The sequence below is a fragment of the Pseudomonas sp. BS3782 TE3695 genome (assembly GCF_050435305.1).
Lineage (GTDB): Bacteria > Pseudomonadota > Gammaproteobacteria > Pseudomonadales > Pseudomonadaceae > Aquipseudomonas.
Window position 1 is genome coordinate 3338540 of sequence record NZ_JBNDKB010000001.1, and the last position, 56850, is coordinate 3395389.

55 protein-coding genes and 1 pseudogene (2 of these 56 only partly in view) are annotated in these 56850 nt (G+C 57.6%); 33 read left to right on the plus strand and 23 right to left on the minus strand.

Annotated features, from left to right (window positions below; genetic code table 11):
• From ABH909_RS15205 to ABH909_RS15230, 6 genes are all read left to right on the plus strand, one after another.
• Nucleotides 1–702, plus strand: partial view of a TolC family protein gene (locus ABH909_RS15205; protein WP_429434482.1) — the final stretch only. 1476 nt of this gene lie to the left of the window's left edge; 702 of the gene's 2178 nt are visible here — the last part of the coding sequence; the start codon falls outside the window, past its left edge; it ends in the stop codon at nt 700–702.
• Between the two features lie 6 nt (nt 703–708).
• Nucleotides 709–1824, plus strand: coding sequence for an HlyD family secretion protein (locus ABH909_RS15210; RefSeq protein ID WP_429434485.1), 1116 nt, complete (start codon nt 709–711; stop codon nt 1822–1824).
• 7 nt (nt 1825–1831) lie between these two features.
• Nucleotides 1832–2779, plus strand: coding sequence for an NAD-dependent epimerase/dehydratase family protein (locus ABH909_RS15215; RefSeq protein WP_429434487.1), 948 nt, complete (start codon nt 1832–1834; stop codon nt 2777–2779).
• A gap of 295 nt (nt 2780–3074) precedes the next feature.
• The gene (locus ABH909_RS15220) at nt 3075–6275 is read left to right on the plus strand and encodes a glycogen debranching N-terminal domain-containing protein (protein ID WP_429434489.1); all 3201 of its coding nucleotides are present in this window, start codon (nt 3075–3077) and stop codon (nt 6273–6275) included.
• 192 nt (nt 6276–6467) lie between these two features.
• Entirely contained in the window at nt 6468–7541 is a 1074-nt protein-coding gene (locus tag ABH909_RS15225; protein ID WP_429434491.1) for a hypothetical protein, read from the plus strand.
• Between the two features lie 16 nt (nt 7542–7557).
• Nucleotides 7558–7911, plus strand: a complete 354-nt coding sequence (locus ABH909_RS15230) for a DUF1428 domain-containing protein (RefSeq protein ID WP_095635148.1) — start codon at nt 7558–7560, stop codon at nt 7909–7911.
• A gap of 14 nt (nt 7912–7925) precedes the next feature.
• On the opposite strand, the gene ABH909_RS15235 is transcribed toward ABH909_RS15230, so the two are convergent.
• The gene (locus tag ABH909_RS15235; RefSeq protein ID WP_429434494.1) at nt 7926–8120 is read right to left on the minus strand and encodes a hypothetical protein; all 195 of its coding nucleotides are present in this window, start codon (nt 8118–8120) and stop codon (nt 7926–7928) included.
• Between the two features lie 124 nt (nt 8121–8244).
• Between ABH909_RS15235 and thpR the strand changes: the two genes are divergently transcribed.
• Nucleotides 8245–8784 (plus strand): RNA 2',3'-cyclic phosphodiesterase, encoded by a 540-nt coding sequence (gene thpR, locus ABH909_RS15240; RefSeq protein WP_429434496.1) that lies wholly within the window; start codon nt 8245–8247, stop codon nt 8782–8784.
• 307 nt (nt 8785–9091) lie between these two features.
• Here the strand turns inward: thpR and ABH909_RS15245 are convergent, their stop codons facing one another.
• The 5 genes from ABH909_RS15245 to ABH909_RS15265 all read right to left on the minus strand — a co-directional run bounded on the left by ABH909_RS15245 (nt 9092) and on the right by ABH909_RS15265 (nt 14504).
• The gene (locus ABH909_RS15245) at nt 9092–10189 is read right to left on the minus strand and encodes a polyamine ABC transporter substrate-binding protein (protein WP_429434499.1); all 1098 of its coding nucleotides are present in this window, start codon (nt 10187–10189) and stop codon (nt 9092–9094) included.
• A 249-nt stretch (nt 10190–10438) separates the two neighbouring features.
• Nucleotides 10439–11323 carry an ABC transporter permease subunit gene (locus ABH909_RS15250; RefSeq protein ID WP_429434502.1) on the minus strand — a complete coding sequence of 295 codons (885 nt, stop codon included), beginning with the start codon at nt 11321–11323 and terminating at the stop codon, nt 10439–10441.
• Entirely contained in the window at nt 11320–12201 is an 882-nt protein-coding gene (locus tag ABH909_RS15255; protein ID WP_429439921.1) for an ABC transporter permease subunit, read from the minus strand. Before ABH909_RS15255 ends, ABH909_RS15250 begins: the two co-directional genes overlap by 4 nt.
• Nucleotides 12202–12230: 29 nt before the next feature.
• Nucleotides 12231–13373, minus strand: coding sequence for a polyamine ABC transporter ATP-binding protein (gene potA / locus ABH909_RS15260; protein WP_429434504.1), 1143 nt, complete (start codon nt 13371–13373; stop codon nt 12231–12233).
• A 369-nt stretch (nt 13374–13742) separates the two neighbouring features.
• Nucleotides 13743–14504: a gamma-glutamyl-gamma-aminobutyrate hydrolase family protein gene (locus tag ABH909_RS15265; protein WP_429434507.1), complete on the minus strand. Its 762-nt coding sequence runs from the start codon at nt 14502–14504 to the stop codon at nt 13743–13745.
• Between the two features lie 280 nt (nt 14505–14784).
• Here ABH909_RS15265 and ABH909_RS15270 point away from each other — a divergent pair, with 280 nt between their 5' ends.
• The 9 genes from ABH909_RS15270 to ABH909_RS15310 all read left to right on the plus strand — a co-directional run bounded on the left by ABH909_RS15270 (nt 14785) and on the right by ABH909_RS15310 (nt 25173).
• The gene (locus tag ABH909_RS15270; RefSeq protein WP_192343521.1) at nt 14785–16161 is read left to right on the plus strand and encodes a glutamine synthetase family protein; all 1377 of its coding nucleotides are present in this window, start codon (nt 14785–14787) and stop codon (nt 16159–16161) included.
• Nucleotides 16162–16406: 245 nt separating this feature from the next.
• Complete coding sequence (locus ABH909_RS15275; protein ID WP_429434510.1) at nt 16407–17897, plus strand: aldehyde dehydrogenase; 1491 nt, start codon at nt 16407–16409, stop codon at nt 17895–17897.
• Nucleotides 17898–17948: 51 nt separating this feature from the next.
• On the plus strand, nt 17949–19247 hold the full coding sequence (locus ABH909_RS15280) for an NAD(P)/FAD-dependent oxidoreductase (protein ID WP_429434513.1): 1299 nt from the start codon (nt 17949–17951) through the stop codon (nt 19245–19247).
• 417 nt (nt 19248–19664) lie between these two features.
• Entirely contained in the window at nt 19665–20213 is a 549-nt protein-coding gene (locus ABH909_RS15285; RefSeq protein WP_427623468.1) for a cupin domain-containing protein, read from the plus strand.
• A 117-nt stretch (nt 20214–20330) separates the two neighbouring features.
• On the plus strand, nt 20331–20777 hold the full coding sequence (locus tag ABH909_RS15290) for an NUDIX hydrolase (protein ID WP_429434515.1): 447 nt from the start codon (nt 20331–20333) through the stop codon (nt 20775–20777).
• Nucleotides 20778–21028: 251 nt separating this feature from the next.
• A complete protein-coding gene (locus ABH909_RS15295) occupies nt 21029–21496 on the plus strand; it encodes a GNAT family N-acetyltransferase (protein ID WP_429434518.1) in 468 nt (155 codons plus the stop codon).
• A 177-nt stretch (nt 21497–21673) separates the two neighbouring features.
• On the plus strand, nt 21674–22669 hold the full coding sequence (locus tag ABH909_RS15300) for an L-tyrosine/L-tryptophan isonitrile synthase family protein (protein WP_429434521.1): 996 nt from the start codon (nt 21674–21676) through the stop codon (nt 22667–22669).
• A complete protein-coding gene (locus tag ABH909_RS15305; RefSeq protein WP_429439923.1) occupies nt 22669–23385 on the plus strand; it encodes an HAD family hydrolase in 717 nt (238 codons plus the stop codon). Before ABH909_RS15300 ends, ABH909_RS15305 begins: the two co-directional genes overlap by 1 nt.
• A 27-nt stretch (nt 23386–23412) precedes the next feature.
• Nucleotides 23413–25173 (plus strand): isocyanide synthase family protein, encoded by a 1761-nt coding sequence (locus ABH909_RS15310; RefSeq protein WP_429434524.1) that lies wholly within the window; start codon nt 23413–23415, stop codon nt 25171–25173.
• A 50-nt stretch (nt 25174–25223) separates the two neighbouring features.
• On the opposite strand, the pseudogene ABH909_RS15315 reads toward ABH909_RS15310, so the two are convergent.
• The 8 genes and pseudogenes from ABH909_RS15315 to ABH909_RS15350 form a co-directional block, all read right to left on the minus strand.
• A pseudogene (locus tag ABH909_RS15315) lies at nt 25224–25427 on the minus strand (alpha/beta fold hydrolase); the annotation flags it as partial.
• Nucleotides 25428–25552: 125 nt separating this feature from the next.
• On the minus strand, nt 25553–26029 hold the full coding sequence (locus tag ABH909_RS15320; RefSeq protein ID WP_429434527.1) for a hypothetical protein: 477 nt from the start codon (nt 26027–26029) through the stop codon (nt 25553–25555).
• A 116-nt stretch (nt 26030–26145) separates the two neighbouring features.
• A complete protein-coding gene (locus ABH909_RS15325; RefSeq protein ID WP_429434530.1) occupies nt 26146–26718 on the minus strand; it encodes a hypothetical protein in 573 nt (190 codons plus the stop codon).
• Nucleotides 26719–26791: 73 nt separating this feature from the next.
• A complete protein-coding gene (locus tag ABH909_RS15330; RefSeq protein ID WP_429434533.1) occupies nt 26792–27700 on the minus strand; it encodes an alpha/beta fold hydrolase in 909 nt (302 codons plus the stop codon).
• A gap of 256 nt (nt 27701–27956) precedes the next feature.
• The gene (locus tag ABH909_RS15335; RefSeq protein ID WP_095635132.1) at nt 27957–28166 is read right to left on the minus strand and encodes a KTSC domain-containing protein; all 210 of its coding nucleotides are present in this window, start codon (nt 28164–28166) and stop codon (nt 27957–27959) included.
• An 8-nt stretch (nt 28167–28174) separates the two neighbouring features.
• Nucleotides 28175–30049, minus strand: coding sequence for an ATP-binding protein (locus ABH909_RS15340; protein WP_429434535.1), 1875 nt, complete (start codon nt 30047–30049; stop codon nt 28175–28177).
• Entirely contained in the window at nt 30042–31265 is a 1224-nt protein-coding gene (locus tag ABH909_RS15345) for an SIR2 family protein (RefSeq protein WP_429434538.1), read from the minus strand. Before ABH909_RS15345 ends, ABH909_RS15340 begins: the two co-directional genes overlap by 8 nt.
• Nucleotides 31266–31480: 215 nt before the next feature.
• Nucleotides 31481–31771, minus strand: a complete 291-nt coding sequence (locus ABH909_RS15350) for a fructose-bisphosphate aldolase (protein WP_095635130.1) — start codon at nt 31769–31771, stop codon at nt 31481–31483.
• 604 nt (nt 31772–32375) lie between these two features.
• Here ABH909_RS15350 and ABH909_RS15355 point away from each other — a divergent pair.
• Together ABH909_RS15355 and ABH909_RS15360 are read left to right on the plus strand one after the other, a co-directional pair.
• Entirely contained in the window at nt 32376–32705 is a 330-nt protein-coding gene (locus ABH909_RS15355) for a hypothetical protein (protein WP_429434541.1), read from the plus strand.
• Nucleotides 32706–32780: 75 nt separating this feature from the next.
• On the plus strand, nt 32781–33203 hold the full coding sequence (locus tag ABH909_RS15360) for an HD domain-containing protein (protein ID WP_429434544.1): 423 nt from the start codon (nt 32781–32783) through the stop codon (nt 33201–33203).
• Nucleotides 33204–33759: 556 nt separating this feature from the next.
• Here the strand turns inward: ABH909_RS15360 and ABH909_RS15365 are convergent.
• A complete protein-coding gene (locus ABH909_RS15365) occupies nt 33760–34536 on the minus strand; it encodes an NAD(P)H-dependent oxidoreductase (RefSeq protein ID WP_429434547.1) in 777 nt (258 codons plus the stop codon).
• Between the two features lie 85 nt (nt 34537–34621).
• Here ABH909_RS15365 and ABH909_RS15370 point away from each other — a divergent pair, with 85 nt between their 5' ends.
• The 4 genes from ABH909_RS15370 to ABH909_RS15385 all read left to right on the plus strand — a co-directional run bounded on the left by ABH909_RS15370 (nt 34622) and on the right by ABH909_RS15385 (nt 37270).
• Nucleotides 34622–35530 carry a LysR family transcriptional regulator gene (locus ABH909_RS15370; RefSeq protein ID WP_429434550.1) on the plus strand — a complete coding sequence of 303 codons (909 nt, stop codon included), beginning with the start codon at nt 34622–34624 and terminating at the stop codon, nt 35528–35530.
• 193 nt (nt 35531–35723) lie between these two features.
• Nucleotides 35724–36512, plus strand: coding sequence for a DeoR/GlpR family DNA-binding transcription regulator (locus ABH909_RS15375; RefSeq protein ID WP_429434553.1), 789 nt, complete (start codon nt 35724–35726; stop codon nt 36510–36512).
• A 60-nt stretch (nt 36513–36572) separates the two neighbouring features.
• A complete protein-coding gene (locus ABH909_RS15380; protein ID WP_063343332.1) occupies nt 36573–36809 on the plus strand; it encodes a hypothetical protein in 237 nt (78 codons plus the stop codon).
• Nucleotides 36810–36871: 62 nt separating this feature from the next.
• Nucleotides 36872–37270 (plus strand): DUF5329 domain-containing protein, encoded by a 399-nt coding sequence (locus ABH909_RS15385; protein WP_429434556.1) that lies wholly within the window; start codon nt 36872–36874, stop codon nt 37268–37270.
• A gap of 13 nt (nt 37271–37283) precedes the next feature.
• On the opposite strand, the gene chrA is transcribed toward ABH909_RS15385, so the two are convergent.
• Both chrA and ABH909_RS15395 read right to left on the minus strand, forming a co-directional pair.
• Nucleotides 37284–38642 (minus strand): chromate efflux transporter, encoded by a 1359-nt coding sequence (gene chrA / locus ABH909_RS15390; RefSeq protein WP_429434559.1) that lies wholly within the window; start codon nt 38640–38642, stop codon nt 37284–37286.
• Nucleotides 38643–38677: 35 nt separating this feature from the next.
• A complete protein-coding gene (locus tag ABH909_RS15395) occupies nt 38678–39529 on the minus strand; it encodes a CAP domain-containing protein (RefSeq protein WP_429434562.1) in 852 nt (283 codons plus the stop codon).
• Nucleotides 39530–39719: 190 nt separating this feature from the next.
• Between ABH909_RS15395 and ABH909_RS15400 the strand changes: the two genes are divergently transcribed.
• The 3 genes from ABH909_RS15400 (at nt 39720) to ABH909_RS15410 (ending at nt 44531) form a co-directional block, all read left to right on the plus strand.
• Nucleotides 39720–40340, plus strand: coding sequence for a cell wall hydrolase (locus ABH909_RS15400; protein ID WP_429439926.1), 621 nt, complete (start codon nt 39720–39722; stop codon nt 40338–40340).
• A gap of 170 nt (nt 40341–40510) precedes the next feature.
• Entirely contained in the window at nt 40511–42400 is a 1890-nt protein-coding gene (locus tag ABH909_RS15405; protein WP_429439928.1) for a potassium transporter Kup, read from the plus strand.
• A gap of 415 nt (nt 42401–42815) precedes the next feature.
• The gene (locus ABH909_RS15410; RefSeq protein ID WP_429434565.1) at nt 42816–44531 is read left to right on the plus strand and encodes an amidase; all 1716 of its coding nucleotides are present in this window, start codon (nt 42816–42818) and stop codon (nt 44529–44531) included.
• A gap of 314 nt (nt 44532–44845) precedes the next feature.
• Here the strand turns inward: ABH909_RS15410 and ABH909_RS15415 are convergent, their stop codons facing one another.
• The 3 genes from ABH909_RS15415 to ABH909_RS15425 form a co-directional block, all read right to left on the minus strand.
• Nucleotides 44846–45586 carry a Mut7-C RNAse domain-containing protein gene (locus ABH909_RS15415; RefSeq protein ID WP_429434567.1) on the minus strand — a complete coding sequence of 247 codons (741 nt, stop codon included), beginning with the start codon at nt 45584–45586 and terminating at the stop codon, nt 44846–44848.
• A 31-nt stretch (nt 45587–45617) separates the two neighbouring features.
• Entirely contained in the window at nt 45618–46097 is a 480-nt protein-coding gene (locus ABH909_RS15420) for a VOC family protein (RefSeq protein ID WP_429434569.1), read from the minus strand.
• Between the two features lie 107 nt (nt 46098–46204).
• Nucleotides 46205–46504 (minus strand): hypothetical protein, encoded by a 300-nt coding sequence (locus tag ABH909_RS15425; RefSeq protein WP_429434572.1) that lies wholly within the window; start codon nt 46502–46504, stop codon nt 46205–46207.
• 133 nt (nt 46505–46637) lie between these two features.
• Between ABH909_RS15425 and ABH909_RS15430 the strand changes: the two genes are divergently transcribed.
• The 3 genes from ABH909_RS15430 (at nt 46638) to ABH909_RS15440 (ending at nt 49426) form a co-directional block, all read left to right on the plus strand.
• On the plus strand, nt 46638–47030 hold the full coding sequence (locus ABH909_RS15430; protein ID WP_192343545.1) for a GFA family protein: 393 nt from the start codon (nt 46638–46640) through the stop codon (nt 47028–47030).
• Between the two features lie 487 nt (nt 47031–47517).
• Complete coding sequence (locus tag ABH909_RS15435; protein WP_429434574.1) at nt 47518–48777, plus strand: molybdopterin-dependent oxidoreductase; 1260 nt, start codon at nt 47518–47520, stop codon at nt 48775–48777.
• A gap of 10 nt (nt 48778–48787) precedes the next feature.
• On the plus strand, nt 48788–49426 hold the full coding sequence (locus ABH909_RS15440) for a c-type cytochrome (RefSeq protein WP_429434577.1): 639 nt from the start codon (nt 48788–48790) through the stop codon (nt 49424–49426).
• Nucleotides 49427–49490: 64 nt separating this feature from the next.
• Here the strand turns inward: ABH909_RS15440 and ABH909_RS15445 are convergent, their stop codons facing one another.
• The gene (locus ABH909_RS15445) at nt 49491–49976 is read right to left on the minus strand and encodes a cupin domain-containing protein (protein WP_429434580.1); all 486 of its coding nucleotides are present in this window, start codon (nt 49974–49976) and stop codon (nt 49491–49493) included.
• 168 nt (nt 49977–50144) lie between these two features.
• Between ABH909_RS15445 and ABH909_RS15450 the strand changes: the two genes are divergently transcribed.
• Nucleotides 50145–50543, plus strand: a complete 399-nt coding sequence (locus ABH909_RS15450) for a DUF1801 domain-containing protein (protein ID WP_429434582.1) — start codon at nt 50145–50147, stop codon at nt 50541–50543.
• A 45-nt stretch (nt 50544–50588) separates the two neighbouring features.
• Here ABH909_RS15450 and arsN2 read toward each other — a convergent pair whose 3' ends face one another.
• Nucleotides 50589–51017, minus strand: coding sequence for an arsenic resistance N-acetyltransferase ArsN2 (gene arsN2 / locus ABH909_RS15455; RefSeq protein WP_429434585.1), 429 nt, complete (start codon nt 51015–51017; stop codon nt 50589–50591).
• Between the two features lie 100 nt (nt 51018–51117).
• Nucleotides 51118–52308: an MFS transporter gene (locus tag ABH909_RS15460; protein WP_429434588.1), complete on the minus strand. Its 1191-nt coding sequence runs from the start codon at nt 52306–52308 to the stop codon at nt 51118–51120.
• 170 nt (nt 52309–52478) lie between these two features.
• Between ABH909_RS15460 and ABH909_RS15465 the strand changes: the two genes are divergently transcribed.
• The 4 genes from ABH909_RS15465 to ABH909_RS15480 all read left to right on the plus strand — a co-directional run.
• Nucleotides 52479–52820, plus strand: a complete 342-nt coding sequence (locus ABH909_RS15465; RefSeq protein WP_429434591.1) for a hypothetical protein — start codon at nt 52479–52481, stop codon at nt 52818–52820.
• A 95-nt stretch (nt 52821–52915) separates the two neighbouring features.
• Nucleotides 52916–54169: a TolC family protein gene (locus ABH909_RS15470; protein ID WP_429434593.1), complete on the plus strand. Its 1254-nt coding sequence runs from the start codon at nt 52916–52918 to the stop codon at nt 54167–54169.
• Nucleotides 54166–55395: an efflux RND transporter periplasmic adaptor subunit gene (locus tag ABH909_RS15475; protein WP_429434596.1), complete on the plus strand. Its 1230-nt coding sequence runs from the start codon at nt 54166–54168 to the stop codon at nt 55393–55395. Before ABH909_RS15470 ends, ABH909_RS15475 begins: the two co-directional genes overlap by 4 nt.
• Nucleotides 55392–56850 carry the 5' end (the start) of an efflux RND transporter permease subunit gene (locus tag ABH909_RS15480; protein WP_429434598.1) on the plus strand. Its footprint extends 1676 nt past the window's final position, so only the first 1459 of its 3135 coding nucleotides appear in the window; it begins with the start codon at nt 55392–55394; the stop codon falls past the right edge of the window. The genes ABH909_RS15475 and ABH909_RS15480 overlap by 4 nt, the downstream gene beginning before the upstream one ends.

The window sequence follows — 56850 nt, forward strand, 5'->3', positions numbered from 1 at the left end:
GATCGGCGTGAGGCGGAGCTTCAGGCGTTGCGCAAGGCCGGGATGGACAAGATTTACCTCGGCCTCAAGGGTTCGCAGGTCAATGACCTGGTCACCACCCGTCGACGGCTGGAGCAACTGCTTCAGGACGCGGCCCGAGAAGATCTGCAAGTGAGTCTGTTGCTCGGCGATTCGAGCTGGATCGAACCGTCGGATCGCCACCAGCTCAGGGACTTATTGAAGAAGTTGAAAGGGCTAGCGTTCAGCAGCCTGCATCTGGACCTTGAGGTCGAACAACTGGGCATGCCCGTCCCGGATCAACGCCTGAAAAACTGGCTCGACACGTTACGCATGGCGTCCAGCGAGAGCCCATGGCCCGTGGAAATCTCCAGCCATCATCGCTGGTTCGCGGAACCGAAACCCGGGCAAACCTGTGTGCCGTGTGCGCTTCCCGAGGCGGGTGTGCGTCAGGTCAGCCTGATGATCTACACCCGCAACCCGAAAAACAGCGCACGCATGACGGAGCAGATCGCCCAGCGCTGGCCGGCGCTGCAGTTTCGTCTGGCCCAAAGCACAGAACCCGAATTGCCCGCCACGGAAAGCTGGGCGGGCGCATCGACTGAACAGTTGAAACATCAGGCCAGCGCCTGGCGCGAACAATTGCAACCGCGGGGGGTTGCCGGTATTGACTGGCAGGCCTGGCGAGACTTCCCAAAACGGTGAGCCGTCATGAAAATTCGTTTCGATAGCCGCAAAGAATTGAACCCCACCCAGGAACAGGGCTTGAGCGTGCTGTACGCACCGGGCAAGCGCATGGCCTTTCGCGCCCGCTGGTATTTGATTCTGTTGCTGGTCGCCAGCCCACTGATCTGGCTCGGTGGGAAACTGGCGTACAGCATGCTGATGATCGACGCACCGGCGCAATTGCGCCTGCCGATTTACGAGGTGCGCGCGCGTGATGCCGGTCGGGTCGATCAGCTGTTTGCCAAGGCCGGTGAGCAAGTCCAGGCCGATCAGATGCTGGTCACCCTGGACAACCCGGAATGGCGGGCCCGATTGGCGCAACTGGCCGCCATGCCGACCAAGGCGACGGGCCCGGGTAAAGGGACAGCCCAACTGGGCGGCCGCGAGCGTCAATTGCTCAAGACCCGCATCGGCAGGGCCGAACAAAAAATCAGGGAATTGGAGTACCTGGTCGACCAAGGCGCGGCCGCTCGCGGCGAAGTGTTGGCGGCGCAGTCGGAGCTCGACGGGTTTCGAGCAGACCTGTTGGCCTTCGAACGCCGCGAACAACTGGCACGTCAGCCCTCCCAGGGCGTTGAGCGCGAGATCATTCAGCAGAACGCCGAGCAGCAATGGTTGAAGACGCGCCTCGCCGCGTTATCCATCAAGGCGGGGCAGAGTGGCCGGATCGCCGAAGTGCTGGTGACGCCGGGTGAAAACGTCGGCGCCGGTACGCTGTTGATGCGCCTGGAACGGTTGGAAGACCCGCTGCTATGGATTTATCTGGAACCGCTCAATATCAGTTACGCCGCAATCGGTCAGCCGCTGCGCGTGCGCATGCCGGATGGCCAGTGGCTGGCGGCGCATGTGGTTCAGGCAGTCGACAGCGCCGGGCGCACGCCGACGGTGCTGCGAGGCCCGTTTGCCGCCAGTGAAATGGGCTTGCAGGTCGCCGCCCGGTTCGATGACCCGCTGCCGTCGCGCTGGCGAATCGATCAACTGCCGTTGAATGTTCGCTTCCCCACGGACTGGCAAGAGATGTTCAGCGCCGGCCGGGAGCTCATGGAAAGAGTCGAGGAATTCGTTGCGATGGATCGACCTACAACAACTACTCCAGAGTGAATTTGCCATGTCTGCTGATCGAATTCTTGTGACGGGTGGCGCGGGCTTCATTGGTTCGCACCTGGTCGAGGCCTTGCTTGAAAACGGCTATGGCGTACGGGTACTGGATGATCTTTCAACCGGCAAACTGGCGAATCTGCCGGTGGATCGGGCGCATTTGAGCCTGATCGTCGGGGATGTCGCTGACGCGCCGACAGTGGCGCGCGCCCTGAAGGATTGCAGTGCGGTGGTGCATCTGGCCGCGGTCGCCTCGGTTCAGGCCTCGGTGGAAGACCCGGTCGCCACCCACCAAAGCAACTTCATCGGAACGCTGAATATCTGCGAAGCCATGCGCCAGGCCGGCCTGAGACGGGTGGTGTTCGCCTCCAGCGCCGCCATCTATGGCAACAACGGCGAGGGCACGGCCATCACTGAAGACACACCCAAAGCTCCGTTGACGCCCTACGCTGCGGACAAACTGGCCAGTGAACATTTCCTCGATTTTTACCGCCGCCAGCATGGTCTGGAACCGGTGATTCTGCGCTTCTTCAACATTTACGGACCGCGCCAGGACCCTTCATCGCCGTACTCCGGGGTCATCAGTATCTTCAGCGAAAGAGCCAAAAAACAACTGCCCGTCACGGTCTATGGGGACGGTGAACAGACCCGGGATTTCGTCTACGTGGAGGACCTTGTAAAGGTGCTGGTACAGGCAGTGAAAGAATCGGAGCCGAGCGGTGAACCGGTCAATGTCGGTTTCAACCGTTCCACCAGCATCAATGAGCTGGCGGCCACGTTGAGCACGCTGCTGGGTCGGCCTCTGGCGGTGAATTACGCGGCACCGCGCTCCGGCGATATCCGCCATTCCCGGGCCAACAACCAGCGTTTGCTCGAACGTTTTCGGTTCGCTGAGCCGACCTGTTTTGCCGACGGCCTGGGTCAGTTGCTCAGAAGTCTGGAGAGCGGCGACCGGTGAGCCCCGGGGTGTATCACCGGATGGAACTGTTGCAGCAGGCGCACCGTCAATCGAGGATAAGGTCACCAGACCTGATTGTGTGAGAAGTAAAAGCACTGGAGGCAATGCCAGTCAGTTAAACCGCACAACCTGTGGGAGCGGGCTTGCTCGCGAATGCGGTGTGTCAGGCGACATCAATGTTGACTGTAACTCCGTCTTCGCGAGCAAGCCCGCTCCCACAGGGGATCTCGCTTAACTGGCGGGCATTAAGCGCTGGAGGCCTTAATTCTTCGACCGAATGACGGAGGGCTTCTCTATGAGGATTGCTCAGATCGCGCCGCTCACCGAACGTTGTCCGCCCCGTTTGTACGGTGGCACTGAGCGGATTGTGTCTTACCTGACCGAAGAGTTGGTACGCCAAGGCCACGATGTCACGCTCTTTGCCAGCGGCGATTCGCAAACCTCGGCACGCCTGGAGTCAGGCGCACATCGGGCCCTGCGGTTCGATCCAAGCGTCAAGGACGGAGCGCCTCATCACATTCTGATGCTCGATCAAGTGCTGCGTCAGGCGGATCAATTCGACGTGATGCACTTTCATGTCGATATCTACCATTTTCCCCTGATTCGGCATTTGGCCGGGCGCAGTGTGACCACGCTTCACGGGCGTCTGGATATTGGCGATTACCAGTCCTTTTACCCTCGCTTTCCCGAAGTGCCGCTGGTTTCGATTTCCAAGGCGCAGCGCAGTCCGGTGAAGGGCGACGTCAATTGGGTGGGTAATGTCTACCATGGCATTCCGCGCGATTTGCTGGCCTTCAACCCTGAACCTCGCGGCGACTATCTGATGTTCCTGGGGCGCATTTCTCCCGAAAAACGCCCGGACCGCGCCATCGAGATTGCCTCGAAGGCCGGGCTGCCATTGAAAATCGCCGCCAAGGTCGACAAGGCCGATCAGGTGTATTGGGAAGAAATCATCGCACCGATGATCGCCAGCCGGGAAAATGTCGAATTTCTCGGCGAGATCGATGAATCGCAAAAGGCAGACTTGCTGGGCAATGCCCGCGCCTTGATCTTTCCCATCGACTGGCCCGAGCCGTTCGGCCTGGTCATGATCGAAGCCATGGCGTGCGGCACGCCAGTGATTGCGTTTGATCAGGGCTCGGTGCCGGAAGTGATCGACGAAGGCGTATCCGGTTACATCGTCAATGGTATCGCCGGAGCGGTAGCGGCGGTGCGGCGGTTGGGCGAGCTGGACCGGCGCAAGGTGAGGGCCAGGTTCGAGGAACGGTTCACGGCCGAGCGCATGACCAATCATTATCTTGAGTTGTATCGTCATCTGACGGCGGGCAACACCTATGGCCATCCCTCCACGCCCTTCGATATTCCGGCCACCGCGTCGCTGCAAGAGCTGCGTTTGCGTAACCTGAAAAACAACGAGACCTTTGGGGTGTTCGATCCCAATGGCGATGTGCTGTTTGCGGACGATAGCCCGCAAGGGATTTTCCATACCGATACCCGCCACCTTTCCGGGCTCTACCTGACGCTTAACGGCACGCGGCCGCTGTTGCTCAGTTCCACGCTGCGCGATGACAACGCGATGCTCACCTGCGACCTGACCAACCCGGATCTGTTCGACAGTCATGGCGAAAAAATCCTCCACCACGATTTGATCCATCTGCGCCGTTCACGGTTCTTGTGGAAGGGCTCGTGCTATGAACGCCTGACCCTGCGCAATTTCGACGACGCCCCGCAGCATCTGAAACTGAGAATCCAGTTTGCAGCCGACTTCAAAGACCTGTTCGAAGTTCGCGGTGCCCGGCGCCCGCAACGCGGAGAGGGGCACCGGGCAGAGATCACCGATGAAGAGGTGGTGCTTTCCTACACCGGCCTGGATCACAAACGGCGCATGACCCGACTGCGCTTCGCCCCGGTGCCGGCCAGCCTGACGTGCGATTCGGCGTTGTTCGAGGTTCAGCTGGCCCCGGGGGAAAGTCAGTCACTGTTCATGGACATCAATTGCGGTGTGCAAAACCCGCCGTTTACGGTGCGCCACGGGTTCTTTATTTCATTGCGCGATTCCCGGCGCGAGTTACGCACATTCTCTTCACGGGCGGCCTCGGTGGGAACCTCTCATGAAGTGTTCAACGAGGCGGTCAGCCGCAGCGTCTCCGACCTCTACATGCTCATGACCAAAACCCCCGAAGGGTTATATCCCTACGCGGGTATTCCATGGTTCAGCACCGTTTTCGGACGAGATGCGCTGATCACGGCATGGGAAATGCTGTGGTTCGATCCCGGTATTGCCAAAGGCGTGCTCGGGCATCTGGCCGCCAATCAGGCAACCATCATTGACCCTCACGCCGATTCCGAGCCCGGTAAAATCCTCCACGAAATAAGACTGGGAGAAATGGCCGAATTGGGCGAGGTGCCGTTCCGCCGCTACTACGGCAGCATCGATTCCACGCCGCTGTTTGTCATGCTGGCCGCTGCCTATCTGGAGCGCACTAATGATTTGAGTACCGTGCGTCAGCTCTGGCCGAATATCGAAGCGGCGCTGACCTGGATCGAGAAATATGGCGATCGCGATGGCGACGGTTTTGTCGAGTATGGCCGCCAGTCCGCCGAGGGGCTGATCAACCAGGGCTGGAAAGACAGCCATGATTCGGTGTTCCATGCCAATGGGCAAATGGCGGTGGGCCCGATTGCGATTGTCGAAGTTCAGGCCTACGTGTATGGCGCCTGGACCGGTGCCGCCAGAATAGCCAGTCGGCTGGGTGATCCGGACCGGGCTCAACGCCTGAAATACAAGGCTCAACGCTTGCGCGAAGAGTTCGATAATCGCTTCTTCGACGAAGAACTGGGCACTTATATATTGGCCCTGGACGGCCACAAAAAGCCCTGCCGAATCCGTACCTCCAATGCCGGTCACGCCCTGTTTGCGGGCATCGCTTACCCGGAGCGCGCGGCAGCGGTCGTCAGTACGCTGATGGACCGCTCATCCTTTTCCGGCTGGGGCGTGCGCACTGTCGCAGCTTCCCAGGCACGCTATAACCCAATGAGTTATCACAACGGCTCCGTCTGGCCCCACGACAATGCGCTGATCGCCGCCGGCTTCGCCCGCTACGGTTTCCGTCGGGACGCGGCGCGGATTTTCGAAGGGCTGTTCGCTGCCTCGACCTACATCGATCTGCGGCGCCTGCCCGAACTGTTTTGCGGCTTTGCCCGGCAACGCACCCAAGGGCCGACGTTCTATCCAGTGGCCTGCATGCCCCAGGCCTGGGCCGCTGCTGCGCCGTTGTCGATGATTCAATCGTGCCTGGGAATGAGTTTCAGGCCGAGGAAGCTCAACATCCTGTTCGACGAACCGGTGCTCCCGGCATTTCTGGACACCATCGCCTTGCGGCGTTTGGCAGTGGGTGCTGAATGTGTGGACTTGATGCTGCGACGCTCGGGGGAAAACGTCATGATCGAAGTTCTCAATCGCCAAGGCCCGGTGCGGATCTTGAGTACCAATTAGGGGGATGCGGAAGTTTTCGGGGCCACTGCGCGCCCCAGCGGGAGCAAGCGCCCTCGCCACAAGAACAACCCGGTATTTGAGGGCGCCATCCATCCATCTGACGGATGGCTCCCGACCCCGACCTATACTCAAATCAGCACGCTCTTTAGCGTCGAACATTTCGTTCGGCGAGACATGTAGGGCTCCGCGATCTTGAACCTGCGTTCGCTGATCGTCGCTGTATTGGTGATCTTGGCGGGATGCGCCACGCCTACGCCTGCCCCGGTAATCGAGGTGCCGGTGGTGGTGTCTCAGAGCACCTGGCAGCAAGTGGACCGGGAGATCGTCGCCGCTTCGCAGCAGGCCACCGAACAGGCCAGGGTTTATGCCCGCGGGTCCATGGAGCATTGGCGCACGCGGGTTTATCAGCAAACCGAAGAAGTCTTCATTCCGTGGTTCAGCAGCTATTGGACCCAGGAATGGCTGTCGATGAAAGTCAGCTGGTACGCCATCAATGCCGGTGACGAGCAGGATGCGGCGACCAAACGCCTGGCCGCCTATCTGCTGGAGCAATATCACCGGCGCGTGCTGGAACCGGTGGCGGTGGAGATCAATCCCGATGCGATCCTCGGCCAGGCGACAGAGTTTTATGTGCAATTGATGGGGCAGCAGCTCGAAGTTATTTCCAAACGTCATGGCGTGCCAATGGCGCAGCTCAACGGTCGCATCCAGAAAATTCCGGCTATTTCACTGGGCCCGCCGCCTGCCCGTGACGCTTCGCTGTATCAGGTGGTGCATGCCGAACTGAGCAAATTGCCGGCCTATCTGGCACTGATCGACACGATCCACACGGCGGGCGGCGAGAAGGGCATCGCCTCGACGGACGCCGGCATGGCGCCGGTGGCCAAGCGTGCCAGCAAGCGAATACAAGCCGAAATGGCCCCACGAGGGGCGGCCAGTGCGGTGGCGGCAGTGGCCGGGAAGGCGGCCGGGGCGTTGATTTCCGTGGGAGTGGCGGGAGTGCGCGCGATCATTCAGGCCAACGACCGGCCCGACAGTGAAGCGCTGATCCGCAGCAGCCTGGGTAACTCGTTCGACAAAGCCTGGGTGAAGCTGGTGAGTAACCCCGCCACCGGCGTCATGGCCGGAACGCTGTACATGGCCAGGCAAATCGAGGGCAACCTGGCCCTCACCCTCGAACAGCCCGCCGAGCCGTCGGTCGGTCTGGAGGCAGGCACTGTCGATTGGAGCCACGCTGATTCGACTACCCAGCGGATTACCCCATAACCCGAGGAGAACGATCATGGCTTACGTCGATGGCTTCGTCGCTGCAGTACCCACCGCCAATCGCGAAAAATTCAAGCAACATGCGCAATCCGCCGCCGAGATTTTCAAGGAAAACGGCGCCCTGAGCCTCGCTGAATGCTGGGGCGATGACGTGCCCGATGGCAAAGTGACCTCGTTTCCCATGGCCGTAAAACTCAAGGAAGACGAAACCGTGGTGTTTTCCTGGATCGTCTGGCCCGACAAGGCCACTCGTGATGCCGGCATGGCGAAACTCATGAGCGATCCGCGGATGCAACCCGACGTCAATCCAATGCCGTTTGACGGCCAGCGAGCGATTTTTGGTGGTTTCGAGATGATCGTCAAAGCTTGAACAGGGTCGCAGGATCACTCCGGCGTCGGGGTGGTCCTGCAACTCTTGCGGTTACGAATCTCGCTGTCCGAGGGCCGCTCCTTGATGAATTCGAAGCGCGGCTCGCCTTCGTTGTAGTGAACCAGCCAGCCCCATTCCAGCTCGAACTCATCCTGGCCAGGTTTCGGTGGCGCGGCCCACCATGGCTCTTTGCTGATGATCTGACGCATGGCGCCCTCCCGTCGATTCGGTTGCTTCAACTATAACGCGCTTGCCGGCAGCTGCCAGAAATGCGCTTGCCGGCCTGGCATTGCTTTGTAAAATCAAAGGGTCCCCGAGCCTTGAGGTGCGAACATGAGCGATGAAACCCGTGAGCCGTTCAAACGGCTGTTCTTCGCCCTGAACTGCGCCCCCGAACAACGCCGGGCCATCGCTCAATGGCGCAATGCGCTGGGACTTAACGTCGGGCGCCCGGTACCGGCGGAAAACTTCCATTTGACGCTGCTGTTTCTCGGTACGGTGAAGATGGAACAGATAGCGGGCGTCTGCGAGGCCGCCGCCCATGTGCGGATGCCCGGCATGCCGTTGACGGTTGTGCTTGATCGACTGGAAGTCTGGCGTCGCTCCGCCATTCTATTGCTGGCCCCCGCGCAGGCAGAGCCTGAGTTGCTGCGGTTGGTGTATGCGCTGGAACAGGCCATGTTGCCATTCGGCTTTGAAGACATCCGGCGAGAATTTCGCCCGCATCTGACCCTGATGCGCGACTACCGGGCCTCCATCCCCGAATCCGCGACGCCGCCAGAGTTTTTTCTGCGTGCGGATCGTTTTACCTTGTTCGAATCTCACAAAGGCCGCTACCGGGCGCTGGCCGAATGGCCGTTGGTTTATGCATAAACCACAAAAAAAGGCGCCCGAGAGCGCCCGAAATTCACCTTAACCGAGGAAGCCAGGTGAAGCCGTTCTTCTTCAGAGGAGTGCAGCGGTGGTAAGGCGCTGCGTGAACGGAAAAGGAGAGAGCACCTCGGTCCTGAATGGGTCAGTGGTGCTCAAATATTTGTATCCGATACATCACCCCTGTGGGAGCGGGCTTGCTCGCGAAAGCGGTGGGTCAGTCACCGATGATGTTGAATGTGATGACCTCTTCGCGAGCAAGCCCGCTCCCACATTTGGGTCCGTGGTGTTCAGATAGTTTGTATATGAATCACTTACCGAGCTTCACCCGCGTCCAGCCTCGGGTCATCACCCGCTGAATACCGATCGGCATATCCGGAATCGCATACAGCGTCGCCATCACCGCTTGCGGCGGATAGGACCCCGGGTCATTGCGAATCGCTTCATCCACCAGCGGCGTGGCCGCTGCGTTGGCGTTGCTGTAGCCGATATTGTTGGTGACCTCGGCGATGATGTCCGGGCGCATCAGAAAATTCATGAACAGGTAGGCATTGTCGACGTTAGCCGCATCCCGTGGAATGGCGACCATGTCGTAGAAACTGCCGGCGCCTTCTTTCGGGATGCTGTATTCGATCTTCACCTTGTCGCCGGCTTCCTTGGCGCGGGCCTTGGCTTGCAGCACGTCGCCGGAGTAACCGACGGCGACGCAGATGTTGCCGTTGGCCAGGTCGGAGATGTATTTCGACGAGTGAAAGTAAGCCACCGATGGCCGAATCTTCATGAACAGCGCTTCGGCTTCAGCGATCTGCGCCTTGTCCCGGGAATTCACCGGGTAGCCCAGATAGTGCAGGGCAGCCGGGAGCATTTCCGTCGGTGAATCAAGGAAGCTGATACCGCAGGCTTTGAGCTTCGCGGCGTTTTCCGGTTTGAACAGCAAGTCCCAGGAATTCACCGGCGCATCCGTGCCCAGCACTTCCTTGACCTTGGCCGGGTTGAAACCGATGCCGATCGAACCCCACATGTACGGGAAAGCATGGCCATTGTCAGGGTCGCTGGCCGAGGCGTTTTTCAGCAGCACCGGGTTGAGGTTTTTCCAGTTCGACAGCTTGGACTTATCCAGCGGCTGATAGACGCCAGCCTTGATCTGCTTGGCCAGGAAACTGTTGGATGGCACCACGATGTCGTAGCCGGACTTACCGGCCAGCAAGCGTGCCTCAAGGGTTTCATTACTGTCGAACACATCGTAGGTCACGCGGATGCCGGTCTCGTCTTCGAACTTCTTGACCGTGTCCGGGGCGATGTAATCCGACCAATTGTAGACGCGCAATACCTTGTCATTGGCCTGAGCACCGGTCGCCATTGCGCCCAATAAGGACAGTGTCAGCAGAGTCCTGCCAAACATTTTCATCGGTACAACTCCATTTTCTTTTTTATTCAAATCACATAAAGCAATGGTGCAGGTGAACACAAACCCTGAGGCAAGGAAGCTTCTGTGGCGAGGGAGCTTGCTCCCGTTCGGCTGCGAAGCAGTCGTAAAACCAGCGAATGCGATGTATCTGATACACCTCGGTTGCCGGTTTTGGGGTCGCTTCGCAACCCAGCGCGAGCAAGCTCGCTCACCACAGGTTTTATGTTCACTTCATTTAACTCAACAGCACTAAGCCGTCGCTTCAACCCGCTGGTTTTTCGGCTGCTGCCATGACTCACTGGCCGTCTGATCCATGGCTTCCTGGATCGCCCGCTTGCGTGTGGCTTCTGCCTTACGGCTGAAGTACCAGACCAGGAACGTGACGAACGACACCGCCAACAGAATCAAACTCGCCACGGCATTGATCTCAGGCTTCACGCCCAGACGCACCGCCGAGAACACTTCCATCGGCAAGGTCGTGGAGCCTGGCCCGGAGACGAAACTCGCTAACACCAGATCATCCAGCGACAAGGCAAATGACATCATCCCGCCCGCCGCCAGCGATGGCGCGATCATTGGAATGGTGATCAGAAAGAACACCTTGAGCGGCCGCGCACCCAAGTCCATGGCTGCCTCTTCGATCGACAGGTCCAGCTCACGCAAACGCGCCGAAACAACCACCGCCACATAGGCCGCGCAGAACGTGGTGTGCGCGATCCAGATCGTGACGAGGCCACGCTCCTGCGGCCAGCCGATCATCTGCGCCATGGCCACGAACAGCAGCAACAGCGACAGACCGGTGATCACTTCCGGCATCACCAGCGGTGCCGTCACCAAGCCACCAAACAGCGTGCGACCCTTGAAACGCGTCACGCGGGTCAGCACGAAAGCGGCGAGGGTGCCCAATGCCACCGCCGCAATCGCGGTGTAGCAAGCGATTTCCAGCGAGCGCACCACCGAGCCCATCAGTTGCGAATTATCGAGCAGGCCGACGTACCATTTCACCGACCAGCCGCCCCACACCGTCACCAGTTTCGAGGCGTTGAACGAGTAGATCACCAGAATCAGCATCGGCAGGTAAATAAACGACAGGCCGAAAATCAGCATGAACTTTGAAAATCCGAAGCGTTTCATCCCCGTCCCTCCATCTCTTTGGCCTGGCTGCGGTTGAACAGCAGAATCGGCACAATCAGAATCGCCAGCATCACCACCGCCAAGGCAGATGCCACCGGCCAGTCGCGGTTGTTGAAGAACTCCTGCCACAGCACCCGGCCGATCATCAGGGTTTCCGGACCGCCCAACAGCTCCGGAATCACGAACTCACCGACCACTGGAATGAACACCAGCATGCACCCGGCAATGATCCCGTTCTTGGCCAGCGGCACAGTGATTTTCCAGAAGTTGTTGAAGTTGCTCGAACCCAGGTCCGACGCGGCTTCCAGCAAGCTGTGATCGTGCTTGACGAGGTTGGCGTACAGCGGCAACACCATGAATGGCAAGTAGGCATAGACCACGCCGATGTACACCGCGGTGTTGGTGTTGAGGATCTCGATCGGCTGCGACGTGAGCCCGGTCCACATCAGGAACCCATTGAGCAAACCGTTATTGCTGAGAATGCCCATCCACGCATAGACGCGAATCAGGATTGCGGTCCAGGTCGGCATCATGATCAACAGCAGCAGAACGTTCTGCGTTTCCTTGTTGGTCTTGGTAATGGCGTAGGCCATCGGGAAGCCGATCACCAGGCACATCAACGTGCTTAAAAACGCGACCTTCAACGAGCCGAAGTAAGCCGAGATGTACAACTCATCTTCGGTCAGCAGCGAGTAGTTGCCGATGTTCAGCAGCAGCTGAAACTTCTGTTCGGCGAAGGTGTAAATCTCGGAGTAGGGAGGAATGGCCAGGGCCGCTTCCGAGAAGCTGATCTTCATCACCAGGAAGAACGGCAACAGGAAAAACAGGCACAGCCACAGGAACGGAATGCCGATGACCAGTTTGCGGCCGCTGGGCACCAGGCGCAGAAACTGCTGATTGAAGGTTCTCATGAGCGCAGTACCACGCCGCTGTCGTCTTCCCACCACACGTAGACCTGATCGTCCCAGGTCGGGCGCGCGCCACGGCGTTCGGCGTTGGCCATGAACGACTGGACGATTTTGCCGCCGGGCAGCTCCACGTAGAACACCGAGTGGCCGCCGAGGTAGGCGATGTCATGCACCTTGCCTTCGGACCAGTTATAGCGGGTCTCGGGCTTGAGGGTGCTGACTAGCATTTTTTCCGGGCGGATGGCGTAGGTGACCGATTTGTCCTGCACCGACGTGCTCACGCCGTGGCCGACGTAAATCTTCTGTTGCAGATCCGGGCTGTGAATGATCGCGTGACCTTCCAGATCCTCGACCACCGTGCCGTCGAAGGCATTCACGTTGCCGATGAATTCGCAGACCATGCGGCTGACCGGTGCTTCGTAAATGTCGACCGGGCTGCCGATCTGGGCGATCCAGCCCAGGTGCATGATCGCGATGCGTTCGGCCATGGTCATGGCTTCTTCCTGGTCGTGGGTGACCATCACGCAGGTCACGCCGACGCGCTCGATGATTTCCACCAGCTCCAGTTGCATCTGCGAACGCAGCTTTTTATCCAGCGCACCCATCGGTTCGTCGAGCAACAACAGCTTCGGTCGCTTGGCCAGAGAGCGGGCCAACGCCACACGTTGACGTTGGCCGCCAGACAACTGATGCGGCTTGCGTCTGGCGTACTGGGTCATGTGCACCAACCGCAACATCTCTTCGACACGGGCGTCGATTTCGCTGGCGGGCAAACGGTCCTGCTTGAGGCCGAAGGCGATGTTCTGCGCCACCGTCATGTGCGGGAACAGCGCGTAGGACTGGAACATCATGTTGATCGGCCGTTCGTACGGCGGCATGTCGGTGATGTCGACACCGTCGAGCAGAATCCGCCCTTCGGTTGGGCGCTCGAAGCCGGCGAGCATGCGCAGCAGCGTCGATTTACCCGAGCCGGAACCGCCGAGCAGGGCGAAGATTTCGCCTTGATGGATCTCCAGGGATACATCGTCCACAGCGGTGGTTTCGTCGAATTTCTTGGTGACGCGGTCGACTTTCACCAACACCTTTTTCGGTGCCTGGTGACCTTCAAGAGCCTTCCTGTAGATGCTGGAGGCGTTTGCCATATGAAACTCCCAACAGGTTTTAGTCGTCGGGCCAACACGGCCTGACTTAAGAGTGGATTGCAAGCCCGGGCCGGACGATGCCAGTCAATTCCGCGATGATCCCCTGTGGGAGCGGGCTTGCTCGCGAAGGCTGTGTATCAGGCAACATTGATGTCGACTGACACTCCCTCTTCGCGAGCAAGCCCGCTCCCACAGGGATTTGCATTTGAATCACTGGCCCGTACCAGTCGGGCTTATTCGGCACCGCCATCCTGGCTGCCTGGTCGTACTTGTTGTTATTGCGGTTCATCTATTACGTGAGCGACCGGCGCGCAAAGACACGCCCGCCAGACTCACGAGGGCAGTTAAATCGTTGAATGCTTTTTGTAGTCAGCGCGTATTACGCAGCGCGGCCCGTTGCCGACACGCGTCGCCAAACGCCTGGAAAATACTCAAATAGGGAGGATTCGAAAGCACCTGCCATTCCGGGTGCCATTGCACACCGACAGCGAAGGCCTTGCTGTGCTCGACGGAAATCGCCTCGATCAAACCATCCGGCGCGATTGCCTCGGCGCGCAGGCCGGGAGCGAGTCGGTCGATGCCCTGGCTGTGAATCGAGTTCACCTGGAACACCTGCGGCAAATCCAGCGCTTCGAACACACCGCCCGGTTGCACACTCACCGCATGGGCCGGTGCGTACTGCACGGCCAGGTCTGGGTGATCCGCTTCCCGGTGATCGAGGTAGCCTGGCAGTTCATGCACCTTCTGATGCAGGCTGCCGCCGAACGCCACGTTCATTTCCTGAAAGCCGCGGCAGATGCCGAGCACCGGAACACCGGCGGCGATGGCTGCACGCAATAAGGGCAGGGTGGTGGCGTCCCGTTGCGGATCGTGATCCGTGCCGGGGGCACTGGCCGGGCCTTGATAGTGGAAGGGTTCCACATTCGACGGCGAGCCGGTCAGCAACAGACCGTCGAGCTGCGCGAGCAGGTCATCGATTTCGGTCAGATCGCCTAGAGAAGGAATGACCACGGGCAACCCCAAAGCCGCGACGCTGACAGCACGCAAGTACTTGTCGCCGCTGACATGGTAGGGGTGCGGGCCAATCTGTTTGATGCACGCAGTAACGCCGATCAATGGCTTGAATGCCATTTTTATCACCTCGAAGTTTCACACTTGAACGAGCTTTTCCGGAGCTTAGCCTTGTTGATTTTAATTAACAACTCTCATGTAAAAAATTCTAAACGCCGCGCATCCGATCTTCAGGATTTACGCGGTGTGCAAGACTGATCTGGCACTCTCGCGCCCAAAAAAGGCCAGAAAATAAAGGTTGAAAGGCCAGGTGTTCGCTATTGACTTCACTTTGCCTTTCGGATTGACTGGGCTCGTGAAAGGGTAGTGAACATAATAATTAACAGCTAGTAGGTGCATCATGTCGGTCCCTCTGCGTGCCGTTCAACTCAACGAAGCAAACGCATTCCTTAAGAAATATCCTGAGGTTTTGTACGTCGACCTTCTGATTGCGGATATGAACGGTGTGGTGCGCGGCAAGCGCATCGAGCGCACCAGTCTTCATAAGGTTTACGAAAAAGGCATTAACCTTCCGGCGTCGCTGTTTGCGCTGGACATCAACGGTTCTACGGTGGAAAGCACCGGCCTGGGTCTGGACATCGGCGACTCGGATCGAATCTGCTTCCCCATCCCCAATACCTTGAGCATCGAACCCTGGCAGAAGCGCCCGACCGCGCAGCTGTTAATGACCATGCACGAACTCGAAGGCCAGCCGTTCTTCGCTGACCCGCGCGAAGTGTTGCGTCAGGTAGTGAGCAAGTTCGATGACATGGGCCTGACCATTTGCGCAGCCTTCGAACTCGAGTTCTATCTGATCGACCAGGACAACGTGAACGGTCGTCCGCAGTCGCCACGTTCGCCGGTGTCCGGCAAACGTCCGCACTCGACTCAGGTATATCTGATCGACGATCTGGATGAATATGTCGACTGCCTGCAAGACATCCTCGAAGGCGCGAAAGAGCAGGGCATCCCTGCGGACGCGATCGTCAAGGAAAGCGCCCCGGCGCAATTCGAAGTGAACCTGCATCACGTCAATGACCCTATAAAGGCCTGCGACTACGCGGTGTTGCTCAAGCGTCTGGTGAAGAACATCGCCTACGACCATGAGATGGACACCACCTTCATGGCCAAGCCGTATCCGGGCCAGGCGGGCAATGGTTTGCACGTGCACATTTCGATTCTCGACAAAGAAGGCAACAACATCTTTGCCAGCGAGGATCCCGAGCAGAACGCCGCACTGCGTCACGCGATCGGCGGTGTGCTCGAGACCCTGCCGGCGCAGATGGCGTTCCTCTGCCCGAACGTCAACTCGTACCGGCGTTTTGGCGCGCAGTTCTACGTACCGAACTCGCCAAGCTGGGGCATCGACAACCGTACCGTGGCGGTACGTGTGCCCACCGGTTCGGCGGATGCGGTGCGCATCGAACACCGCGTTGCGGGCGCCGATGCCAACCCGTACCTGTTGATGGCGTCGGTGCTGGCCGGTATTCACCACGGCCTGACCAACGAAATCGAACCGGGCGCCCCGGTCGAAGGCAACAGCTACGAGCAGAACGAGCAAAGCCTGCCGAACAACCTGCGCGATGCTTTGCGTGAGCTGGACGACAGCGAAGTCATGGCGCGCTACATCGACCCGCTGTACATCGACGTGTTCGTGGCATGCAAGGAAAGCGAACTGGCCGAGTTCGAGAACTCCATCTCCGACCTTGAGTACAACTGGTACTTGCATACGGTTTGATGGCCAGACACCCGTCAATCGAGGATGTGGGTATGGACACCTCTTTGATGACGGCGAATAGCCCCCGTAGGAGCTGCCGAAGGCTGCGATCTTTTGATCTTGGTTTTGATATCCATGAAGCCGCCGAAGATCAGGATCAAAAGATCGCAGCCTTCGGCAGCTCCTACAGTGGACCGTGGTTTCTGATCGTTAATTGGTCGGCTTTAGTCCGGCGACTATTTATTCCTCTGCGTAGAGTCACAACCATGACAAACACTCGCAGCGACTGGGAGCAACGCTTCCAGTCCCTCACACTCGAAGGCCGCGCATTCATCGACGGCCAATACTGCCCGGCACTCAGCGGCGACACGTTTGAATGCATTAGCCCGGTCGACGGCCGCTTCCTGGCGAACATCGCCAGCACCGACGAAGCCGACGCCAATGCCGCCGTGCAGGTCGCACGCCGCACATTCGAATCCGGCATCTGGGCGCGGTTGGCACCCGCAGAACGCAAGCGCATTTTGATTCGCTTCGCGGACTTGATACTGGCCAACCAGGAAGAACTGGCGCTGCTCGAAACCCTGGATATGGGCAAACCGATCAGCGATTCCATGGCCATCGACATCCCGGCGACCGCCAACGCGATCCGCTGGAGCGCCGAAGCCATCGACAAAATCTACGACGAAGTCGCCGCCACACCGCACGACCAACTCGGCCTGATCACCCGCGAGCCGACAGGCGTGGTCGCCGCCATCGTGCCGTGGAATTTCCCGCTGATCATGGCCAGCTGGAAGTTCGCCCCGGCCCTGGCGGCAGGCAATTCGTTCATTCTCAAGCCTTCGGAAAAGTCACCGCTGACGGCGATTCGCATCGCACAGTTGGCCCTCGATGCCGGCATCCCCAAAGGCGTGTTCAACGTCCTGCCAGGCTTCGGTCACACCGTCGGAAAAGCGCTGGCGTTGCACATGGACGTCGACGTGCTGGCCTTCACCGGCTCCACCGCGATTGCCAAACAACTGCTGATCTACGCCGGGCAAAGCAACATGAAACGCGTCTGGCTGGAGGCGGGTGGCAAGAGCCCGAACGTGGTGTTCGCCGATGCGCCGGACTTGCGCGCCGCCGCTCAGGCGGCGGCCAGCGCGATTGCCTTCAACCAGGGCGAAGTCTGTACCGCTGGCTCGCGTCTGCTGGTGGAGCGTTCGATTCGCGAGCAATTCATTCCGCTGTTGGTGGAAGCACTGCAAGCCTGGAAACCAGGCCACGCCCTCGATCCTGAAACCACCGTCGGCGCGGTCGTCGATCAGCGCCAACTGGACAACGTGCTGCGCTACATCCAGATCGGCAAAGACCAAGGCGCGCAACTGATTGCCGGCGGCAATCGTACCCTCGCAGACACCGGTGGCCTGTACGTGGAACCGGCAATTTTCGACGGCGTGACCAACGCCATGACCATCGCCCGGGAAGAAATCTTCGGCCCGGTGCTGTCGCTGATCACCTTCGACACCGCTGAAGAAGCGCTGCAGATCGCCAACGACAGCATCTTCGGTCTGGCGGCCGGTGTATGGACCAGCAACCTCAGCAAAGCCCACACCTTCGCTCGTGGTTTGCGCGCCGGCAGCGTCTGGGTCAACCAGTACGACGGCGGCGACATGACCGCGCCGTTCGGCGGGTTCAAGCAGTCGGGTAACGGTCGAGACAAATCGCTGCACGCGTTCGACAAATACACCGAACTCAAAGCGACCTGGATCAAGCTCTAACACCTTACAGCGGCGGTCGCAGGCAAGCGTTTGTGGCCATCGGAGAAACCTATGAAACAAGACTCTGTTAAGCAAAAGCATGTAAACAGCTACTACGCCGCGACCCGCAATCAGACCGGCGATTACCCGATTCTGGAAGAGCTGGTGGAATGCGACGTCTGCGTGATCGGCGCCGGCTACACCGGTTTGTCCTCGGCGCTGTTCCTCAGCGAAGCGGGCTACAGCGTCACCGTACTGGAAGCCGCCAAAGTCGGCTTCGGCGCCAGCGGTCGCAACGGCGGTCAACTGGTCAATTCGTACAGCCGCGACGTCGATGTGATTGAAGAGCGCTACGGCGACAAAACCGCCGAAGTGCTCGGCAGCATGATCTTTGAAGGCGCCGATATCATCCGTTCGCGCATCAGAGAGTACGACATCAAATGCGACTACCGCCCCGGCGGCATCTTCGCAGCGCTGAACAAAAAGCAACTCAACGGCCTGGCCGAACAGAAGCGCAGTTGGGAGCGCTACGGCAACAAAAACCTGAGAATGCTCGACGCGGCTGACATCAAGCGCGAAGTGGGTTGCGATAACTACGTCGGCGGCCTGCTCGACATGCAGGGCGGCCACATCCACCCGCTGAACCTGGCCCTCGGCGAAGCCGCCGCGATCATCAGCCTGGGCGGCAAAATCTACGAACAATCCGCCGCCGTGGAAATCACCTACGGCGAGCCGATCACCGTACGCACCGCCAAAGGCGTGGTGCGGGCCAAGTACCTGTTGATCGCTGGCAACGCCTACCTGCCTCAAGACCTCGACAACCGCGTCACGCGCAAAAGCATGCCCTGTGGTTCGCAAATCGTCGTCACCGAGCCGCTGTCCGACAAAGTCGCCCGCAGCCTGATCACCAACAACTACTGCGTCGAAGACTGCAACTACCTGCTCGACTATTACCGCCTCACCGCCGACAACCGCTTGCTGTACGGTGGCGGCGTGGTCTACGGCGCCCGCGAGCCGGACGACATCGAGCAACTGATCAAACCAAAAATCCTCAAGACTTTCCCGCAACTCAAGGACGTGAAAATCGACTACCGCTGGACCGGCAACTTCCTGCTGACCATGTCCCGCATGCCGCAATTCGGCCGCGTCGAAAAGAACGCCTACTACATGCAAGGCTACAGCGGTCACGGCGTCACCTGCTCGCACCTGGCCGGCAAACTCATCTCGGAAATGATCCGCGGCGACGCCGAACGCTTCGACGCCTTCGCCTCCCTGCCGCACATGCCCATGCTCGGCGGCCGCACCTTCCAGGCCCCGCTCACCGCCATGGGCGCCGCGTATTACGCGCTGCGGGACCGGTTTGGCATCTAAGTAGAACCTTGCCAGCGGCCATCCCAAAAATGTGCCGCCGGTCAATGCCAGTCATAGCAGGGCACCGCAACCCTGTGGAAGTGGGCTTTGTGACATACATAAATTTTTTGAACAACCCAATCAACTGTGGGAGCGGGCTTGCTCGCGAAAGCGGTAGGTCAGTCGCCATCAATGTTGAATGTGATGGCCTCTTCGCGAGCAAGCCCGCTCCCACAATTCCCGCATCTGACCGACTGGAATCAGGGGGCCGCCGACTTTTTTCATAGCCGTTTATCGAACCTGCTGAGCAACACCAACAAACGTGATTTAATACCCGCCTTCCACGGTTCCGGGACGGGAAACGGCGTAATCCGCGGCCATCAGTCGCCCGCCACCCACCCCCCATTACCCCTTAAGTATTCTTCGCATAAGGCTGTCATGGACACGGGCTCACGACTCAAATTAGTACGCGAAAGCTACAAACTGTCCCAGCGCGAGCTGGCCCGGCGTAGCGGCGTCACCAATGCCACCATCTCCCTGATCGAACAGAATCGCGTCAGTCCCTCCGTCAGTTCCCTTAAAAAACTGCTCGAAGGCATCCCGATGTCTTTGGCGGACTTCTTCACCTTCGACCAACCGCCCCGCGAGCACCAATACGTGTTCCGCGCCAATGAACAGCCGGATCTGGGGCGTCATGGTCTGCGGTTGCTGCTGATTGGCGCTTCGGTGCCGAGCCGGCAGATGCGGCTTTTGCGTGAGCAATACGCCCCCGGCGCGAGCTCTGGTGAAGAACCCATTGTGCATGCTGAAGGGGAGGAGTGTGGACTCGTTACCCGGGGCACGGTTGAGCTGACCGTGGATGGGCAGATCAGTGTGCTCAACGCTGGCGACGGCTATTACTTCCCGACAACGCTGCCTCACAAGTTTCGCAATATCGGCCAGGATGAAGCTGAAATCATCAGTGCCAACACTCCAGCCAACTTCTGATATCAAAACGGACACTACCCTGTAGCAGCTGCCGAAGGCTGCGTCCGCGGCCACTACCCATGCCAAATGGAAGCACACCTGCTACAGGGTTTGATCAAAGCAAATGGACTTCACCTAATGACCGCACACCGCATCCGCCCTCTCGCACTCTGCATCTTCCATCACGATGGCAAGATACTGGTCAACGAAGCGTACGACCCCGTTACTGAAAAGCCATTCATGCGCCCAATCGGTGGCGGAATCGAGTTTGGCGAGACCAGCGCCCAAGCCGTAATACGTGAAGTCGATGAAGAACTCGGTTTATCCATCACCGATGTTCGCCTGCTCGGTACGCTCGAAAACATCTTCACGTATGCCGGCACGCCCGGGCACGAAATCGTGCAGGTCTACGATGCAAAATTCGTGGATACCAGCGTCTATGAACGGCCCCACTTGAACGCTCAAGAAAGCGATGGTGCTGCCTTTATTGCGAAGTGGCTGCCGCTCGATGGTATTACTGGCGATACGCCGCTGGTTCCTGTTGGGCTGTACGAGCTACTGAAGAAGATCGCGCTTCTGGACTGATTCCCGTCGTCCAGTACGGCCGGATGACTCTCACATTTATTTCCCTCTCAAAATTGACAACCCGGATCATCCAAAACACTATCGACCCATGACCTGCATCCCCCGCATGAACATGATGTGCTCCTCCATGACCGCCTCTGGCGGGCCATGAGGTCATGCGTTCACAGAATTTGACGTAATCACCCAAGGCCCCGCCAGAAATGGACGGGGCTTTTTAGTTCTCCGTCTACCAATGGCTAATGGAGAATGAAATGTTCGAGATTAGACGCGCCACGCACAGCGACGCCCAAACGGCGTTCGACATTCGCCTTCAAGCGATACGGCATCAATGCGTCGGTGCCTATACCACGGAGCAAATGCTGGCGTGGACGGCAGGAGCGGCCAAGGACGGGTATAGCGACCTGATGAACAAACACTTTTATCTGGGCTGTATTCAGGGTGAGCCGGTGGCGACAGGAATGCTTGATCTGGAGAAGAGTGAAATCGGCGCAATCTTTGTGCTCCCGAGGTTTATGCAACGTGGCATTGGCTTGAGGGTCTTGGACTATCTTGAATGCCTGGCGCGGGATTTGGGGCTGAGGGAAGTCAATCTGGACGCTACTTTAAACGCCGCAGACTTTTACCGGCGCTGCGGTTTCGTTGGTCACGAACCAGCTATTTACCATTCGCCTTCCGGGCTTCAGCTGGCTTGTGTGCCTATGGTGAAAGCGCTTTTGTAGGCTTGGCATTGGTTGATAGCTTCACCGACGGCAGACCAGAGGGGCTCGCGCAGCCCGCTATATTCCTGATTGCCACGATTGACAGTCGTAACGACTTGTAGGAATTTAGCCGCCCGCAGGTAAGGAATATCTGCTGACGACCAAAAATGGCCGTTATTCACCACACAGGGATTGTCTATGCAGGGTTCAAACACCGGTGCTCAACAGGTGTGCGGTCAGCAGGTGCATGAGCATCGGCACATCGCGCACATGAACATTGCCCAGCAAATTCTCGAATGCCTGTTTCGACGTCGTAGCCTTGCCCCGGGGCAGGATCACGAGCTTTCGTTGCAGGTGCTGGAACCCCATCTGGCGAAGGTCATGCAAGCGGTTGAAAGCGGTCGCCAGATCGAAATGGTCTTGCCAGCCTTTCCCGGCAAATCGCCCAGCCGCAAGAAAACCCTCAGCCATCTGCCTGACCTTGCCGAACATCACGCCATCGACGAGTTGCATCGCCTGTGCAATGAGATCCAGCAGATCTACGCACCGGGGGCACTGATTCATATCTGCTCCGATGGCTATGTGTTCTCTGATCTGGTGCATGTTCCCGATGCAGATGTCAAAGCCTACACCGACGCTATCCAGGACTACGCCGAACAGCACTATCCCGGCACGTTCGCTCATTTCGATCTGCGGGATGCCTATCCTCCGCTTGATTGTCTGGACGCCATGCGCGAAGAGATGATGATCGAGCACGGCCAGTCACTGGTCTTGTTGCAGCAACGTTTCAAGGATGATCCGCACATGATGTTGATGTACTGCGGTATCCATCGCTTCCTGTCCGAGGATTACTCGGGGCTCAAGGTGTTCGCCGGCATGAGCCTTAATGCGGTGAAGAAAATTGCCAAACCGGCCTCGCAGCGGGTGATCCAGCGCAGTGAAGCCTGGAGTGCGCTGTTGCAGGCGCGCTACCCGCATTGCCTGCGCCTGTCGATTCACCCGCAGCTGGCGGTGTCGACGAAAATCGGTATCCGGTTGGTGCCAACCAGTGACCTGTGGCGCACGCCCTGGCATTCGGTGGCTATCAAGCGACGGGGTGTGGTCACCCTCGAAAAACGCAGCAATGTCGATGAACGCTACCATCGCTTGGTGTTCCGCAAGGGGCGTCCTTGTCACTACGCCAGTGCTCAATGATGGCGTCTCGGTTGCCGGTCGAAGCCGTACTCTTCGATTTGGACGGGACCCTGGTCGACACCTTGCCTGACATCACCTGGTGCCTGAACCAGGTGTTGCTCGAACACGGTTGTCCGGCGCAGACCGCGCAAACAGTGCAGGGTTATATCGGTGGCGGAGTCACCGCGATGATCGAGCAGGTCGCCACGGGGTTTGGCATTGCCGACGCGGCCGCGATGCACCAGCGTTATGTAGCGCTGTATCAAAACAACCTGATTCAATTTTCCCGGCCCTTCAGCGGTGTGCTTGCCTTGCTCGAAGGTTGTCGCCAGTTGCAAGTGCCGCTGGCTATCGTCACCAACAAGGCTGATGAAATGGCCCTGCAAGTAGCCGATGCGCTGCTTCCACGGAATACCTTCGGGGCGATTCTGGGGCACCGCGCGGGCAGGGCGCTCAAACCTCAACCGGAGGTGGCATGGGAAGCTGCCCGGCGATTATCGGTTGATCCGCAACGCTGTTTGTTCGTCGGTGACACCGAGATCGATTTGAAGACCGCCCGTGCTGCCGGCATGTACTCGGCGGCGGTCACCTGGGGCTATGGCCTGACACCTGACTTGCAGGCCCTGGCCCCGAACTTCTGCTGCGAACAGCCGGCCGGATTGCTGCGCATTCTGCAGCAAGTGCGCGCTACAGCGCATGCGTTCACCGAGCATGGCGACACCGTTCAAACGTATTGATAAACACACTCTCAAGGAAATTGTTCTATGGAACATAGAGACGCCTGGATCGCTGCCGTCAGCGATTTGCTCGCGGGTTATCTGCTCAAAGGCACGGATGATTGTTTCGACACACAAGGCAGAGCGCATCTTGCGCAACGCTTGGGGCATTGCTTCGATAAGGCCCTGCCGGTGCGTCTGGTACTGCCAGGTTTTCCCTGCAAGTCGCCAAACGCCACTGACCAGACTTTCGGCGTGCTGCCAGACTACGGCGAGGTCATCGCCATCGAACGCCTCGACCAACTCGGCCAGGCCATCGCCGCGCTGCACGCCCCGGGTTGTGTGGTGTCGATCCTCAGTGACGGAACGACCTTCAACGACATCGTCGGCGTGGCCGATGACGTTCGCCAGACCTACAACCGGGCGTTGCGTGACCTGTGCACCACCCACACGATTCAGTGGGTCAGCATGGAAGACCTGTTCCCTCAGGCCCAAAGTGCCGAGTCGGTTCGCGCCAGCCTGATCAAACAGGCCCGTCTGCCCTGGAAAAACCTTGGGGATCTGATCGAGCAGAGCCGGCACGATGAATCCCTCAGCCAGGCCCATGACCACCTCTGCAGTCACCTCTACAACGACCTGCGTCTGTGCCGTGAAGACGGGCAGAGCGAGGATGAGTACCTGCAGCAAATCAACTTCAAAGCCTACCAAATGATGTTTCGCGGGCAGGCATTGAATGCGGCAGTGGATCGTTTCTTCGGCGATGACATTCGCTTGTCGGTCCATCAATACAGCAATGCCGGGCCCAAATTCACCTTCGGTCTGGCCGAAGGGCTGACCCGTGTCGACAGCCCCTGGCATGCCGTGCCGGTGCGCAACCTCGATGGCAGCCAAACCCTTCGCGCCCGCGCCCAGGTCGACCTCGACCATCATGTGCTGGTCACCTTTGAGGGGCGGCCATGGCTCTACCACCAAACAGAAAACCCGCAGGCCCAAGGCTTCGAATACCAACTGCAAAAACTGCCGCTGTTTGGCCTGGTGGTGCGAGACCCGTTGGGGCTGGGGTTCGAACGACTGTCCACGGGCCTGCTGGAAGCACTGGTGGAAACCTTCGGTTTCGTCTGCCTCAAGGGCTGCCGCTTCGATGATCAGGACAGTTTTGCGCGCAGCTGCGAACGCTTCGGCACGCTGTACGAATGGGCCTTCGGCGCCGTGCACGTGGTCAAACCTGCGGACAAACCCCAAGGCGTGGTGCACTCGCTGGAGAAAACGCCGTTGCACTGGGACCTGAACATGCTGCCCGACAGCGACGCACAGGTGCAGCGCAACCCGAAATTCTGCGCCAGCAAATTCATGCTGTATTGCAAGACCGCGCCGCAGCCGGGAGAGGGCCAGACCACCATCGTCGACAGCCGAAACGTGCTGCGCAAAGTCGGCCAGCGAGTCGCCCGACAATGGCAGGGCGTGAACATCACCTACTACACCAAAATGACCTACTTCGGTGGCTCCCCGCGCATGTACAGCCTGGTGGATCATCACCCCCGCAGCGGCGAACTCATCCTGCGTTACCAAGAGGGCACCGACTCGACACTGCAGACCCTGAGCCAGAGAGTCGAGGATCATGATGAGTTGAGTCAGCAGGCACTTCTTGAACAGGTCAACGCGCTGGTTTATGACCCGGAGTGTCTGATTGCTCATCAATGGAGTGAGGGGGATCTGGTGTTGATCGACAACTATCGGACGCTGCATGGGCGGTTTCCGATGTCTGCGGCATCGTCTTCGCGGGAGTTGTGGCGGGTGCAGGTTTACTGATCATTGTTGTCTGGGAGGCCCTGGAGACAGGGCCTTGCTAGACATCCCCATCACTGCGCGATGAAGTCGCGAATCGCTCGAATAGTCTGCGTTGGTGCTTCTTCCATCAGCCAATGTCCCGCCCCCGGAATCACCACTTCCGTGACCTTGTCCGCCGCATTGCGCATCACGATCGCTTCATTGCTGCCAAAGGATTTCTCACCGCCGATGGCCAGCACTGGCATCGTCAACCGCGTCGCCATCGAAGCCTTTTTGCCCACTCCTGACGAATGCTGCGCTGTTGGTAACCTTGCGGTTGCGTTTGGCGATGATCAATCCAATGCAAATCCCTATGGCGTCGGACACAACCTGAGGCCACTGAATCCAACCGCGTCGGCCGCTATCGTAGACTGCGACAAACGGCTGTAGGAACAGCTCCCAATATCCTGAAAACATCAGGCATGAAGCTGCGGCACACAGCAGAGGCCAGCGCCGTGCAACTCCGTGGAGCAAATTCCCGAAAAAAAATCGACGCCCCCAGGGAGATCACCAACACCACCGACAGTAACCTGGCGATATCGGCAGGGATTTTTCCGCAGAAGTTGCCAAGCCAAATTGCAGCGAACGTCGCAACTGAGGCCGCAATTAGTTGAGTCCAACGGCGATGCGCTTGAACGGTTACAGCCGCCTGGATGAAGCAAATCATTCCAATCACTAATCCTGCATAACCTACAAGATGACCGGCTTCGTGTGGCCCAAACCCATACAGTGGATCAAACGCCAGCTCCGATAGCAGGATTGCTATGGCGCACAACAAAGCAGCGCTAAAAAATTCTGCCCATAAAACTCGCCGTGAAAATTTTGCTTCTTTACTCATTTGCCAGGCTCTCATCCGCAGAAAGGAGGCGTATCACGGCTGGAGCCGCCTCGAAAGGCTCTGTTCCTGAAAGGAAATGGACGGACTTATGTAACTGAAAGATGGCCCCATAACCGTTACACCGAAACGTTCCAAGTAGGTTTGGGCGAAACGGCGACGGTCCGTGATGAGATATCGACGACGACATAATAAATGTCATCCTTACCGCGCCCGATGTAACCCTTCCGTGTCGCCTCGGCATTGAACAGGATGACTCGATAAGTTGCCTCGGTCGCTTTGGCGCGCAACTTTTTCAACGCCGTACTCTTTTTGCCTTGGAAGAAGGACGGTGCAACGTTGAAAGCTTCTCCCGCCAAGCTCGCGCCCGCTGAACTCGCATAAATGTCAAAGTCGTTGTGGTTTTCGTTTCCAAACTCGACGGTGTACTCGTCAAAGGGAAAATGCTTGTCCTTTAGCAGGGCTGCAACACCGTGAAGAATCACAAGATCGGACATGATCCGGTTGGCGGCCTCGAATAACGATACGCCGGGGTAAGGCCCATGACCCAGGCGATCGCGTTTCATCGAAAGCATTAAGGGCAAGCCGGTTTTTCCTCTAATCGATTGTCCGATAACTGCCAATTCACGATGAAAGTCCATCGTTATGGCATCGATATTCGCTAGAGTTAATTTTCGAATGGGTTGTTGCATGTCCGTCTCTGCGGGTATTCGGATCAGCCAAGCTAAGGATTTGTCGGCATGAAGTCCAGAAACGATGCCCCCGTCACTGCGCGATGAAGTTCCGAATCGCTCGAATGGTCTCCGTTGGCGCTTCTTCCATCAGCCAATGTCCTGTCCCCGGAATCACCACATCCGTGACCTTATCCGCCGCATTGCGCATCACGATCGCTTCATTGCTGCCAAAGGATTTCTCACCGCCGATGGCCAGCACTGGCATCGTCAGCCGCGTCGCCATCGAAGCTTTGTTGTCCACCTCATCCTGACGAATGCTGCGGAACTGAGCGAAGGCTGCGCGCATGGCGCCTGGGCGGGCATAGAGCGAGGCGTAATGCTGACGGGTTTCTTCATCCACCTTACTGGGATCGCCCGCGAACTCGTTCCAGAACCGGTCCAGGTAGATGCGCTCACGACCGGCGACCAGGCGCTCAGCATCCGGCCCGCCAAAGTCGAAGTGCCAAAGCATCGGTGAGCGGACAATCTCGTTCCAGGGCGGAATGCCCGGTACGGGCGCATCCATCACCACCAGGCGATCGGTCTGCTGCGGATAACGCGCGGCGTAGGCGTAGGCGACCATGGTGCCGATGTCATGGCCGATGACTACCGAGTGTTCGATACCTAGCGCGGCCAACACTGCACGGATGTCGGCGGCTTGGGTCTTCTTGTCGTAGCCGCCGTCCGGGATCGACGACAAGCCCATACCGCGAAGATCCGGCACCACGACTGTGTGATCGCGGGCCAGATCGGCGGCGAGTGGCGCCCACATATCGCCGGTGTCGCCGAAGCCATGTAGAAGGACCACGGCTGGGCCTTTGCCGCCGATGCGGACATGGAGGGTGACGTCTTCTAGCGGGATGTTTTGAGTGCGGAAGGAGGTGGGGAATGGAGGCATCTGAGCGTGGGCCGGGATGCTTAGGGCAAGCAATGTGAGAGCGGTCAGCAGGATGCGGATCATTACGGTGGCTCCAGGCGTAGGCGTGGAAGGTACCCCCGAGCAAATAAGGGGGCTTGGTGGCGAGAGTAAGTTTCGATCGGATGAGCTTAGACCGTTTGGTTGTGACTGACTGGAAGGAGGCATTTGAGACGAAATTGTAAGCAGCTACTCTCGACGCATATCCAAAAATAAATCTGTCCCCCTTTGTTCTTTGTTGCTAGGGATTTAGAGTGGGCGGATTCATCTAAGAAGAGAAATAAATCCGCTCATTCTTTGGCTATACTTTGGAAAAACGATAGGTCCCCTTAATATGGGCAGCAAGAAAGCCGCCTACAGAGTCTGCATTAATTAGCTCTTCGTAAAGCCTCAGACCAACATCGAAATATTGGTATGTAGCGCCATTGTTGAATTCGACTTCGAGGGTCATGCTTTCGGAGTCGTATCCTATAGAGGCGATGTTGCTCGATGATACAGATATTCTTTCCATGATAGCCCTTAGGTTTTTAATCTTTCGATTTTTGGGTTTTGCGAGCGCCAAGTTTCACTTATCTCTTGGTAGTTTGGGCTTGCTTCCATTGGAATACCCCAGCCGCCTGGGTTCTGAGAATCTTCTGATGATACTTCATCATAAACTACCGGATCTTGACTGTCTGGTCTTGCGTTTCTAGGTGGCGCAGATATAACTGTTCTCATAGGAAGTTTGACAGCCTCTCCTAAAATTATAGCTTCTCCGGTTTTCAGTATTGGTAGCATGTTTGTCAAGCCGTCAAGGTTGTCTGACAGCGCAGAAGATATATGGCTTCTATCGGATGAATTTGAAAGTCGTAGCGCAAAAAAAGTACCGCATTGAGATAAAATAGTTGCATTTATTTCCGACGGTCGTTGACTAACAATCATTGCGCCTATGCCGTACTTTCTTCCCTCTTTAACAATACGCTGAACTACTTTTGATGCCATACCTTTAAAATCGTCATTAAGGTAGATGTGAGCTTCTTCCATTACTATGAGTAGCGGTCGATATCTTCCTCCCTGTGACAGGTTTCGGGCCCAGAATAATGCCTCATACAATATTCTTAAGACTGCCCCTATGGTCGTTTGAAGAATGTCGCCCGGAACCCCGGAAAGGTCTAATATAGTGACCGGCTTGTCGCTTCCAATCCAGTCTTTTAGTAGTTCATCTAGGTCGCGACCTACCTCTCCATCTTTTTGAGAACTCCACTCTGCTGGTTTAAAAATAAAATCATACCTGGGTATTCTTAATTTAGTGCCAAGAAGTTGTAGCTGTTTTCCTAGGTTAAGTTGCGTTGGGAGATAGTTTATTTTTTCAGGATCTCCTGCGTCATTTTTAACATTTTTGAATATTGGTGCAATTCCGTTTTTAGGATCTCCCTTCAGTTCTACGCCGTCTGAGTTGGTTTCATAAGCAATACAATCTAAAGGTTTGCCTGCGCCTTTGTAGTAGGTGCCGAATGTTTCTGTATAAAGTTCATACCATAAGTCATGAAGACTAAAAGGTATCGGTGAGTCAACGCTTAATGCGTCAGCGTTGGCACCTTTTTTTGGGTGTTTCTTAAGAGATTCGATCTTGTATTTCTGAACTCGCTCAAGAACAATATTTCTATCCTTTTCATTGTCGAATTTGCCAAAGCTTATTTCGCAAAGCTCATCGAAATTTAACGCCCAAAATGGAATGTATAAGCCTTTCTCCTTTAGTTTGGATGAGGTGTCTGGATTTATCTTGTAAATATTCGCTCTGCTTTTTAACGCTGAACCATATTCGCCATGTAAATCTAACATGATGATGCGTGATGACGGATATTTATCTTTATCTGATAGTGCGTTGATTAAGCTCGCTACTGTAGTGGATTTTCCAGATCCGGTTGTCCCAACAACTGCGGAATGTCTGGTGATTAGCTTGTTGACGTCAATTAGTGCAGGTATTGAATCAGCGTTTGAAATGTGGCCTATTTTTACGAAATATGGGCGATCAGGTTGGCCGTAAATGTTTTTTAGTTCTTTCTCAGATACAAGGTGTACCTGATCTCCAATAGTCGGATACTGCGACAGTCCTCTTTCAAAGACGCCATCTCGCTGCCCTTCGCCTATTAGTTGGATTTTCATCCAGCGATCGCCAGTTATTGTTAAGTCTGTAATATTGCTGGGGATCGCACTTGCACCAACTTGACTGACGATTCCGAAAAGTGAGGTAAAACCAATTGGGATTCGTACAAAACTGCCTATTTGTCCTACGCGATAGCCTTGGCCATCAATATATACGAAACCCGTCATTGATTTTTTTGATAGAGTAAGGCTTACGCTTGTTCCATCAACATCCTGAACATCACCGAGATAGGTTTCTTTACTAGACATGTCGAGCAGCCTTAGCTGTACCTATGATTTTTTGAAGGAAATAGGTGAATATTGAGAAATCTCCAAGCTTTATTAAATCTCGATCTGGTAAATCTTTCCGAACATCTTTATAGACGAACTCTATGAGATCTGCGTCGGGGGTTTCCTTAAGCCAGTCATATTTCCAATCGCCTAAGCTCGTACCGATAATTGCTTTGTCATATGTCCAGATATTTAAGTTGTGTTGGTTTTTTGCCATTAAGTATGCTTCGGGGTACCGATCGACAGGCTCATTTGAAGAGTCTAAAATCTTGTAGTTTTCATATATTAATCCTAGAACCATTGCTGTAGGATTTGCTTTAAGTGCGTTAAGAATTGTATCGTTTATATGTCCGTCATTGAACGAGTAACCGCAAAGTATGAGTAGAGAAGATTTTTTTCTTATAAATCTACTAAGCTGGTCGATCAACGCTAAATATGGCATTTTCCGACTTTCTTCATATTTAAGGTGGGACGGGTATATTAAGTGCGAAACGCGGTCTTTCGTTTCAGAAGATCGATGAACTCTTTTTTTTGAACCTTCGTCTTCGAAATACCAGTTTATTGATCCATGAATCTTCCATAACCTTGTCCAATGGTTAGGGATTAAATTTTCTTCAACTGCTCGCAAGTCAAAAAAAGATTTTCTAGAACCCACAAAGCCGTCAAAGTATGGCATCTGGGTACTTTCCAGTGCCTGCTCTAAGAGAAGGTCATAGTTTGTTGTAAATATTTCTACTGCCGATTTCCTATCAATTGAGTTTATCCAGTTGCAAAGTCGATGGTAGGGAGTGTCGAGAGGTGGTAATTCTACGTCGATTTTTTTTGCAATTTCTTCGCAGATAGTCTTTTCTAATTGAGAAAGTTGTTGCTCATTTAAACCTCTGACGTCCCCTCCTTCCGAAACTAAATATAAGCTTCGGACGAAGCTTAGTATGTGTTCTATGTTTTTGTGCTGAATTCTTGTTGCTTTAGCTAGCTCGGAAAGTAGAGTGTTGTATTCTGGGGTATCTTTGAGGCGTTCGTTTATACACTTTGTTAACCCCATAACGTCTGGTATTAATGGCCAGTCTGATTCAGGAAGTGAAATAGAAAGCGGGCAGCCAGCAGCTACGAAGAAACCTATAGCTTCATTGTCCTGCGATAGGGAGTGTCTCAAATATTTCAGATGTCGTATTGGATCGTGACTGGTGCCCATGTATTTTCAAACTCCTTAAGTCATCTTTCAGGCCCATTCTGATGGGCTCTTTAAGGCGCCGTACCAGTTGCGTGCCCAAAGACCATAGCCTACAGCCACTACCGCGTCCAAATTCAATTGGTATTTGTTTGAGTTATTTGAGAGCTGTCTCTAGAGGTTTTTTAATGAAAGCAAAAACCCACAGTGGAGTGGGTTTTTTATAACTGAAAAATCAGTTACTCCCTTTCATTATCAAACCCACGCTGCTCAATCACCCGAAACACATCACTCACATCCTGAACCATGATCCGGGCGATGTTGGTAACGGTGTTGATATCGTGCTCGGCGTAGTCCGGCAGGCTGGTGCAGGCCATGAGGTTGAGGTATTTGAGGACGGCGTTGAGACGTTCGCTGAGGCAGTTGTGGAGTTCGCGCAGTGGGGCGTCGGCGTCGATGAGGAGGACGGGGTGGTCGGTGGCGAAGTGGGACATGGGGGTGTAGTGGCGGAGCGGGTTGTTCGTACTCATAAGTAAATCTTCCTCGTATCTGTTAGAAGAGCTACTGCCGTTCGCTGCGAATCGAAAGGGTGGTAGCTATGTGCGGGTTCGCAGACCGAGGATACGAGGAACCCGGCAGACCAGAAGGTCTCCCACACACAGCCACCATAAAACGGAGTACGGGCGCGTTTGTGCGGCCGTTGCTGGTTATGGGGTGCAAGGTTACTACACGTATCGTCAGGGCTGCGAAACCCTATCGCTGAATTCGCTCAGCGACAGACCCACTCTAGGCAGCGATTTCGGTAGCCGCAACCGGGCTGTAGGACCACACGCGCTCACTGTGGCGAGGGGGCTTGCCCCCGTTCGGTGGCGCAGCCGCCGCAAAACCGGGCGTTGCGGTGTGTCTGAGGAAATGGGCTAGCAGGGTTTGGGGCTGCTTCGCAGCCCAGCGGGAGCAAGCTCCCTCGCCACAATCGGTTATTTCCTACGAGATTTTCGGACTTCAAAATCCTCGCTGTGCCTTCATCGAACGTTCAGGCGCGGGATTTTCGGCGGTGAGTGACGCTTGCTTCCGTCCAGCACCGCCACCGTCGTAGACTGAACGCCAGCGGGAATTCAAGGATGGAACGCACCCATGATCGAAATTGGCAGCCGCAACAACGCCCCCACGCCACAGCACAAAACCCAGGATATTTACCTCTTTCACCTCGACCTTTCCCGACCGGATACGCCTTTTTGTTTCGAACAGTCCATCGGTGGCGGTCATTGCGAGCAGGGCGGGGCGGTGTGGTTGGCGGTGTCGGCGCTTGAGGCCTGGCCGGGTGAGTGGCGTCAGCACTTGCAGAAGTCCGGTTGTGGCTGGGTCGCTGAACTGGTGAACGGTCATCCGGGCGTCGATCAGACGACGCTGGTGTCGATGATTCTCGGACGCCACGCTGAGAACGCCAAGTCTATGGGGCGGTGACAAGCGATTGCAGGCTGGTTCAGGCGCAACATTCATTTCAGCAGCCGTTACGGCGTTTAACCCGAGGAGAATCCCATGACCCAATCACTGGAACGCGCCATTGCCATCGCCGCGGCGGCACATGAGGGGCAGGTGGACAAGGGCGGCGCGCCTTACATCCTGCATCCGCTGAAGGTCATGCTGCGGGTGAATACGCTAGAAGAGCGCATCGTCGCGGTGCTGCATGACGTGGTCGAGGACTGCGGCATCAGCTTCGACGATCTGCGTAACGAAGGTTTCAGCGAAACGGTGCTGATGGCGATTGCCTCGGTGACCAAGGTGCCGGATGAGTCGTACGAAGAGTTTATCGAGCGCGTGGCGCAGAACCCGATCGGGCGGGTGGTGAAATTGGCGGATCTGGAAGAGAACAGTGACTTGTCGAGGATTGCCCAGCCGTCCTGGGAGGATCTGGAGCGCGTTGAGAAATATCGGCGGGCGATTGGGGTGTTGCGGTCGTAGGGAGTTATTGTCTCATCTGCGGGTGAGTGCGGATTGCTGCAACGGTGCTTTGATCCGATCAAGCAATTTATTAGATTAGCGGTGGTTTTGGGAGCTTTAAGATCAAAAGATCGCAGCCTTCGGCAGCTCCTACAGGAGATTCCGTCCATTAGTATTTTTCAATCCTCTCACCGTTTTCTTGAAAGAGAATCGGTCTAAAAAGCCCGACCCAGGCTTCGAGTGATTTGCTATTCTGAAGTTGTAGGTGAAGACGCAGACTGATGCGCAAAGGGATAGCGAGGAAGCGTGGGGCGCGCTCCCAAGGGTACACGGTTAGAAAGATCTCCGCGCTGAGATCCAGCCCTTATGCCGTGTGAGGCAGAACAGCCTAAGGTTAAAAATCCTGTTCTGTGAGAGGCCCGATAAACCTCGTAAGCCAGAGACCAGCACTGGCCACCTACATCGATTTCCAAAGCCCGCCTTGTGCGGGCTTTTTCGTGTTTGCGAATCGGTAAACCCTTGCGCCATGACGCATTCCTTGTAGCAGCTGCCTCGCGAGCTCGGTAGCTGCTACAGATCACATGACGTGCGCCGCAAACCCAGTCTGATCCGACGCAATCTGCGCACGCAATGTCAGCTGCGGGATGTCATACGCCCCGGCATTCTGCGGTCGGAAAGGAATCGGTGCGGTTTTCCATAGGTCATCCAGTCGTTGGCCGAGCGCATCACAGGTCGTCGAAAATTTCGCGTCATCCATTCGGCTGGTGCGATAGATCACGAACGGTGGCAGCACGTCGAAACCGGGGTAAAACAGCACGCCATGCTGAATCGGGAATAACACATCATCGATGGGCCCATTGATGCCCCGAGGGCTGTAATGAGACTCCCATCCACCCGCAGTGACGATCAGCATCGCCCGTTTGCCCGCCAGCGTGCCTTCTCCATAGCGGTTACCCCAGCGCGCATCGGAATGTTCCCCCACGCCATAGGCAAAACCATAGGCATAGACGCGTTCCACCCAGCCTTTGAGGATCGCCGGCATCGAAAACCACCACAGTGGAAACTGCAGAATGACGGTATCGGCCCAGAGCAGTTTTTCCTGTTCGCGGACGATGTCCTGGCGTTGCCGACCTTCTTCGAAGGCAAGTTTGGAATCCAGCGAAGGATTGAACCGCGATTCGGCTGGCCGGCCGGGACTGTCATCGGCATCCAGCGTGGCTTTCCAGTCCATCGCGTATAGATCGGAGACCTGCACCTGGTGGTCGGCAGCCTCCAGGTGTTTGACGGCAAAATCCTTGAGCGAACCGTTCAACGATTTGGGTTCGGGATGGGCATAAACGAGTAAAACTTTCATGGCTGAGTCTCCAGTGTCAGGAGACTGCAGAGTCAGGCTTTGCCCGGTATATTGGAAATGAATAACCCATATGCCAGGTATTACCATGAATAATCTGCGACGCCTGGACATCAATCTGCTGCTGACCCTTGATGTCTTGCTCTCGGAACACAACGTGACCCGTGCGGCGCAACGCCTGAATTTGTCTCAACCGTCGGTGAGTGTGCATCTTGCCAAATTGAGGGACATTTTCGGTGATCCGCTGTTGCTGCCAGGACCACGGGGCATGCGACCCACGGCCAGGGCCGATGAGTTGCGCGAGCCCTTGCGTCAGGCACTGGAAGCCCTGGAGCGCGCCGTATCGCCCGCCAGCCCTTTCAACCCGGTTGAGGCACGGCAGACGTGGAACGTCATGGCGTCGGACTACGGTGAGTCGACCATCGTGTTGCCCGCATTGGCTGGGCTGCGTTCGGCAGCACCGCGCACGCGTTTGGCGGTGTTTGATTTGGTTCCGTCACAGATCGCCAGGCAAGCGGAGCAGGGGGCAATCGATCTGGCTTTCCACACCAGCGAGGACGCTCCCCCCGGCTTGCGACGTCGCGCGTTGTTTACCGAACGATATGTTTTGGTAGGGCGTGCCGGCCATCCGCAGTTGAAAACACGGCCAACACTGGCGCAATTCTGTGAACTCGACCACGTGATCGTGTCACGGGATGGTGGGGCGTTTCAGGGTGTCACCGACCAGGCGCTTTCGGCGGTGGGCATGACGCGCCGGGTGGTGCTTTCAGTCCCGCATTTCCTGTTTGTGCGGTCGGTGGTGGAGAGTACCGACATGGTGGCGATGCTGCCGTCGCGGCTGGTTCGCGATGCGGGGGCGTTGGAAGTGGTCGAACCACCGCTTGATGTCCCGGGTTACGAGATGTCGATGCTCTGGCCCGAGCGTGTTCATCGTGATCCTGCGCATCAATGGTTGCGCGAGTTCATTTGTGAAAGCGTTGTGATTAACGTCCGTTAAACGCAACCCATGTGGGAGCGGGCTTGCTCGCGAAAGCGGTGTGTCAGGCGACATCAATCCTGGATGTACCGCCGCCTTCGCGAGCAAGCCCGCTCCCACAGGTTCTGCGCTTGGCATGAGTTTTTCTGCTGTTGGTTGTGTTCACTCCAGTGTTTGGCTAATCTCGCACAAACACGCAAAAACAGGCATAACCATGCAAGACGAGCATTCCATCGCCGAACTCCCACAGTTACGTCGTCAGAAAATCCTTTTGATCCTGGAACGCGACGGCAAGGTCATGGCCTCCGAGCTGAGCCAGTATTTCGCTGTGTCCGAAGACACCATCCGCCGGGACCTGTCGGAGCTGGCCAGCGCCGGGCTGGTGCAGCGGGTGCATGGCGGAGCGTTGCCGCGGCCCAAGGACACGGGCAAGGATTACTTCACCCGGGTTGGCGAAACCGATGAAGTGAAAACCCGACTGGCCCAAGTCGCCGCACGCCGAGTGAAAAACGGTCAGATCGTGATTTTCGATTCCGGCAGCACCACGCTGCAGATCGCGCGCTCGCTGCCCGCTGATATCTCCATCACGGCCATTACCGCGTCGCCGATGATCGCGATCACCCTGGCCGAATACAAAGGCATCACGGTGATTGTTGCCGGTGGTCAGCTCAATCCCGCGACGATGTCTTCCGGCGGCCATGAAACCCTGCGGTTGATCGAAGGCATCAAGGCCGATCTGTTGTTCACCGGGGTCTGCGCCATTCATCCGGAAGTCGGCATCAGTTCACTGCATTTCGATGAGGTGCCGGTGAAGCAGGCGATGCTCGCCAGCGCTTCCCATGTGATTGCCGTCACCACCGCGGACAAACTGGGGGCGGTGGAGCCCTTCGTGGTTGCGCCTTGCAACCGCATGCATACCCTGATTACCGAGTGTCACGTGGCCTCGGGCAATGTCGGGGATTATCAAACGCTGGGGATCGAGGTGGTGCAAGTGGATGCTTGAGTTCATCGCGGTCAGCGGTGTATGGGTTACGCTGATAGCAACGACGGGAGGAATGCAGCCATGACTGAGCGCCATATGATCCACTCGGAAACGCTATCGAACGGATGCAGCATCGAGGTCAAAGCCGAAATATTGCGAGACGGCTCGCTGAAGATGTTCATGGGCGTCTATTGGCCGGACGGTTCGGCCATCGTTGAGGACAACCACCCGTCGCCGCATCTGCTGGACATGGAAGCGGCGATGGACTGGGCTATCGAAAAAGCCAAAACCATCGGCAATAGCCAAAGAACGCTGTAAGGCCTGGCCTTCAGAGCGGCCACCACCGCTCTGACCTGCCGTCAGTCATGCGAGGTGTCATCATGGGAATTGTGCCTGGACGTTTCACTCGGTATGTCAGCCATTGGTTGATCGCGGCGGGTATCGGCCTGACCGCAGTGGTGCTCGTTGCACAGGCGCAAACCCCACCTCAAGCTACTCAGGAAATAAACAGCTTGCTGGACTTTGTCGAGCACAGTGAATGCCGGTTTGTACGCAACGGGAGCGAATACCCGGGCGCCCAGGCCCGGGCGCATCTGGAAAAGAAGCTTGAATACCTGGAAGAGAAGGACAAGATCACCAGTGCAGAAGACTTCATCAGCCTGGCGGCCACCCAAAGCAGTGTCAGTAGTCGCGCCTACGAAGTGCGCTGTCCTGCGGGCATTCAACCGGCAGATACCTGGCTGAAGACCGAACTGCAGAGGCAACGACAACTTCATTGATCCGTTTGCTGCGCTAGCGCAGCAAATGCACCACCAACCCGATCAGTCCGCACCCTATCAGTACTTCGATCACGCCCCGCTTGAAGCGAAACAAGGCGATGGCCGCCGCAATGGCGATCAGCGCCGAAGGCCAGTCGAGTTGGCCGCTGAAGCCGTTGGGCCAGAGCACGTGGTAGCCGAAAAAACACGCCAGATTAAGGATCACGCCGACCACCGCCGCAGTAATCGCGGTCAGCGGCGCGGTGAGCCTGAGTTCGTTGTGCGTCGACTCCACCAGCGGACCGCCGGCGAGGATGAACAGGAACGAGGGCAGAAAGGTGAACCAGGTCACCAGCGTGGCGGCGAGGGCGCCGGCCAGGAACACATGATCAGGGCCGAACACCTGCTGAACATAGGCGCCGATGAAACCGACGAAGGCCACCACCATGATCAGCGGCCCGGGGGTGGTTTCGCCGAGTGCCAGGCCGTCGATCATCTGCGTGGGTGTCAGCCAGCCATAATGGCCGACTGCGCCCTGATACACATAGGGCAACACGGCGTACGCGCCGCCGAATGTCAGCAATGCCGCTTTGGTAAAGAACCAGGCCATTTGGGTCAGGGTGCCTTCCCAGCCGAACAGCGTGATGAGAATGCCCATCGGCAATACCCACAACGCCGCACCCACCAGCAACAGGCGCAGCAATTTTAAACGGTTAAAACGGGCATGTTCGGGAGGCGGGGTATCGTCATCGATCAAGGCTGGGCCGAAGGATTTTTTCGCAGCACCGTGGCCCCCGGTCTGGAACCTTTCAGGTGCCAGACGTCCGCCGACATAACCGATGATGGCGGCGCCCAGCACAATCAACGGGAAGGGCACATTGAACACAAAGATGGCCGTGAATGAAGCCGCGGCGATGCCCCACAGCCAATTGTTCTTCAATGCCCGCGAGCCGATCCGGTGGGCCGCCTGCACCACGATGGCGGTCACGGCAGGCTTGATCCCATAGAAAAGCCCGGCCACCACCGGCACTTCGCCAAAGGCGATGTACACCCAGGACAACGCGATCAGGATGAACAGCGAAGGCAGCACAAACAGCGCGCCAGCAATCAGGCCGCCCCACGTGCGGTGCATCAGCCAGCCGATGTAGGTCGCCAGTTGCTGAGCCTCAGGCCCGGGCAACAACATGCAGTAGTTGAGGGCATGCAGAAAGCGCCGTTCCGAGATCCAGCGTCGGCGCTCCACCAACTCCTGGTGCATGATCGAGATCTGTCCGGCCGGCCCGCCGAAACTGATGAAGCCGAGTTTCAGCCAGAACAGGAACGCTTCCCGCAAGCTGATGGCGTCAGGCTTCGACAGGTCCTGTTCGACGGCCGAAGAGGGGGCTTTATTCAAATGATGATTCCTTTTTCAACGGTCGATTCAAGCCTTCACGGCGTCCCGAACATCGCCGTCCAGTAAATGCCGGCGTCACTCTTCGGGTCCACCGCATAGGCCGCACCCAGCTCACGGAACTGCGGGTTCATCAGGTTGGCGCAATGGCCCGGGCTGGCGAGCCAGCCATCGACCACTTTGCGCACGGTGTCTTGCCCGGCGGCGATATTCTCGCCGACCTGTTGGCCCGCATAACCCGCCAATTCAGCCCGATCTCCCGGCGTGCGACCGTCGCGGTCCTTGTGATCGAAATAGTTATTGTTGGCCATGGCCCGGCTGTGAGTTTCGGCCGCGGAGCCCAGTGTGGCGTTCCAGGCCAGCGGCGTCGTGGCGGCAAAGGCTTGGGTGCCGCACTGGCGCGTCTGAGCGCGGGCGCTGTTCATCGCTTCAAGCAGTTTTTGTCCTTCCGCCTGCCAGTCACCCAGACGCCCGGTCAACAGCGGACGCGCCAGCACAATGCGCCATTCACGGCCATCGCGACTGATGCCGATGTCGACGAATTGCGGGTCCAGCACCACTTGGCAGAAGCTCTCCTGAATCGCCTTCATGGCCGACGGCGCATCGCGGGGGCCGGACAGGCTGATCGCCTGCACATTGACCATCGGATACGCCGCGCGGGCCAGTGCCTGTTGCAAGTCGCCGATGCTGTTGGCGGACAGGACCAGACGCGGGTCGCTCGCCAGTGGTGGCAACTCCGAAGACGCCTGGCCGCCGCAGCGCTGCGCCTGGCTGCGGTAAATGTTGATCGACTCGATCAGCTGCCTTTCATCGGCCGCCGACGCGGCGACGCTGAACATCAGCCCGAATGACAACACGGCAAGATGCAAAATGGATGACAGGCTGCGCATGAAAATCTCCCTTGAACGGACTGCGTCCATGATGCGCGATTTCCCCCCTGCGCACGCAATGCCTTTTTGCGCCGACATGCATTTATTGTCAGACGGCTGGAATGGCTTGCGACGACTACAATCACAGCAGGTCAGCGCTACCACATCGCCGTTTTCATTGCCCAAGCCAGTGTCATCGGAAGGATCGATCATGCGATTAAAATGGGTACTCACCTGCTTCGCAATCATCCTTCAGTGCGGCCAGGTTTTGGCGACTGAGCAAGAGCAAAAACAGGAAGTGGCCGAAGACAAGGCGCAGGTCCTGGAGCAGAAAGCCGCCGAGAAGGACAGCGAACTCCCGGTGCCCAAGTCCGAAGCCATCACCACCTCCGAAGCGCAGGCGGTCGATCCGGCAGGCGCAGCCCCTCTGGACGATGCAATCACCTGCTTTGCACGCAGCATCTATTGGGAAGCCAAAGGTGTTGCACCTGCCAACATGGAAGCCGTCGCCAGCGTGGTCATGAACCGGCTCGGCCATGGTGGATTTCCCGATACGGTGTGCGCCGTGGTCAAGCAAGGCTCTGAAACGGGGTCCTGCCAGTTTTCGTGGTGGTGCGACGGACGTGCGGATCAGGTAAAGGAAGACGACGAATATGCCCTCGCCAAGGAAATCGCGCGCAAGGCGCTCAACAAGCAACTCACGGACCGCACCCATGGTGCCTTGTATTTCCACGACAGAACGGTGAAACCCGCCTGGGCGAAGAAATACACCAGGACGGCCGAGACCGGGAAATTCCTGTTTTATAAACCTCGTGGCGGGACGGCGCAGTAAGCGCTTGATGATCATTGAGGGAGAGTGCTGCCGGTAAGAATTTACGGTTTTTTTACGGTGGATACTTTTCCCCGAAATGATACTGATCGCGTTTTTTTATCATTGATATGCCTGCAATTCTTCATTGCACTCCTTCCTCCTTATCGAGAAGCCATCCCGTGAGCGAAACAATGATCCATGCCCATGAAGAAACCCATTCCAGAACCTCGGGAGTGGGTTTGCTCGTCGCCGCGGTGGGCGTGGTTTATGGGGATATCGGCACCAGCCCTCTTTACACCCTCAAAGAGGTGTTCGCCGGACATTACGGCGTTCAGGCCAATCACGACGGTGTATTGGGCATTCTTTCATTGATCTTCTGGTCACTGATCTGGGTCGTCTCGATCAAGTACGTGCTGTTTATCCTTCGCGCCGATAACCAGGGCGAGGGGGGCATCATGGCCTTGACGGCACTGGCACGTCGGGCTGCGGCGCCGTATCCCAAAATGAGCAGGGTGCTGGTGTTGCTTGGCCTGTTTGGCGCGGCACTTTTTTACGGCGACAGCATGATCACCCCCGCCATTTCGGTGCTCTCTGCGGTTGAAGGGCTACAGCTTGCGTTCGATGGCATTGAGCATTGGGTGGTTCCGCTGTCTGTGATCGTCCTGGTAGCGCTGTTCCTGATACAGAAACACGGCACGGCCCGTATCGGCATCCTGTTCGGGCCGGTCATGGTGCTGTGGTTTGTCGTGTTGGGCACACTTGGCATTTACGGCATCTTGCAACGACCGGAAGTTCTGCAAGCGCTGAATCCTGCGTGGGCGGTGCAATTTTTCGTGGTCCATCCGGGCATTGGCGTCGCCATTCTGGGCGCCGTCGTGTTGGCATTGACCGGTGCTGAAGCACTGTATGCCGATATGGGCCATTTTGGTCGCAAACCCATTGCCCGCGCCTGGTTCATCCTGGTGCTCCCCGGCCTGGTACTCAATTACTTTGGCCAGGGCGCGCTGATCCTGGGCAACCCTGAAGCGGTACGTAATCCGTTCTATCTGTTGGCACCTGACTGGGCGTTGCTGCCGATGGTCGCGCTCTCGACACTGGCCACCATCATCGCCTCCCAGGCCGTGATTTCCGGCGCGTTCTCACTGACTCGCCAAGCCATTCAGCTGGGTTACGTGCCTCGAATGTTTATCCAGCACACCTCCAGTCAGGAGCAGGGCCAGATTTACATCGGCATGGTGAACTGGGCGCTGATGGTCGGCGTCGTGTTGCTGGTCATCGGTTTTGAATCCTCCAGTGCACTGGCGGCGGCTTATGGTGTGGCGGTGACGGGGACCATGCTGATTACCACCATTCTGTCCTCGGCCGTTGTATTGCTGCTTTGGAAAACACCTCGTTGGCTGGCTATCCCGATACTCCTGGGTTTTCTCATGGTGGACAGCCTGTATTTTGCCGCCAACGCGCCGAAGATCTTCCAGGGCGGTGCGTTCCCGGTGATTGCCGGTATTGCTCTGTTCATCTTGATGACCACCTGGAAACGGGGCCGAAAGATCATTGTCGAGCGACTGGACGAAACCTCGCTGCCGCTGCCGTTGTTCATCAGCAGCATCGGCTCGCAACCACCTCATCGTGTGCAGGGTACCGCGGTCTTTCTGACGGCCAGGGCTGATGCGGTCCCTCATGCCCTGTTGCACAACCTGTTGCATAACCAGGTGCTGCACGAGCAGGTGGTGTTGCTTACCGTGGTGTCCGAAGACAGCCCGCGTGTGCCGGAGGATCGGCGATTCGAAGTCGAGGCTTTTGGTGAAGGGTTCTTTCGAGTGAGTCTGCACTTTGGTTTTATCGAGGAGCCCGACGTACCTCTGGCGTTGAGCCTGTGCCATTTGAAAGAGCTGGATTTCAGCCCGATGCGCACCACGTATTTCCTCAGCCGGGAGACGGTTATCCCGACCAAGCGTATCGGCATGGCCCGTTGGCGCGAAAGCCTGTTCGCGTTCTTGCTGAAGAACGCCAACAGCAACCTCAAATACTTCAAGTTGCCGCTCAATCGGGTGATCGAGCTGGGCACGCAGGTTGAGATGTAGGCGGCAACAGTCAGTCAAACGCACATCCCTGTGGGAGCGGCGGTGCGACGATTCGACTTGCTCGCGAAAGCGGTGTGCCAGGCAACATTAATGTCGGCTGATACTCCCTCTTCGCGAGCAAGTCGAATCGTCGCACCGCCGCTCCCACAGGTTTTGCGTTCCTCGGTGAGCCGCCGCCATCGCCCGACCCTCACCGAGACGCCGGGCCGTTCATGGAGTGGGCTCTTGCTCTAATCTCATGCAAAATCACGGGTACAACGTGCTCACCGCGTATTGATCGCAGGTCAAGCACGTATTGTGAGTAATCGACCGCGCTAATGCAGTGCAACGAGAGCCACTATGAAAACCCTTTTTGAGATAAGTGATGTCTTTGAGCCCAACATCCAGTCACCCATCACCCGCCGGCGGTAACAGCATGATCGAGGTCACCGAGGTTCCCATTGCTCAACTGCGTGCTGCGCTCGAATCGGGCCAGACGACGGCGGTTGAATTGGTCCAGGCCTATCTCGCCAGGATCGATGCCTACGACGGCCCCGACACGCCCACCGCCCTCAACGCGGTGGTGGTTCGCAACCCCGAGGCACTCAAGGAAGCGCAGGCATCCGATGCCCGTCGGGCCAAGGGCCAGACGCTGGGACCGCTCGATGGCATTCCCTATACGGCCAAGGACAGTTATCTGGTCAAAGGACTTACCGCAGCCTCTGGAAGTCCCGCCTTCGCGAACCTGATTGCTTATCGCGATGCGTTCACCATCGAACGGCTGCGTGCTGCTGGTGCGATTTGCCTGGGCAAGACCAATATGCCGCCCATGGCCAACGGCGGCATGCAGCGTGGGGTGTATGGCCGGGCCGAGAGCCCGTACAACGCAGACTATCTCACCGCACCCTTCGCCTCGGGCTCATCGAACGGCGCCGGCACTGCAACCGCTGCCAGCTTCGCTGCATTCGGCCTCGCCGAAGAAACCTGGTCGAGCGGACGTGGCCCGGCATCGAACAATGGTTTGTGTGCCTATACGCCTTCGCGCGGCGTGATCTCGGTGCGCGGCAACTGGCCGTTGACGCCGACCATGGACGTTGTCGTGCCGTTTGCCAGGACCATGGCCGACCTGCTCGAAGTGCTCGACGTGGTGGTGGCGGACGACCCCGACACACGAGGCGATCTGTGGCGGATGCAACCCTGGGTGCCCATTCCAAATGTCGCCTCGGTGCGTCCCGCTTCCTATGGGTCGCTTGCCGCAAATACCGATGCCCTCGCCGGAAAGCGCTTGGGCGTTCCTCGTATGTACATCAACGCGGATCCCGATGCCGGCACGAGCGATGCGCCGGGTATCGGTGGTCCGACGGGCCAGCGAATCAATACCCGTCCTTCCGTGATCGCGCTCTGGGAAGAGGCTCGCAAGGCACTCGAAGCCTGCGGGGCCGAAGTGGTCGAGGTCGATTTTCCGCTGGTTTCCAATTGCGAGGGAGATCGTCCCGGTGCGCCAACGGTGTTTAATCGGGGCCTGGTTTCCAAAGAATTTCTTCACCATGAGTTGTGGGATCTGACGGCTTGGGCGTTCGACGATTTCCTGCGGGCCAACGGCGATCCAAAACTCAATCGCCTGGTCGACGTCAACGGGCCGCTGATCTTCCCGCACGACCCAGGGACGCTGCCCAATCGTGAGGGCGACCTTGCCGCTGGCATGGACGAGTATGTGCGCATGGCCGAGCGCGGCATCACGCCTTGGGACCAGATCCCCACGGTGCCGGACGGGCTGCGCGGCCTTGAGCAGACGCGCCGTATCGACCTTGAGGACTGGATGGATCGGTTGGGACTCGACGCGGTGATCTTCCCGACAGTGGCCGACGTCGGGCCGGCGAATGCCGATGTCGATCCGAAGTCGGCGGACATCGCATGGAGTAACGGTGTCTGGGTCGCCAACGGCAACCTCGCCATCCGCCACCTGGGTGTTCCCACGGTCACGGTGCCGATGGGAATCATGCCGGACATCGGCATGCCCGTCGGGCTGACCTTCGCCGGTCGGGCCTATGACGATTCGACGCTGCTGCGCTTGGCTTCGGCGTTTGAATCAACGGGGACGAAGCGATTGATCCCCCCGCGAACCCCGCCGTTGTCGGGTGGTCAGAACTAGGAAGGGCGGGATTGGCGCACGGCACACGCGTCAATCCCGCCCGGTAACGGTAAGCCAGGGCAGTCTGGCTGTACTCAAATCGTCGCTCGCAAAAATAGTGTGCAACGCAGCCGATGGCTTTTCCCGGCAAAGGTGCAGTGTCTTGTCTTTCTAACGCAGTCCTGTCCAGGTTGAGAGGTGGATTTCATGAACAACATCATCTACATCGTCGGGGTAGTTGTGATCGTCGTGGTTATCCTGTCGTTCCTTGGGTTTGCATAGGCTCGAAGACCCCGCAAAGCCAGTTTTCCTGGCAGCCGTCCCGATGCGCTCGGCTATTGGCCCAGCAGAGGCGCCAGCAGTGCACACATGCTGCGCCAGTGCGAACCCTCCCAGTAAATCCGTTGGCAGGCATCGCAGCGCAGGAAGTGTGAATAGAGGGCGCCAACACGGGACGGCACCTGCAACCGGGCCAGTTCCAGGCTGATCTCGTGCAGCGGCAGGTTGCAATGCAGGCACAGGCTGAATGGCCGCGCGCTACGCGCCAGGTCGAGGCGCTCGTACAATTCGCGCAGCTGCAGCGACGGTTTCAGGGCATGCACGTAACAGCCGTGGCTGATGATCCGCCGCTTGAGCAGTTCGCGGTCGCGGGTCAGTACGATGCGTCCTTGCTGCGCTGCGATCTCGGCGATCTCGCCGTCCTCGAAGCCATTGTCGTAGAGGGTGTCGAAGCCGCTCATGCGCAGCAGGTGGGCCAGCCCGCCAAGGTGCGCATCAGCGATAAAGCGCAGCACCCGTAAAGGTTGCGCGCGAACCTTGAGCAGCGGGCTGATGTCCAGCGCTTCGAACTTGGGATACACCGCCAGCCGGTCATTGTCGAAAATCACCCGCTCCAGGCCCACCGACTCGCCGTTGAGCAGCACCAGCTCGACCTCGGTGTGCGGGATGCCGAGCGCTTCGATCATGTGCTTGACCGTCGCCCCGCGTGCGCACTCGCAGGTGAAGGACTGCCGCCGCCGGTCGGCCGGCAGGAAATCGTTGAGCTCCTCGTAGAAGCGGAAAGTTGCACGGGTCATGTTCAACAGTATGGCAGGGCCGCAGCGCCGGTTAACCTTTCAAAGCCGCTTCAATCGCCGCGATGTCGATCTTGCCCATTCCCATCATGGCGTCGAACGCACGTTTGGCCGCTGCGGGATCAGGATTGGCTATCGCGGCGGTCAGCACGCGTGGCGTGATCTGCCACGACAGTCCCCACTTGTCCTTGCACCAGCCGCATACATTTTCCTGACCACCGTTTCCGACGATCGCATTCCACAAGCGGTCTGTTTCGGCCTGGTCGTCGGTCGCAACCTGGAACGAGAAAGCCTCGTTGTGCTTGATCTCCGGCCCGCCGTTCAGCCCCAGACAAGGGATACCCATCACTGTGAACTCTACCGTCAAGACATCGCCCTGTTTGCCCGCCGGATAGTCGCCGGGCGCACGAAGAACAGTGCCCACGTCACTGTCCGGAAATGTCTTGGCGTAGAACGTTGCGGCATCCAGCGCGGTGCCGTCGTACCAGAGACAGATCGTGTTTTTGCTGATCATTTTGACTCTCCAGAATTGGCAGGTTGTTCAGTGCCCTCGGTCATGACCGATGGATGTTGTTCAGATGATTGACCGCGAACGGAATGGACCGTTTCGATGGCGCTCTATTAATTTTTGCATTCCGACAACACCACCTGGCAGGTATTGGGCGTACCCCCGGATCGGCCGGCATAGCGGATGCAATTATCCATGGATTTTTTGCGAGCCATGCTCAAGGTATCGCCCCACGCCAGGCCGCCCTCGCCAGCGGTGGGGATCGCTTTTGCGTAGCAGTTCGAGCCCATATTTGAGGCTGAATAGCGAGCCGTGGCAGCTTTGCCTGCACATCCCGCCATCAGCGCCAGGTTGATCGCGAGCAGGGAGGGCAGGACCCATGACGAACACTGGCGCGCTGTTTTTCCGGTCATCCCGTGTCCCCTGAAGCTGAAGGCGTGTTTGTGCTGGTGTTCTACTCAGATTAGTCGACCCATGACCATGGCTTCGCTACTCTTTTCACAGATTGCAACGTCACAACCGTCGTTTGATCAGAGGAGATACAGCATGGACCGATTCACCGGCGGTTGCCTGTGCGGCAATGTCCGGATCGAGGCGTCGGGACTCCCATATCGGGTCGGTCTTTGTCACTGTCTCGATTGCCGCAAACATCATGGTGCGCTGTTTCACGCCTGCGCGATATTCCCTCAGGACGCGGTGACGATCGAGGGCGAAACACGCGACTATGCCGGGCGGTTTTTCTGTCCCCGCTGCGGCTCGTCCGTTTTCGCCCGCACCGGCGATGAAATCGAAGTGAACCTGGGCTCCCTGGATGCCCCTGACCAACTGACACCCACCTACGAAAGCTGGATTGTGCGTCGCGAATCCTGGCTGCCGCCGTTTCCGCTGACGCGACGATACGAGCGCGATCGTGACGCCACGGGGCGCTTTGAGGAGTAGGTTGCAGGAACGGTTCCGCTTGCAGCACGCTGGTCGTTTGCGCCGATCTCGCTCCGCGACGCTGCGCCAGGCCTTGTAGGAGCTGTCGAGCCTGCGAGGCTGCGATCGGCTGCGCAGCAGTCGTAAAACCAGAAGTCGCGATGTGTCAGGCAGACCGCATCAGCCGGATTCACGACTGCTGCGCAGCCGATCGCAGCCTTCGCAAACTCGACAGCTCCTACAAAGAGAGCGTCGTAGCTGTAATGGCTTTGCTGAGCGGCATTTCAAGCCAGCCTGAAGGGCGTTCAAGTACCGCTTCGCCTCTGTCATCAAATGTTAAATCACTGACGCTCAATGAAAAGCAGTCGATTTGCGCGTGACAATACTGACTTACTCACCGACGGTGAACAGTTAAGCGAAATTCCACTTACACATTAAGTCCGATGCCTCTCTGCCCTGATGGGAGGCTGTCAGTCGCATCTCATAAAACAATCATAGAGCGTGCAGAATGAAGTTCAGTTTTGTAGATAACAGCGAGCCGAGCCGCCGACGCATTCTACGCGATGCCTTCACTCTGGCTTTGGCGGCCTCTCCGTTGGCAAGCCTCGCCAAGGCCGACGACGAAACCAAGGCGGCCGACGAAAACACCGAAGAAGTAACCTTCGCTGCTGGCCCGCGGCCGCTGGTGCAATACCCGCAAAAACGACCGTTGACCCTGGTGACCACTCGTCCACCGCATCTGGAGACCCCATTCTCTGTCTTCAACCAGGGGCCCATCACGCCGAATGATGCCTTTTTCGTGCGTTACCACCTGCCCGATTTCCCTACCAGCATCGATCCGGACAGCTACCGTTTGACGATCAAGGGCTCCGTCAACACGCCGCTGTCACTGTCGCTTGCAGAACTCAAGGCCCTCGCCGAACCGGTCGAGGTGGTGGCCGTGAATCAGTGTTCGGGGAATAGCCGTGGCTTCTCGATACCACGCGTGTTCGGCGCTCAGTTGGGCAATGGTTCAATGGGTAATGCTCGCTGGGTGGGGGTGTCGCTCAAGGCGGTATTGGAAAAGGCGGGGGTGAAAGCCGACGCCAGGCAAGCGACATTCCGAGGGCTCGACAGGCCAGTGCTGCCGAGCACGCCAGAGTTCATCAAGGCCCTGGACATCAGTCATGCCATGGATGGCGGGCCTATGATCGCCTGGTCGATGAACGGCACCGACCTGCCATTCCTCAACGGTTACCCGATACGTCTGGTGGTGCCAGGTTATTTCGGTACGTATTGGGTCAAGCACCTGAGTGAGATTGAAGTCGTCGACCACACCTATGACGGTTTCTTCATGGCTAAAGGTTACCGCGTTCCGGACAATGATTGTTTTTGCATCGCCCCCGGCACCACTGCGGCGCAGACTCAGCCGATTTCCAGGTTGCCAGTGCGCAGTTTCATCACCAGCGTCAAACACGGCGATGTGTTGCCGCTGAAAAAAAGTGTGGTGCTCAAGGGCATTGCGTTCGACGGCGGCGTTGGGGTCAACAAGGTGGAAATATCGATCGATGGCGGCAAAAGTTGGCGCGAAGCCAGGCTTGGGCAGGATCTGGGTCGTTTCTCCTTCCGTGAGTGGACGCTACCGCTCACCTTTACCAGCAAGGGCGCCACACAGTTGATGGTGCGAGCCAGTAACAGTGCGGGCGAGACGCAACCGCTGCAAGCCGACTGGAACCCCGGTGGCTATCGCCGCAACGTCGTAGAAACCAGCCACGTGACCGTCGCCTGAGGGGGCCCGCATGAAACGTATGACCACCTTGCTGTGCACGGCTCAGGTTTTTTTGGCTGCCATGGCTAGCGCAGCGCCACTATCGATCACGTTGCCGCCCGAAACGGCTGCGTTCAAGCCCAGTGCGCTGCCTGGCTACTCGTTGGCCCAGCAGAAATGTTCCACCTGCCACTCAGCCGATTACATCAACTTCCAGCCTCCTGGCATGACCTTGGCTCAGTGGACGGGTGAAGCGAGCAAGATGCAGCACGTGTACGGTGCTCCGATCAGCGATCAGGATGTGAAGATTATCGGCGCCTACCTTGCGGTGACCTACGGTAGTGCCCGTGCGAGCGATGCCGATCTGCAGGCTGCCTCGAACCCGTCGGCGGGCCAACCGCCGGCGGCGTCTGTAGCAAAAGTCGATGCCATGGCCTTGTTCCAGAGCAACGCCTGCCTGTCGTGCCACGCGATCGATCATAAGGTCCTGGGCCCGGCCTTTCACGATGTGGCTGCCAGGTATGCCAATGACCCGCAGGCACTGGCCAAGGTAACGTCCAGCATTCAGCACGGTGGTGCCGGCAAATGGGGGAATATCCCAATGCCGCCTTTTGCGCAGTTAAGCCCGGACGATCTGCAAACCCTGGCAACTTTCATACTGGACCAGTAAGCCAACCTTTACGGCCAGGCGATCTACTGCACCCTCGCTGCCATCTTCGTCGCGCAGGCCACGCTCACTGCATTTTTTTGTTCCTGGGATCGTCCGCCGGGTTGAGGTAAGTGATCCCCCAAGGCCCTGTGCCGTGGAGTTGAAGCACGGTTTCCTGTTCGCGACTGGCGCCGTACATCGACATGCCGACAGGAATGATCAGGGTGTCACCCGGATGATAAGCCTTGGCCCGTGCCGGATCGAAGGTGTCTCCGGTGGCGAAGTAGAAGGTGCCCGAGATAACGGTTACGCGTTCGGTCACGGGATGGGTATGCACGCCGATTTTTGTATTGGCCGGCAGCTTCAAGCGCAGGGTGAAGGGCTCGGCGGCCTTCAGGTCACCTTCAATCACAGCAATCATGGCGCCGGGCGCCACCGCCGGCGCAGGTTTCCAGTTGAGTCCGGATGAGGTGGCGGCAATAAAACCTTCTTGCTCAGCATGGGCGATCAATGTCAGAAAGGCAGGGCTGAGCAAGGCCAGTAAAACAGCGGCCGCTTTGTGGGCAATCATTATGGTTTCCTCGTGTCTGGGGCCTCTACGCACAGGCGCAGAGCCCGTGCAATCAAGTCATATACGTTGACGGTAGCCGACTGCCAGATCGCGGATATACCCGTTGTGAACCAGTGCTATAACGCATAAGCATGAATGCCCGGCGCCTGCCCTGAGGAGACAACCATCATGAAGAAGATCGACACCAAGGAAGACGAGGAGGGAGGCGCTGCCTCTGAGCGGATAGAAGCAAAAATCAAGGCACTGACTGACTGGCGGGGTGAGACCCTCGCCCACGTCCGGACGCTGATCAAACAGGCCGACCCTGAAGTGGTCGAGGAACTGAAGTGGAGAGGGGTTCCGGTGTGGTCGCACGCCGGCATCATCTGCACCGGTGAGACATACAAGAATGTCGTAAAGATGACCTTCGCCAAGGGCGCCTCGCTGGAGGACCCTTCAGGGCTGTTCAACGCCAGCCTCGAAGGCAACACCCGACGCGCCATCGATATTCATGAGGGCGAGCGGGTTGATGAAGAGGCGTTGAAGGCGCTGATTCGCGCGGCGGTAGCGCTTAACACGTCGGTGTGAACGGCTGACTGCACTGTTCAGTCTCAGAGAGGTATCAAGGAGAGTCTATAAAGTTTTTCGTAGATAGCTCGCCGACGCAGGACACAGGTGCTTGAACTGCGCTGTCTGGCTGATTACAACAGGCGCTTCACCCCTATCGAGCAATTCATAGCCATTGGCTGCAAAAAAACCAGCCGCGCTTTGGGTCAGCAAGTGAAGTCGGACTGCGCCTTGGGAGATTGCATAGCGTTCCAGTTCAGACAACACGGCTTTACCCAGCCCCTCGCCACGACAGGTCTTACAAACGACCATTGAACGAAGCAACAGATCAGGGCCAGAACCTTCCAGCCCTCCATAAGCAACCCGGTTTCCGTCCACCTCGAAGCGGAAAAACTGCAGCCTCGGTTCGCTTATATCACCGTAAGGAAGCCCTGCTTCACTCAACGACTCACGAAGCTGATGCAAACCGCTTGGCCCTACTTTAATCATCTGCATCGTTTGCTCCATTAAGATGTTTTTGGCACTTAAGTTACTCGCTCAATCCTGGCGTTTGCCAATTGATCGTTCCGGGCTCAGGTTAGCGGATGCGGTTGGACTAAGGCTTGCGCAACAGAAGCAACAACAACGCCGCAGCCGCCAGCACCGCCCCGACGATGAAGGTGCTGGCTGAGCCCGAGGTCTCCCACAGCGCGCCGGCGAGCACACTGGCGATCAACAGGCACGCGCCGCTGATCAGATTGAACAGGCCGAACGCCGTCCCCCTGAGGTGTTCGGGCGCAGTGTCGGCAATCAGCGTCGCGAGAATGCCCTGGCTGAAGCCCATGTGCAGGCCCCACAGGGCCACGCCCGCCAGCATGCTCATGATTGAATCCGCTTGCGCCAATAACAGGTCCGCCAGGATCAGCAGGACGATGCCGATGCATAGCACTTTGGTGCGGCTGATCCGGTCGGACAACCAGCCGGCAGGGTAGGCGGATACGGCATAAAGCAGCGACATGACCACCATCACTATCGGCACCCAAGTGGCCGTCAGACCTGTTTGCTGTGCTTTCAATACCAAAAAGGCTTCGCTGAAACGGGCCAGTGTGAACAGCCCGCCGACGATCACTACCCACCAATAATCGCGGGAGAAATCCCGCAGGACTTTCCAGTGGATAGGCGAGCGGAAGGCGCGTTCGCCAGCGACAGTGGTTGGCTCTTTGACCCCACCGACAATCAGCGCCACCGATATCACCGCCGGGATCACCGCGAACCACAACACCAGATGGATCTGCCCGAGCCAGAGCATCAACACGATGGCCAGAATCGGACCCAGAATGGCGCCCACGGTGTCCATCGATTGGCGCAAACCAAAACAGGCGCCACGGATTTCGGCGGGTGCGATATCGGCGACCAGCGCATCTCGCGGCGCGCCACGAATGCCTTTGCCGATGCGATCCAGAAAACGCGCGGTGAACACCACCTCGACCGATTGTGCGAGGGGAAAAAGCGGTTTTGACAACGCCGCCAGACCGTAGCCCATCAACAGCAAGCCTTTGCGCCGGCCGATAAAGTCGCTGATGGCGCCGGAGAAGATCTTGGTCAGCATCGAGATCGCTTCGGCGATGCCCTCGATCACCCCGACGGTCAACGCACTCGCGCCCAAAGTGGTGACCAGAAATATCGGCAGCAGGCTGTGCACCAGTTCTGAAGACAGGTCCATGAACAGGCTGACAAAACCCAGCGCCCAGACTGTTCGTGGAATACGTAACGGATCAGAGCGGATGCTTGCGGGATTTTTTTTCACATCAGGTCCTCATCTGAACACCGGGCTCTGGTCGGCTAGCCCATCCTGCGCGTGTTTGAGTGTGTGTCTGAAGTCTAGGGGGCTATCGCAAAACCGTTCTTGCAAAGACAGATACGCTTTTCAGCCAGCTGTCGTTGTAAGCATCGATTGCTGTGTCTAGACTCCAGCCCATGAAACGTTATTTGCGGTTTTGCCTCGTCTTCCTGATCAGCTTCGCGCTTCCCGTGAGTGGAATGGCGGGCGTTCAGGCTTCTGCAGAACCTTGCCCGATGAAAACCAGGGGCATGGCCATGATGGTCGACATGGATAAAGACTGCTGCCAAGACTTGAGTCACCCGTCCGAGCATGGCAAACCCTGTAAACCCGGTCAGGAATGCAAAACCGGTGGCATGCTGCAAGTCACCATCGCCCAATCTCCAATCACCCTTTTCAGTCCCATCGTAGCCTCGTTTTTTGTAGACGCATTGCCTGTTCAAACCCCGCCCGGGGTTTGGCGCCCCCCTCGCAGCTGATTCCTGTTCGACGCTGAGCCCCATTCCACCTATGCGGAATGGCGTTGCTGCGCGCCTTTGAAAGCGCGCAACGGATCATCACAGGAATTGTGAACATGAACTCCATGTGCTTTCGTGCAGGATGGTCGCTATTGGCTGCGCTGGCGGCAAGCCTGGCTTTGCCCTGCGTTGCTGCGCCATTGACTCTCGATGAAGCCCTTCGCCTGGCGGACGACAATGCGCCGTCCCTCACAGCCCAGGCCGAAAAACTCCAGGCAGCACGCAGCGCCGCCATTCCTGCCGGTGAGTTGCCCGACCCCAAGTTGCTGCTTGGGATACAGAACTTCCCGGTGAGTGGTCCCGATCGCGGGACGCTGGATCACGACTTCATGACCATGCAGATGGTCGGTGTGATGCAGGAAATGCCCAATGGCGACAAACGTCGGGCACGTATCGAAGTCGCTGAGGCCGCCGTTGAACTGGCCGCCGCGCAAGGTCGTGTCGAACGCTTGAACGTGCGACAAGCCACGGCGCTGGCCTGGATCGGCAGTTATTCGGTGGAGCTGAAACAATCGCTGTTCCAGGAGTTTTACCGCGAGAATCGATTGTTGGCTGACACCGTTCGTGCGCAGATCGCCAGCGGGCGCGCTCAGCCTGCCGATGCGGTGACACCGAAGCAGGAAGCGGCGCAACTGGAAGAGCAGCAGGACCAATTACTGTTTCAACGCGCACAAGCTCGCGCGCTACTCAAGCGCTGGATTGGTCCCGCCGCCAATGAACAACCGGTCGGAAATTGGCCGCAATGGCCCATCGATACGTCGGGTTACGTGAACAAGCTTGAGCATCACCCTGCATTGGCGGCATTTGCGCCAATGACCCGTGAGGCTCAGGCCAAAGTTCGTGAAGCGGAGGCTGACAAGCGCTCCGACTGGAGTTGGGAGCTCGATTATCAGCGGCGCGGTCGGGAATTTGGCGACATGGTCAGCGTGCAATTGACCTTTGATCTACCGCTGTTCCCCGATACCCGTCAGAACCCGAAGATCGCTGCCAAACGTGCTGAACTGAATCAACTGGAGGCCGAACGCGAAGCGTTGACCCGTGAGCAAACCCAGCAGCTGGAAGAACAACTGGCCGACTATCGACGGCTGGACCGTGCTGTGCGGCGCCAACAGGAAAACCTGTTGCCACTCGCCAAAGAAAAGGCCGAATTGACCATGGCCAGTTATCGGGCGGGCAAAAGTGACTTGTCGACGGTCCTCGCCGCCCGGCGTGAATGGATCGAGGCGCGCCTGAAACAGATCGAGGTCAACGAACAGAAAGCGCTGATCAGTGCTCGGCTGTATTTCGCCTATGGGGAGGCCGGCCAATGAACATTCAGCGTTTTAAAGGTGTTCTATGGGTTGGTGGTGCATTAGCACTGGGCGGTGTCAGCGGTTACTGGTTTGCCCATCGAACAGAACCCGTTGTTCCAGGCTCCGTGACCCAGGACGAGCGCAAGACCTTGTATTGGTACGACCCGATGTACCCGCAACAGAAGTTCGACAAGCCCGGTAAGTCGCCTTTCATGGACATGGAACTGGTGCCGCGCTACGCCGACAGTGCTCAGGACACAGCTTCCGTGCAAATCGATGCGAGCGTGACGCAGAACCTGGGGCTTCGTCTGGCCACCGTTACTCGTGGCGTTCAGGCTTCCAGTCTTGAAGCGGTAGGCGTGCTGACCTACAACGAACGGAATGTCGCGGTGATCCAGGCCCGGAGTCCGGGTTTTGTCGAACGGGTATATGCCCGGGCACCAGGGGATGTACTCAAGGCTGGTGCGCCATTGGCGGACGTTCTAGTCCCTGAATGGGCCTCGGCGCAGGAGGAGTTCCTTGTACTCAAGCGCATGGGGGATGCCGGACTGTTGACAGCAGCCCGCCAACGCCTGCGTCTGACCGGAATGCCGGCGGAGTTGATTAGCCGGATCGAGCGCAGCGCGAAGGTACAGTTGAACCACACCATGACCACGCCCATTGCTGGCGTGTTACAGGAGTTGAATGTTCGTGCCGGTATGACCTTGGCTGTTGGCGATACGCTGGCCCGGGTCAATGGCCTTGAGAGTGTGTGGCTGGCGGTGGCCGTGCCGGAATCGGCAGCCGGGGGCGTCCAGGTCGGTCAGCCGGTAGAGGCCAGGCTTGCGACGTTTCCGGACGCCATTCTTCACGGTACGGTCAGTGCCGTTCTGCCGCAAACCAGTCCGGACAGCCGAACTGTCAGCGTACGGGTTGAATTGCCCAATCCTGACGGCCGGTTGCGACCCGGTCTCACGGCGCAGGTGCGGTTGAAGCGCTCGACCGAGCACAGTGTGCTGTGGGTGCCGAGCGAGGCGTTGATTCGCACCGGCCGGCGCGTGTTGGTGATGCTTGCCGAAGAGGGCGGACGCTACCGCCCGGTCGAGGTGCAGGCAGGGCAGGAAAACGATGGCCAGACGGCGGTCCTCAATGGTCTGGAGGAGGGGCAGCAGGTCGTCAGTTCGGGCCAGTTCTTGCTCGACTCAGAAGCCAGTCTCAAAGGCATTACTGTTCAGCCTCTTGAGAAAACCGGAGCCCAGCCATGATTGCCGGATTGATTCGCTGGTCCGTGGCCAACCGTTTCCTGGTGTTGCTGGCAACCTTGTTTGTCACCGTCTGGGGCATCTGGTCAGTACAGAGCACTTCCATCGATGCGCTGCCGGATCTCTCCGATGTTCAAGTGATCATCCGTACACCCTATGCGGGCCAGGCGCCACAGATTGTCGAGAACCAGGTGACCTATCCCTTGGCAACCACGATGTTGTCGGTACCGGGTGCCAAGACAGTTCGCGGCTATTCCTTTTTTGGCGACAGTTTTGTCTACGTGTTGTTCGAGGATGGAACCGATTTGTATTGGGCGCGCTCACGGGTGCTGGAGTATCTGAGCCAGGTCCAGAGTCGTCTGCCGGCCAGCGCCAAACCGGCGTTGGGACCGGATGCCACCGGGGTTGGCTGGATTTATCAGTACGCCCTGGTGGATCGCACTGGCAGGCATGACCTCGCGCAACTGCGCGCCCTGCAGGACTGGTTCCTCAAATTCGAACTCAAGACCCTGCCCAACGTTGCCGAAGTGGCCACCGTGGGCGGGATGGTCAAGCAATATCAGGTTCAGCTCGATCCGCTGAGAATGGCCAGCCTGGGAATCACCCAGACCCAGGTCACCGAGGCGATCGGCAAGGCTAATCAGGAAACCGGCGGTGCGGTGCTGGAGATGGCTGAAACCGAATTTATCGTGCGTGCTTCGGGCTATCTGAAGACGCTTGATGACTTTCGTGCCATTCCCCTCAAGCTCGGAGTGGGTAGCGTGCCCGTCACCCTCGGTGATGTGGCGACGATTCAACTGGGGCCAGAAATGCGTCGCGGCATCACTGAGCTCGACGGCGAAGGTGAGACGGTGGGGGGCGTGGTGATTTTGCGTAGCGGCAAGAATGCTCGCGAAACCATTGCGGCGGTCAAAACGAAGCTCGATGAATTGAAAAGCAGCTTGCCGGCCGGTGTAGACATCGTCACCACCTACGACCGCAGTAAGCTGATCGACCGCGCGGTGGAAAACCTCAGCCGCAAGCTGATCGAGGAATTTATCGTCGTCACGCTGGTGTGCGCGATTTTCCTTTGGCATCTACGCTCGGCATTGGTGGCGATCATCTCTTTGCCGATCGGCGTGTTGATTGCTTTTATCGTCATGCGTCATCAAGGTATCAACGCCAACATCATGTCGTTGGGTGGCATCGCGATTGCCATCGGTGCCATGGTCGATGCCGCGGTGGTGATGATCGAGAACGCCCACAAGAAGATCGAGGCCTGGCACGTCGCTCATCCGCTGGAAGAACTGAAAGGTGAGCGTCATTGGCAGGTCATGACTGACGCGGCGGTAGAGGTAGGACCGGCGCTGTTCTTCTGTCTTTTGATCATCACGCTGTCGTTTATTCCGGTATTCACTCTGGAGGCCCAGGAAGGGCGCCTGTTCGGACCACTGGCATTCACCAAAACTTACGCCATGG

Excerpts from the sequence above, each read along its gene's own strand:
- ABH909_RS15210 (WP_429434485.1), top strand. The coding sequence starts at position 709 with ATGAAAATTCGTTTCGATAGCCGCAAAGAATTGAACCCCACCCAGGAA.
- ABH909_RS15215 (WP_429434487.1), top strand. The coding sequence starts at position 1,832 with ATGTCTGCTGATCGAATTCTTGTGACGGGTGGCGCGGGCTTCATTGGT.
- ABH909_RS15220 (WP_429434489.1), top strand. The coding sequence starts at position 3,075 with ATGAGGATTGCTCAGATCGCGCCGCTCACCGAACGTTGTCCGCCCCGT.
- ABH909_RS15230 (WP_095635148.1), top strand. The coding sequence starts at position 7,558 with ATGGCTTACGTCGATGGCTTCGTCGCTGCAGTACCCACCGCCAATCGC.
- ABH909_RS15235 (WP_429434494.1), bottom strand. The coding sequence starts at position 8,120 with ATGCGTCAGATCATCAGCAAAGAGCCATGGTGGGCCGCGCCACCGAAA.
- thpR (WP_429434496.1), top strand. The coding sequence starts at position 8,245 with ATGAGCGATGAAACCCGTGAGCCGTTCAAACGGCTGTTCTTCGCCCTG.
- ABH909_RS15245 (WP_429434499.1), bottom strand. The coding sequence starts at position 10,189 with ATGAAAATGTTTGGCAGGACTCTGCTGACACTGTCCTTATTGGGCGCA.
- ABH909_RS15250 (WP_429434502.1), bottom strand. The coding sequence starts at position 11,323 with ATGAAACGCTTCGGATTTTCAAAGTTCATGCTGATTTTCGGCCTGTCG.
- potA (WP_429434504.1), bottom strand. The coding sequence starts at position 13,373 with ATGGCAAACGCCTCCAGCATCTACAGGAAGGCTCTTGAAGGTCACCAG.
- ABH909_RS15265 (WP_429434507.1), bottom strand. The coding sequence starts at position 14,504 with ATGGCATTCAAGCCATTGATCGGCGTTACTGCGTGCATCAAACAGATT.
- ABH909_RS15270 (WP_192343521.1), top strand. The coding sequence starts at position 14,785 with ATGTCGGTCCCTCTGCGTGCCGTTCAACTCAACGAAGCAAACGCATTC.
- ABH909_RS15275 (WP_429434510.1), top strand. The coding sequence starts at position 16,407 with ATGACAAACACTCGCAGCGACTGGGAGCAACGCTTCCAGTCCCTCACA.
- ABH909_RS15280 (WP_429434513.1), top strand. The coding sequence starts at position 17,949 with ATGAAACAAGACTCTGTTAAGCAAAAGCATGTAAACAGCTACTACGCC.
- ABH909_RS15285 (WP_427623468.1), top strand. The coding sequence starts at position 19,665 with ATGGACACGGGCTCACGACTCAAATTAGTACGCGAAAGCTACAAACTG.
- ABH909_RS15290 (WP_429434515.1), top strand. The coding sequence starts at position 20,331 with ATGACCGCACACCGCATCCGCCCTCTCGCACTCTGCATCTTCCATCAC.
- ABH909_RS15295 (WP_429434518.1), top strand. The coding sequence starts at position 21,029 with ATGTTCGAGATTAGACGCGCCACGCACAGCGACGCCCAAACGGCGTTC.
- ABH909_RS15300 (WP_429434521.1), top strand. The coding sequence starts at position 21,674 with ATGCAGGGTTCAAACACCGGTGCTCAACAGGTGTGCGGTCAGCAGGTG.
- ABH909_RS15305 (WP_429439923.1), top strand. The coding sequence starts at position 22,669 with ATGGCGTCTCGGTTGCCGGTCGAAGCCGTACTCTTCGATTTGGACGGG.
- ABH909_RS15310 (WP_429434524.1), top strand. The coding sequence starts at position 23,413 with ATGGAACATAGAGACGCCTGGATCGCTGCCGTCAGCGATTTGCTCGCG.
- ABH909_RS15320 (WP_429434527.1), bottom strand. The coding sequence starts at position 26,029 with ATGAGTAAAGAAGCAAAATTTTCACGGCGAGTTTTATGGGCAGAATTT.
- ABH909_RS15325 (WP_429434530.1), bottom strand. The coding sequence starts at position 26,718 with ATGCAACAACCCATTCGAAAATTAACTCTAGCGAATATCGATGCCATA.
- ABH909_RS15330 (WP_429434533.1), bottom strand. The coding sequence starts at position 27,700 with ATGATCCGCATCCTGCTGACCGCTCTCACATTGCTTGCCCTAAGCATC.
- ABH909_RS15335 (WP_095635132.1), bottom strand. The coding sequence starts at position 28,166 with ATGGAAAGAATATCTGTATCATCGAGCAACATCGCCTCTATAGGATAC.
- ABH909_RS15340 (WP_429434535.1), bottom strand. The coding sequence starts at position 30,049 with ATGTCTAGTAAAGAAACCTATCTCGGTGATGTTCAGGATGTTGATGGA.
- ABH909_RS15345 (WP_429434538.1), bottom strand. The coding sequence starts at position 31,265 with ATGGGCACCAGTCACGATCCAATACGACATCTGAAATATTTGAGACAC.
- ABH909_RS15350 (WP_095635130.1), bottom strand. The coding sequence starts at position 31,771 with ATGAGTACGAACAACCCGCTCCGCCACTACACCCCCATGTCCCACTTC.
- ABH909_RS15355 (WP_429434541.1), top strand. The coding sequence starts at position 32,376 with ATGATCGAAATTGGCAGCCGCAACAACGCCCCCACGCCACAGCACAAA.
- ABH909_RS15360 (WP_429434544.1), top strand. The coding sequence starts at position 32,781 with ATGACCCAATCACTGGAACGCGCCATTGCCATCGCCGCGGCGGCACAT.
- ABH909_RS15365 (WP_429434547.1), bottom strand. The coding sequence starts at position 34,536 with ATGAAAGTTTTACTCGTTTATGCCCATCCCGAACCCAAATCGTTGAAC.
- ABH909_RS15370 (WP_429434550.1), top strand. The coding sequence starts at position 34,622 with ATGAATAATCTGCGACGCCTGGACATCAATCTGCTGCTGACCCTTGAT.
- ABH909_RS15375 (WP_429434553.1), top strand. The coding sequence starts at position 35,724 with ATGCAAGACGAGCATTCCATCGCCGAACTCCCACAGTTACGTCGTCAG.
- ABH909_RS15380 (WP_063343332.1), top strand. The coding sequence starts at position 36,573 with ATGACTGAGCGCCATATGATCCACTCGGAAACGCTATCGAACGGATGC.
- ABH909_RS15385 (WP_429434556.1), top strand. The coding sequence starts at position 36,872 with ATGGGAATTGTGCCTGGACGTTTCACTCGGTATGTCAGCCATTGGTTG.
- ABH909_RS15395 (WP_429434562.1), bottom strand. The coding sequence starts at position 39,529 with ATGCGCAGCCTGTCATCCATTTTGCATCTTGCCGTGTTGTCATTCGGG.
- ABH909_RS15400 (WP_429439926.1), top strand. The coding sequence starts at position 39,720 with ATGCGATTAAAATGGGTACTCACCTGCTTCGCAATCATCCTTCAGTGC.
- ABH909_RS15405 (WP_429439928.1), top strand. The coding sequence starts at position 40,511 with ATGATCCATGCCCATGAAGAAACCCATTCCAGAACCTCGGGAGTGGGT.
- ABH909_RS15410 (WP_429434565.1), top strand. The coding sequence starts at position 42,816 with ATGATCGAGGTCACCGAGGTTCCCATTGCTCAACTGCGTGCTGCGCTC.
- ABH909_RS15415 (WP_429434567.1), bottom strand. The coding sequence starts at position 45,586 with ATGACCCGTGCAACTTTCCGCTTCTACGAGGAGCTCAACGATTTCCTG.
- ABH909_RS15420 (WP_429434569.1), bottom strand. The coding sequence starts at position 46,097 with ATGATCAGCAAAAACACGATCTGTCTCTGGTACGACGGCACCGCGCTG.
- ABH909_RS15425 (WP_429434572.1), bottom strand. The coding sequence starts at position 46,504 with ATGACCGGAAAAACAGCGCGCCAGTGTTCGTCATGGGTCCTGCCCTCC.
- ABH909_RS15430 (WP_192343545.1), top strand. The coding sequence starts at position 46,638 with ATGGACCGATTCACCGGCGGTTGCCTGTGCGGCAATGTCCGGATCGAG.
- ABH909_RS15435 (WP_429434574.1), top strand. The coding sequence starts at position 47,518 with ATGAAGTTCAGTTTTGTAGATAACAGCGAGCCGAGCCGCCGACGCATT.
- ABH909_RS15440 (WP_429434577.1), top strand. The coding sequence starts at position 48,788 with ATGAAACGTATGACCACCTTGCTGTGCACGGCTCAGGTTTTTTTGGCT.
- ABH909_RS15445 (WP_429434580.1), bottom strand. The coding sequence starts at position 49,976 with ATGATTGCCCACAAAGCGGCCGCTGTTTTACTGGCCTTGCTCAGCCCT.
- ABH909_RS15450 (WP_429434582.1), top strand. The coding sequence starts at position 50,145 with ATGAAGAAGATCGACACCAAGGAAGACGAGGAGGGAGGCGCTGCCTCT.
- arsN2 (WP_429434585.1), bottom strand. The coding sequence starts at position 51,017 with ATGCAGATGATTAAAGTAGGGCCAAGCGGTTTGCATCAGCTTCGTGAG.
- ABH909_RS15465 (WP_429434591.1), top strand. The coding sequence starts at position 52,479 with ATGAAACGTTATTTGCGGTTTTGCCTCGTCTTCCTGATCAGCTTCGCG.
- ABH909_RS15470 (WP_429434593.1), top strand. The coding sequence starts at position 52,916 with ATGAACTCCATGTGCTTTCGTGCAGGATGGTCGCTATTGGCTGCGCTG.
- ABH909_RS15475 (WP_429434596.1), top strand. The coding sequence starts at position 54,166 with ATGAACATTCAGCGTTTTAAAGGTGTTCTATGGGTTGGTGGTGCATTA.